This is a genomic window from Blautia sp. DFI.3.45 (assembly GCF_020593505.1).
In the GTDB taxonomy this organism is placed as follows: Bacteria; Bacillota; Clostridia; order Lachnospirales; family Lachnospiraceae; genus Blautia_A; species Blautia_A wexlerae.
Genome location: NZ_JAJDMI010000032.1, coordinates 1 through 41,029 on the forward strand (window position 1 = coordinate 1; position 41,029 = coordinate 41,029).

The 41,029-nt window shown below is 41.2% G+C and carries 42 protein-coding genes and 1 pseudogene; 8 read left to right on the top strand and 35 right to left on the bottom strand.

The features are described 5' to 3' along the window. Window positions 1–242: 242 nt before the first annotated feature. From LJE09_RS11615 to LJE09_RS11635, 5 genes and pseudogenes are all read right to left on the bottom strand, one after another. A complete protein-coding gene (locus tag LJE09_RS11615) occupies window positions 243–1,628 on the bottom strand; it encodes an MATE family efflux transporter (protein WP_008707449.1) in 1,386 nt (461 codons plus the stop codon). Between the two features lie 69 nt (window positions 1,629–1,697). Then, a pseudogene (locus LJE09_RS11620) lies at window positions 1,698–1,886 on the bottom strand (PDDEXK nuclease domain-containing protein); the annotation flags it as partial. Between the two features lie 106 nt (window positions 1,887–1,992). Next, complete coding sequence (locus LJE09_RS11625; RefSeq protein WP_008707445.1) at window positions 1,993–2,640, bottom strand: GNAT family N-acetyltransferase; 648 nt, start codon at window positions 2,638–2,640, stop codon at window positions 1,993–1,995. A 271-nt stretch (window positions 2,641–2,911) separates the two neighbouring features. Then, window positions 2,912–3,277, bottom strand: coding sequence for a hypothetical protein (locus LJE09_RS11630; protein ID WP_227296124.1), 366 nt, complete (start codon window positions 3,275–3,277; stop codon window positions 2,912–2,914). Window positions 3,278–3,413: 136 nt separating this feature from the next. Beyond that, the gene (locus tag LJE09_RS11635; RefSeq protein ID WP_008707443.1) at window positions 3,414–4,667 is read right to left on the bottom strand and encodes an ATP-binding protein; all 1,254 of its coding nucleotides are present in this window, start codon (window positions 4,665–4,667) and stop codon (window positions 3,414–3,416) included. Between the two features lie 161 nt (window positions 4,668–4,828). On the opposite strand from LJE09_RS11635, the gene LJE09_RS19200 reads away from it, so the two are divergent. Beyond that, window positions 4,829–5,038, top strand: a complete 210-nt coding sequence (locus LJE09_RS19200) for a MerR family transcriptional regulator (RefSeq protein ID WP_226825017.1) — start codon at window positions 4,829–4,831, stop codon at window positions 5,036–5,038. A 440-nt stretch (window positions 5,039–5,478) separates the two neighbouring features. Here LJE09_RS19200 and LJE09_RS11645 read toward each other — a convergent pair whose 3' ends face one another. The 7 genes from LJE09_RS11645 to LJE09_RS11675 all read right to left on the bottom strand — a co-directional run bounded on the left by LJE09_RS11645 (window position 5,479) and on the right by LJE09_RS11675 (window position 11,952). Then, window positions 5,479–6,801 carry an ATP-binding protein gene (locus LJE09_RS11645; protein WP_227311354.1) on the bottom strand — a complete coding sequence of 441 codons (1,323 nt, stop codon included), beginning with the start codon at window positions 6,799–6,801 and terminating at the stop codon, window positions 5,479–5,481. A gap of 380 nt (window positions 6,802–7,181) precedes the next feature. Then, window positions 7,182–7,469, bottom strand: a complete 288-nt coding sequence (locus LJE09_RS19205; RefSeq protein WP_008707439.1) for a hypothetical protein — start codon at window positions 7,467–7,469, stop codon at window positions 7,182–7,184. Between the two features lie 464 nt (window positions 7,470–7,933). Further along, window positions 7,934–8,707, bottom strand: coding sequence for a YibE/F family protein (locus tag LJE09_RS11655; RefSeq protein WP_120062808.1), 774 nt, complete (start codon window positions 8,705–8,707; stop codon window positions 7,934–7,936). Beyond that, the gene (locus LJE09_RS11660) at window positions 8,704–9,804 is read right to left on the bottom strand and encodes a YibE/F family protein (RefSeq protein ID WP_118329983.1); all 1,101 of its coding nucleotides are present in this window, start codon (window positions 9,802–9,804) and stop codon (window positions 8,704–8,706) included. The genes LJE09_RS11655 and LJE09_RS11660 overlap by 4 nt, the downstream gene beginning before the upstream one ends. Before the next feature lie 101 nt (window positions 9,805–9,905). Beyond that, entirely contained in the window at window positions 9,906–10,886 is a 981-nt protein-coding gene (locus LJE09_RS11665) for a tRNA dihydrouridine synthase (protein ID WP_227311355.1), read from the bottom strand. Between the two features lie 249 nt (window positions 10,887–11,135). Beyond that, the gene (locus LJE09_RS11670; RefSeq protein WP_008707434.1) at window positions 11,136–11,801 is read right to left on the bottom strand and encodes an HD domain-containing protein; all 666 of its coding nucleotides are present in this window, start codon (window positions 11,799–11,801) and stop codon (window positions 11,136–11,138) included. Between the two features lie 10 nt (window positions 11,802–11,811). Continuing rightward, window positions 11,812–11,952, bottom strand: a complete 141-nt coding sequence (locus LJE09_RS11675) for a hypothetical protein (RefSeq protein ID WP_161276387.1) — start codon at window positions 11,950–11,952, stop codon at window positions 11,812–11,814. Between the two features lie 172 nt (window positions 11,953–12,124). Here LJE09_RS11675 and sigK point away from each other — a divergent pair, with 172 nt between their 5' ends. Then, window positions 12,125–12,754: an RNA polymerase sporulation sigma factor SigK gene (gene sigK, locus LJE09_RS11680; protein ID WP_008707431.1), complete on the top strand. Its 630-nt coding sequence runs from the start codon at window positions 12,125–12,127 to the stop codon at window positions 12,752–12,754. Window positions 12,755–12,792: 38 nt separating this feature from the next. On the opposite strand, the gene LJE09_RS11685 is transcribed toward sigK, so the two are convergent. From LJE09_RS11685 to mtaB, 9 genes are all read right to left on the bottom strand, one after another. After that, the gene (locus LJE09_RS11685) at window positions 12,793–14,016 is read right to left on the bottom strand and encodes a peptidase U32 family protein (RefSeq protein ID WP_173701181.1); all 1,224 of its coding nucleotides are present in this window, start codon (window positions 14,014–14,016) and stop codon (window positions 12,793–12,795) included. A gap of 5 nt (window positions 14,017–14,021) precedes the next feature. Continuing rightward, window positions 14,022–14,666, bottom strand: coding sequence for an O-methyltransferase (locus LJE09_RS11690; RefSeq protein ID WP_008707426.1), 645 nt, complete (start codon window positions 14,664–14,666; stop codon window positions 14,022–14,024). After that, entirely contained in the window at window positions 14,663–15,067 is a 405-nt protein-coding gene (locus tag LJE09_RS11695) for an endolytic transglycosylase MltG (RefSeq protein ID WP_008707419.1), read from the bottom strand. Before LJE09_RS11695 ends, LJE09_RS11690 begins: the two co-directional genes overlap by 4 nt. A gap of 89 nt (window positions 15,068–15,156) precedes the next feature. After that, window positions 15,157–15,501, bottom strand: a complete 345-nt coding sequence (locus LJE09_RS11700; RefSeq protein WP_008707418.1) for a YlbF family regulator — start codon at window positions 15,499–15,501, stop codon at window positions 15,157–15,159. Between the two features lies 1 nt (window position 15,502). Continuing rightward, a complete protein-coding gene (locus LJE09_RS11705; protein ID WP_008707417.1) occupies window positions 15,503–17,251 on the bottom strand; it encodes a ribonuclease J in 1,749 nt (582 codons plus the stop codon). Window positions 17,252–17,414: 163 nt separating this feature from the next. Further along, window positions 17,415–17,672, bottom strand: coding sequence for a DUF1292 domain-containing protein (locus tag LJE09_RS11710; protein ID WP_008707416.1), 258 nt, complete (start codon window positions 17,670–17,672; stop codon window positions 17,415–17,417). A 12-nt stretch (window positions 17,673–17,684) separates the two neighbouring features. Next, window positions 17,685–18,107, bottom strand: coding sequence for a Holliday junction resolvase RuvX (gene ruvX / locus LJE09_RS11715; RefSeq protein ID WP_022381220.1), 423 nt, complete (start codon window positions 18,105–18,107; stop codon window positions 17,685–17,687). A 1-nt stretch (window position 18,108) separates the two neighbouring features. Further along, on the bottom strand, window positions 18,109–18,381 hold the full coding sequence (locus LJE09_RS11720) for an IreB family regulatory phosphoprotein (RefSeq protein ID WP_020994102.1): 273 nt from the start codon (window positions 18,379–18,381) through the stop codon (window positions 18,109–18,111). Between the two features lie 314 nt (window positions 18,382–18,695). Then, window positions 18,696–20,027 carry a tRNA (N(6)-L-threonylcarbamoyladenosine(37)-C(2))-methylthiotransferase MtaB gene (gene mtaB, locus LJE09_RS11725; protein WP_055058743.1) on the bottom strand — a complete coding sequence of 444 codons (1,332 nt, stop codon included), beginning with the start codon at window positions 20,025–20,027 and terminating at the stop codon, window positions 18,696–18,698. Between the two features lie 317 nt (window positions 20,028–20,344). Between mtaB and LJE09_RS11730 the strand changes: the two genes are divergently transcribed. After that, complete coding sequence (locus LJE09_RS11730) at window positions 20,345–20,581, top strand: HPr family phosphocarrier protein (RefSeq protein WP_008707401.1); 237 nt, start codon at window positions 20,345–20,347, stop codon at window positions 20,579–20,581. A 115-nt stretch (window positions 20,582–20,696) separates the two neighbouring features. On the opposite strand, the gene thiI is transcribed toward LJE09_RS11730, so the two are convergent. The 11 genes from thiI to LJE09_RS11785 all read right to left on the bottom strand — a co-directional run bounded on the left by thiI (window position 20,697) and on the right by LJE09_RS11785 (window position 36,223). Further along, the gene (thiI, locus tag LJE09_RS11735) at window positions 20,697–21,878 is read right to left on the bottom strand and encodes a tRNA uracil 4-sulfurtransferase ThiI (protein WP_055052522.1); all 1,182 of its coding nucleotides are present in this window, start codon (window positions 21,876–21,878) and stop codon (window positions 20,697–20,699) included. A 185-nt stretch (window positions 21,879–22,063) separates the two neighbouring features. Next, the gene (locus LJE09_RS11740) at window positions 22,064–23,218 is read right to left on the bottom strand and encodes a cysteine desulfurase family protein (protein ID WP_118613740.1); all 1,155 of its coding nucleotides are present in this window, start codon (window positions 23,216–23,218) and stop codon (window positions 22,064–22,066) included. A 21-nt stretch (window positions 23,219–23,239) separates the two neighbouring features. Then, window positions 23,240–23,986 carry a 16S rRNA (uracil(1498)-N(3))-methyltransferase gene (locus tag LJE09_RS11745; protein WP_055058742.1) on the bottom strand — a complete coding sequence of 249 codons (747 nt, stop codon included), beginning with the start codon at window positions 23,984–23,986 and terminating at the stop codon, window positions 23,240–23,242. Window positions 23,987–23,990: 4 nt separating this feature from the next. Beyond that, complete coding sequence (gene prmA / locus LJE09_RS11750) at window positions 23,991–24,944, bottom strand: 50S ribosomal protein L11 methyltransferase (protein ID WP_022381215.1); 954 nt, start codon at window positions 24,942–24,944, stop codon at window positions 23,991–23,993. A 117-nt stretch (window positions 24,945–25,061) separates the two neighbouring features. Next, entirely contained in the window at window positions 25,062–25,775 is a 714-nt protein-coding gene (locus LJE09_RS11755) for a phosphatase PAP2 family protein (protein ID WP_020994104.1), read from the bottom strand. Window positions 25,776–25,906: 131 nt separating this feature from the next. Beyond that, window positions 25,907–27,094 carry a molecular chaperone DnaJ gene (dnaJ, locus tag LJE09_RS11760; protein ID WP_022381214.1) on the bottom strand — a complete coding sequence of 396 codons (1,188 nt, stop codon included), beginning with the start codon at window positions 27,092–27,094 and terminating at the stop codon, window positions 25,907–25,909. Between the two features lie 119 nt (window positions 27,095–27,213). Further along, window positions 27,214–29,091 carry a molecular chaperone DnaK gene (dnaK, locus tag LJE09_RS11765; RefSeq protein ID WP_008707391.1) on the bottom strand — a complete coding sequence of 626 codons (1,878 nt, stop codon included), beginning with the start codon at window positions 29,089–29,091 and terminating at the stop codon, window positions 27,214–27,216. A 60-nt stretch (window positions 29,092–29,151) separates the two neighbouring features. Continuing rightward, window positions 29,152–29,796: a nucleotide exchange factor GrpE gene (gene grpE, locus LJE09_RS11770; protein ID WP_022381213.1), complete on the bottom strand. Its 645-nt coding sequence runs from the start codon at window positions 29,794–29,796 to the stop codon at window positions 29,152–29,154. Between the two features lie 17 nt (window positions 29,797–29,813). Continuing rightward, window positions 29,814–30,854 carry a heat-inducible transcriptional repressor HrcA gene (gene hrcA / locus LJE09_RS11775; RefSeq protein ID WP_008707388.1) on the bottom strand — a complete coding sequence of 347 codons (1,041 nt, stop codon included), beginning with the start codon at window positions 30,852–30,854 and terminating at the stop codon, window positions 29,814–29,816. 459 nt (window positions 30,855–31,313) lie between these two features. Beyond that, a complete protein-coding gene (uvrB, locus tag LJE09_RS11780) occupies window positions 31,314–33,302 on the bottom strand; it encodes an excinuclease ABC subunit UvrB (protein ID WP_008707386.1) in 1,989 nt (662 codons plus the stop codon). Between the two features lie 137 nt (window positions 33,303–33,439). After that, the gene (locus LJE09_RS11785; protein WP_227311356.1) at window positions 33,440–36,223 is read right to left on the bottom strand and encodes a transporter substrate-binding domain-containing protein; all 2,784 of its coding nucleotides are present in this window, start codon (window positions 36,221–36,223) and stop codon (window positions 33,440–33,442) included. A gap of 401 nt (window positions 36,224–36,624) precedes the next feature. Here LJE09_RS11785 and LJE09_RS11790 point away from each other — a divergent pair, with 401 nt between their 5' ends. The 5 genes from LJE09_RS11790 (at window position 36,625) to LJE09_RS11810 (ending at window position 39,190) form a co-directional block, all read left to right on the top strand. Beyond that, window positions 36,625–37,014 (top strand): LysR family transcriptional regulator, encoded by a 390-nt coding sequence (locus LJE09_RS11790; protein WP_227311357.1) that lies wholly within the window; start codon window positions 36,625–36,627, stop codon window positions 37,012–37,014. A 25-nt stretch (window positions 37,015–37,039) separates the two neighbouring features. Beyond that, on the top strand, window positions 37,040–37,144 hold the full coding sequence (locus tag LJE09_RS19210; RefSeq protein ID WP_172678371.1) for a hypothetical protein: 105 nt from the start codon (window positions 37,040–37,042) through the stop codon (window positions 37,142–37,144). A 302-nt stretch (window positions 37,145–37,446) separates the two neighbouring features. Next, on the top strand, window positions 37,447–37,764 hold the full coding sequence (locus LJE09_RS11800; protein WP_025579216.1) for a PadR family transcriptional regulator: 318 nt from the start codon (window positions 37,447–37,449) through the stop codon (window positions 37,762–37,764). Next, on the top strand, window positions 37,761–38,375 hold the full coding sequence (locus LJE09_RS11805) for a DUF1700 domain-containing protein (RefSeq protein ID WP_055052532.1): 615 nt from the start codon (window positions 37,761–37,763) through the stop codon (window positions 38,373–38,375). The genes LJE09_RS11800 and LJE09_RS11805 overlap by 4 nt, the downstream gene beginning before the upstream one ends. Further along, the gene (locus tag LJE09_RS11810; RefSeq protein WP_025579219.1) at window positions 38,372–39,190 is read left to right on the top strand and encodes a DUF4097 family beta strand repeat-containing protein; all 819 of its coding nucleotides are present in this window, start codon (window positions 38,372–38,374) and stop codon (window positions 39,188–39,190) included. Before LJE09_RS11805 ends, LJE09_RS11810 begins: the two co-directional genes overlap by 4 nt. 228 nt (window positions 39,191–39,418) lie before the next feature. On the opposite strand, the gene LJE09_RS11815 is transcribed toward LJE09_RS11810, so the two are convergent. From LJE09_RS11815 to LJE09_RS11825, 3 genes are all read right to left on the bottom strand, one after another. Then, a complete protein-coding gene (locus LJE09_RS11815) occupies window positions 39,419–39,628 on the bottom strand; it encodes a hypothetical protein (protein WP_025579221.1) in 210 nt (69 codons plus the stop codon). After that, the gene (locus tag LJE09_RS11820) at window positions 39,628–39,873 is read right to left on the bottom strand and encodes a hypothetical protein (protein WP_227311359.1); all 246 of its coding nucleotides are present in this window, start codon (window positions 39,871–39,873) and stop codon (window positions 39,628–39,630) included. Before LJE09_RS11820 ends, LJE09_RS11815 begins: the two co-directional genes overlap by 1 nt. A gap of 176 nt (window positions 39,874–40,049) precedes the next feature. Further along, window positions 40,050–41,029, bottom strand: a 980-nt coding sequence (locus tag LJE09_RS11825; protein ID WP_227311360.1) for an IS200/IS605 family accessory protein TnpB-related protein, incomplete at its 5' end; no start/stop codon positions are given.

A 41,029-nucleotide genomic window follows, 5' to 3' on the forward strand; every position in this document is an offset into this window, starting at 1 on the left:
TGAATGTGCATTGTGATCTATTTTTTCCATAAAAACAGTCCTTTTTTGATCTTTTACCTTATCGACTGATTCTATTATACCATGAATCGCGTTGCAGAACAAGTGTTCTTTTCTGTTTTTTTGCAATTCATCTCCCACCTATAGGACGCCACTGAAAAACTGTTTTTGCATACTATATATAGTGCCTTAATATTGACTGATGTACTTTATTTTGTGTTGATTTATACGAAAAAAGGACTTTTTCAGTGGCCTTCTATAGAGGAAGGAGAATTCTTGCTATATATTATGTTAAAACTTACAACAAAAAACAGAGTTTCTGCAAGTCCTGTAATTCCCCATGAGAAGATATACAAAAGATACAGTGATGAAATCGTCTGGAAATGTGCAAATACTGTATAAATCCAGACAATACGAAATACGCAGGAGCCCAGGATAACGATAATGGTAGGCGGAATACTTTTTCCGATACCTCGGGATGCGGCGATACTGCCGTCCATAAAACAGCTGAATGCATAGCTGAATGCCATAATACGAATCCTCTGCATACCAGCATCAATAACTGTTGGTTCCGTAGCGAACAGAGAAAGAAACTGTGGGCCAAACACAAGGAGTAGTCCACCCAGGATTGCACCGAAAATGAAGGCATATGTAAGGCTGACTCTATAAGATTTCAGCATTCGTTTTTTATTACCGGCACCCCAGTTCTGACCGATAAAGCTTGCACATGCAGTATAAAAAGAAAACATGACATTATAGATCAGGGAGTCAGCATTTGCGGCAGCTGCATTTCCGGAAACCATCACTGCATCAAAAGAGTTGACACCAGTCTGCACAAACAGGTTTGCAATAGCAAAGATTCCGTTCTGAAGACCTGTAGGGATACCAAGCATGAGAACTGCTTTGCAGGCCTTGGGGTGCAGGCAGATCTTACGCAGAGATACTTTGCAATCATCGGTTCTTCTGAGGAGATGGATCATCACCAGAGAAGCAGAGATATACAGAGAAATTGCGCTGGCTGTTGCAACGCCTGCGGCTGCCATATGACAGACAATAACAAAAAACAGATTCAGAAGAACGTTGACCACACCTGCGATGGAAAGGTAGATCAATGGTCGTTTCGTATCGCCTATGGCACTTAATACGCCGTTTCCGAAATTGTATATGGCCATTGCAGGCATTCCCAGGGAATAGATCTTCATATATAAAATAGCCTGATCAATAAGTTCCGGCTTCGTGTTCATCATGGACAGCATCCGCCCGGAAAACAGAAGACAGATGGCGCAGACGAGCAGGCCTGTGATTGCGCACAAAAGAAGAGAAGTATGGATTGTTTCTTCTGTGCCTTTTTTATTACCGGCACCCAGTTCGTGAGCTACGCGGACATTGACACCGGCACCCATTCCGATAAGGATTCCGGTAAACAGAGTAACCAGCAAAGTTGTGGAGCCGACGGCACCTAGTGCCATATAATCTGCAAACCGTCCAACAACGGCAACATCGCTTAAGTTAAAAAGAACCTCCAGTACCTGTGATCCCATAAGAGGAAGGCTGAAGAGAAGTATATTTTTCCAGAGAGATCCTGTGGTCATCTCAATGGAATGATATTTCTTTTTTTCATTTTCACACATAAAATCACCTCATAAAAATTACTTCATCCAAATTATACAATACTCTGTTGAAAAATGTTTGTCTGGAAGTTATTCATTTAATTCAACTTCAATTTCTTCAATGGTAGGCATACTACCTCTGAACTCTTCTGGTATAAGTTTTGATAATTCATAACCGGAAATACCGAGTGGCTGGCTAGTAGATTCTAATGCATACTGGGTTTCTACTTTATCCATATCTTTACAAATCAAAAGTCCCAATGTAGGATTATCAGCTTCTTATATTCATTATCAGCCTTAATCAACTCACTCATATATAATCCTTTCTAATGTGTCAGTTCGACAATTTCCGATTAGTAAATACTTTTCATTTCATATGTAACTGCTACTCCACCAGTACATATTCGTAAAATACGAATTCTGTTTCTCCGGTACTTTCATAGTACTCCTGTGCTGTTCCGCAATTAACAAAGCCGTATTTTTCATACAATTTCTGTGCTGGCACATTAGTTCCGATCGCGTCCAGCCGCACTGCCTTTTTCTTTTTGTCTGCAGCCAGCTTGATGATTTCATCAAGTGCTACTGTTGCCGCTCCATCTCCCTGATATTCAGGTAAAATCATCAACAGATGAACCACCGCTGCATCCTGATCATCAGCCTTAACTTTCCAGTGAATCTTTCTATATTCTTTTGACTGCGCATTCGTCACCGCTACTGCACCAATCACATCCGTATCCTTCAAAATCAAGTACATTTCACCTTTTACAATATAAGAATTCCAATCGTCATCATTTGGATATATATTCTTTTTCCACTGCAGAATCTGACCATATTTCGGAGAGCTGTCCAAAAGTCTCCAGTACAGTGCCCTGATCTGGTCAAGATCTTTTATAGATACTTTTTTTAATCTAAGATTTTTCATTATTGCTTTCTCCTCACCTTCTTGCCTTTCGGACAAGAAGCATTTCTCGCTATCGATATAGTCAAGATATTTCTTATCCTGTTTCCATTCCAACGCTCTCGTTCTTTCCATATGTTTTTCTCAATTATATCAGAAAAACAAAGAGTTCTCAATCTGACCAAAATCGTTTTATCTACAAAAGGTAACATCCTGTTTCCTGACCGATATCTTGAAGGACAAGTCCTGATAAACCAGTAAAAATCAAATTTTCAAAACCTCTGTAAGATCAGTAAAGCCGATGCAGGATTCCCAAAGTCTCACATCGGCTTTTTACTTCAGTTTCTTTTCCCTGTGATTTTTTCTGCCTCTAAAACATATCATTACTCCATAACAAGGAAATCTATTATACATTATTTTTTAAGTTCATAAAGAAAATTGCTATTTTATCCAACTTTCCTTCATTATATTCTGCAAAATCCAAATAATATTTTGGAATACTTACAGCCTGAATTTCTTTTTTATATAACCATTGTCTTGTTTTAGCTTCCGGAACAAAAATAACTGCTTGATTTTCACTGGAAAAAATCTCATTATAAGTACATGCTGAACGGTCTAAAACACACTTCCAATCCATATTCTCATCCTGAAAATATCGATTTAGTTGATTCAAAAATTTCTTTGCTTTTTGCATATAAATGACATTTATAATTGGATTATAATGTTCTCCCTCTATTACAGGAATTTCCCATACTAAACAACACGTTTTCATTTACAGACCCTCTTTACAAAATGCATAACTCCTCAATTTCCTAATCAATAAAACTTGAAGTTTGTTTTCCATAAGCTTTACTCCAACTCTCAATTTTTCAGCATTTTAAAGATTCTTTTCTTATCTATAACCAATGTCAGAACTCTAAACTATCTGCATTCAAAAGGAAATACTTCATTCCCATGATGACAAATCCCTCGTCATTTCTCCAAGGTTTCTTGCTGCCATTTACAATGACCATCTTTTTGAAAGAGTCTGGAATATTACGCAAAGAGTTGAACTCCTGAGTCTGCTTTTCTTCCGAAGTCATGTCATATGCAACCTGAATATAGTACCTCTGATTACCTTGGTTAACCACAAAGTCAACTTCCAACTGCTTACGGATACGCTTACCCTCTTTATCTTTATCAAAGATCTGCACAACGCCCACGTCAACATTGTAGCCACGGATCAGCAGCTCGTTATAAACAATGTTCTCCATGATATGAGTAGGCTCCTGCTGTCTAAAATTCAAGCGAGCATTTCTCAGTCCCAGATCAGTGAAATAGTATTTCAGATTTGCACCGATATATTTTCGTCCCTTAATGTCGTAACGGCTTGCCTTGGAAATCAAAAACGCATCTGCCAAATAGTCAATATGGTTTGAGATAGTTTTATTGGTATAAGTCATCTGACGCTGACTGGCAAAGGTATTCGCAATCTTTGAAGGGTTGGTCGGTGCGCCGATTGCAGATGCAAGCACATCAACCAGAATACCAATTTCATCCACATTTTGAATTTTATTTCTTTCTATAACATCCTTCAGATAAACATTAGCAAAAATGTTCTTCAGATAGTCTGCTTTCTGTCGTTCACTCTGGAAACCAACAACCTGCGGCAATCCTCCGTAGATCATGTAGTCATCCCAGGCATCATCATAATCACCGTCATAGACAGAATAAAACTCAGCAAAGGAGAGAGGATAGATTCTGATTTCATCACCTCTGCCACGGAACTCGGTCACAATGTCACTGGACAGGAACCTGGAATTACTTCCGGTGACATACACATCAATGTTGCTCATGCGTAGCAAACTGTTCAGAACTTCCTCAAATCGGGGCATGAACTGTACTTCATCCAGAAGAAGATAATACTTCCCATCATCTTTCACAGCATCCTTGATATACTTAAAACACATCTTGGGATCTCTTAATTCCTCATTCTCTATACCGTCCAATGCAATTTCAATAATATGATCAGAGCCAATGCCATTCTCCAGTAAATATCTCTTAAAGATGGTAAACAGCAAAAAGGATTTTCCGCATCTACGAATGCCGGTGATTACCTTTATCATTCCATTATCTTTTCGCTCAATCAACTGCTGCAGGTAAGCGTCTCTTTTAATCTCCATCATCACTCTCCCCGTTTCTGTGCATCTGCACTTTTTTTAGTAATGATATTCTATCATAAAACAAGATACGTTTCAATATTCATTCCTATTTTATGTGTATATGCATATTTTTATGTAATGTACTAATACAAATATAAGTCGCCTTAGCTGCCTTAGCGTTTGTGATCCTTCCATTGCAGGCCATTGTAGGCTTTTTCCCTAATCCGGAACGTAAGGGAAACATCCATTATTTCAGCGATAATGAATTGGAAGTGCTTCGTATTATTGAATGCCTGAAGAAATCAGGGCTTGGGATCAAAGATATAAAGCAATTTTTTATCTGGGTATCTGAAGGCAACTCCAGCTATGAAAAAAAGAAAAGAATTATTTGAAGCCCGAAAATCAGCCGTTGAAACTGAAATCCAAGAACTTCAAAAAAACTCTCTCCCTTTTAAAATCCAAATGCTGGTATTATGAAACAGCAATGAAAGATGATAAGATGCTATAAATGCCATGTTACCTGACAAGCTTCCAGAAAATATACAAAAACTATATGGCAAGAAGCATTCCTCGCTATCGATATAGTCAAGTCAAAGAAAACAATATTCTGATTTACTCATTTAATAACTGTTATATTTTGATGGAAATTTACAGATGTGGGTAAATGCAGAAGATTCACTTGAACTTTAATTCTTCCAGTACCGTAGGCAAAGTTGTGCTGAATATAATCTCCTGCAAGCAATTCTTTAGCAGTATCGATATCTCCAGTTGCAAAAGTATCTATCAATGCAAGAGCTTTTTCGGTCTGGGTCTGTTCCGTTTTTGTCTACAGTTATTCTGATACTTTATCAAAGAAAGCGATCATATAGAGCGGTAATGTGATTATTCCCTCTTCGCTGGTTCCTACATTCCCATCTATGAATTTATATTCATAGCTTATATCTTTATTATTTTTCATGATCGACTTTAGTGAATTTGCACGTGTATTTCCACTCTTGACCTCAATAGGAACTACTTTTCCATCTTTTTGAATGATTACATCAATTTCTTTTTTCGTTGTCTCATTTTTATAGAAATATAACTGATATCCCTTCTTATAAAGAGCATCTGCTACAGCACATTCAAATATTCCTCCTTTGGAATTTCCTTCTAAGGTATTTTCTATAATATGCTGCTTCAAGGAAAAATCTTTCATCGCCATCAACAGAGACAAGTCCGTTGTATAAGCTCTGAAAAAATCATCTCTTGCATAATCATCCAGATCAAATCTTATATCTGTTACAAGTTTACACAAATACAACATATCTGCACGAAGTAACCACTCGATACTAGAAAAATACTTCTGTGCCCTGCCTCCATGCTCAACTTCTTTATATTGAAATTTATGATTCTCTTTATCCAATAACTGTTTCGCAAGAGAAAGGTAGCACTTCTCCGCTTTTACTTTTTCTTCAGCTGTAGCATAATGGGCTATATCATACTGATATCCCTGTAACAGACTTCTCTGAATCCGGTCAACCTCCCTGAAGTCTTTTGTATCTATATACTTCTGAACTGCTTCCGGCATACCCCCTATAGCGACATACTGCCTAAAATATTTCATCATCTGAGAATGAATTGCCTCTGGAATAGCAGCTTTTGAACCAAGATATCCACAGAGATTCATTATCATATCCTCAGAGATTCCCATTCCCCAAAGAAACTCCTCAAAATCTATTCCATACATTTTCAGATAATCAACATACCCAACAGGGTAAGAAGAAGCACGTTTATAATCAATTCCTAAAAGTGATCCTGATGCAATAACATCAAATCTATTATCTAATGCCCAAAACTTAAGAGAAGTTATTGCTTCCTGACACTCCTGGATCTCATCCAGAAAAATCATAGTCTTTCCTGGAATAATCTTCTTTTCAGGAAAACGAAACCGCATAGCCATAACCATATTATCTACTGTTAGATCACCGGAAAAAATATCCATCGCAGAAGGTATCTGTTTAAAATTAATTTCAACAATTTCTTCATAGTTCTCTTCTGCAAATCTTTCAACTATATATGTTTTTCCTGTTTGTCTGGCTCCCTGAATTACAAGACATTTTTTGTTTTTTGAATCTACCCATTTTTTTATGTAATGCGTCACTTTTCTTTTTAACATAAAACACCTCCTGTTACCAAACAATATTTTTATCAAGAACAACTTTGTAACATTTTTAATTACTATTTTTCTTTTATTGTCAACATTTTAGAAAGCAAAAATATCTGTATGTCAACATTTTAGAAAGTAAAAATGTCCATTTGTCAACATTTTAGAATATTATATCATTGATCAGGATATATTAAAAGACTTTTTTCTATCAAAAGCCCTCATAATTGCAGCCTCCAATGTTCTCAAGGTACCGGCATTGTAACGCTCTTAATTATAAATATATGTATTTAATAATGAAAAATTCTGAAATCACTGATGAATATGATTCAAATCTTGCTGCAATCTGCCACAACGGCACTTTTGTCGGAACGCAAAAAGATAGCGTTGTTTCATTCAAGAGTATCCCATAAGCTTATATGAGTCCGGTAATTCTTTCCTGCGATCCTGTATTCTTCCAGATGTTCTACAAAACCATCCATATCACCAAGTGATCTTTCAATAATATCCTCACCCAGACCGGCCGATATAATGTAGTAAACTTCTTTTTTACCAAAATGCTGCCAGATAAGCATGAGACAATCACCGCCTACTTTTACTGCAAAATCATACATAGGATAAAAGCTGGCCATAACGTTCAGTTTTTTTGTCAGAAGAAGCATTCTCTGTTTCTGCTGCATATGCAAGATTCAGTGCTCCAAAGCTGAGAGCTGTTGCCGCTGCAAGTGCTGTTATGGTAAATAATTTTTTTCATAATAAAGTCCTTTCTGCACACCCCGATGTGCCTGAAAATCTTTTTAGTGGGCGATCTGATCCATTTAATATAAGTGCAAACTGTTTGCGTTTATCAAAATAGCACTCAACAACTGTCTACCGCTATCTGGATAAGCTTTGCGCGGAACACGTTGTAATTAAATACCCAGATCTGAATTCTGACAAAGCAATGTTTCAGTTCGCAGGAGAAGAAAAAAAAATGTACAGACCACCTGCATCTGAAATATATCAGATGCGGCAAGGTTGTACATCTTGACTGTAATTTTATGGATGAATTAAAAGAGCATCTGTTCCGGAATCATGGATTCCGTCTGCAGTGCAGCGGAGATATGCTTCATGGAATCTGCAAAGACTGTGAAAACAAATCCGATCAGCTGTGATCTGTTTCAGTTGCAGCATGATGAATCTGGCGAATCACACATCTGATTGATACCGGTACTGTAAAAAGGCAGGCAATCGCCCCAGACAGCATGATTGCAACATCCTGAAAAAGAAATTTGGAATTGAGAATAATTTCCAGGTTATATTGCTGTGTCTGAACATAGGCAAATAACAGAATAGAGCCTCCAAGATAAGCAAAAAGCAGCGTATTTACAGTTGTTCCTATAATTTCTTTTCCAACCTGATAGCCGGAAGAAATAAGTTCTTTCGCTGTCAGGCTGTTTTTATGTGTCCAGACTTCATATACAGAAGAAGTTACAGATAAAGCAGTATCAATAACCGCTCCAAGAGTACTGAAAACAGTTACAAAAACTGCCACATGAAGCATATTAATATGGATATCCATACTGTAATAATACATAAAATCATCTTCTGAAAGCTGAAGCTCATTCAGTCCATAGCTTCCTGATCTCCATATAATAAGATAAATCGGAATAAATAAAAGCAGCATTACAAGCAAGGTAGCCAGAAAAGCCGCCCGTGTCTTTGGATTGTTTCCATTCTGGTAGAACAGGGAATTATAGCAGACTCCTGCCCCTGCAGCCAATATCAGAAGCAGAGCCGGGAAACCAATGGACATCAGAAGAATCGAAATAAACAGAATTACAATATTACCGGCCAGTGTCATAAGAGAAACTGCTCCGCGCTCCCCACCAATCAGAATCATTAAAATAATCAATACCAGTGCAAGAAAAATTATCATTTTTTGTCGCTCCTTTTCAGAGATGGTAGTTTCATGATAATAGAAGAAATAAAAACAGATACAGGGATTGCCAGTACAATTCCTATACTTTCAATCAGAAAACGACAGATATCATATGGAATATGATATCGTATGATCGTTATAAACCTGATCTCATTGTTCATTTTCAGGATAAACATAGGAATCATGCCGCTTGCCAGGACAAAAAGCAGCACATTTATCATGGTTCCCATAATGTCATATCCGATTTCCCGTCCTGAATGTATTAATTTTCTCAGAGAAACATCTGGATTTTTCCGGACAATTTCCCCTGTTGCAGCACTAATAGTTACAGCTACATCCATGATAGCTCCAAGTCCTGTCAGCATAATATCTGTCCAGAATATATCAGCGGAATTACTCATACTCCCCAGATATTCCAGATTAGAATAATCCAGATCTCCAAAAAACTGAATAGAAAATTCAAATAATGCCATGATCAGAAACAGTACGCATATGGTTGAAATAACAGAAGCCCATGTTTTTCTGTGGATTCCATTCAGACAGATCAGAGTTGTTATCGAAAAAAGAAAAGCAATTACATTGCAGATATTTAAGATATTTTCCCCTTTCATAAAAGCCTGAAATCCAAACGCGAATATAATTGTGTTCAATATCAGCGATATGATCGTATAGAATCCCTGTTTTCCTGTAATACAGATCAGAAGAAAAAACAGACCACCTGCCAGCAATGCCAGATAACCATCACGCTTTATGGAACGTATGGATTTCCCTGGATTTTCCCTTGAACCGCTTAAAAGGACCGTGTCTCCTTTGTGATATTTCTGATTCTGAACCTGAGACGATGTATATTCATTAGAAATAGAAATCTCTTCCCCTTTATGGGTACCGTTTAATATACGCGCTGTAATTTTCTGAGTATAATAATACTCTTCGGCATCCCTGGTTCCTTTTCTGCTCATTGTTTCCTTTTCTGTTACTGAAGATATCTTCGCCAGAGGCGTATGATAAAACCTGGCGTTAAAGCAGGTAAATATAACACAGATAATATAGATGCCTGCTAAGAAATATTTCATCTGAAATACATGAGATTTCATAGGATTCTTTTTTCTCCTTCTTAATAAAAAATATTGCAGCCTTAAAGATACTAATCAGTTACTTTTTATCGAAATACTGTGAGTTCTATATCTTTCAGCTGTTATAATAATCCAGTATTTTTTTCCATATCCGCATTTTCCACTTCTCCAATTAACTGTTCACAGCCAAATAATTCTCTGACTGCATTTTCATATACCACACATTTCTCAGCCTTCTTAATCTTTTTGGCATATTTTTTATTGTTTGTAAACATAGGTGCCAGATAAGACCATAGTTCTTTCATACGGAACAGGATATTTCTGTCTCCGGACAGGTCTTCACAATATTCATTGTACATCATATCATGAAATCTGCGGATTTCTTCCTTTGACGCAGGTGCACCGCCACGGATCTCTCTGGCAAGTGCAGGATTCTTCAGTGTTCCTCTGCCTGCCATAATGCAGTCCAGAGTCGGAAACATTTCCTGTAATCTGGTACAGTCCTCTGCTGTGACGATATCTCCGTTATAGCAAACCGGGCTCTTGGCCCGCTCCACCGCCTCCCCAAATGTTTCCAGACGTGGCGTATTTTTGTAATAGTCTTTCTGCACTCTTGCGTGAACAATTAACTCTTCCAGTGGATATTTATTATAAATCGTCAGCAGATCTTCAAATTCTTCCGGATCATCCATACCCAGACGGGTCTTGATGGAAATCTTCATATCACATTTACTGAAAATCTCATCCAGAAATTTATCCAGCTCATCCGGTCTGTCCAGAAATCCTGCACCTCTGCCCTTCGTTACAACAGTCTTTGACGGACAGCCAAGATTCAGATTTACTTCTTTATATCCATATTCTTGCAGAGTTTCCGCTGTCTGGATAAAATCCTCTGCATTCTTTGTGAGAATCTGGGGAACTGCATACATTCCCTCATTATTCTCAGGCATAATGTCTTTCTTTTCTCTGGTGCTGAGATGTCCTTTCTGGTTTGGAAGGATAAAAGGAATAAAATATTTATCAAAACCTCCAAAGCACTGGTACAGTGCCCTTCTGTATGTATATCCTGTGATTCCCTCAAGGGGGGCTAAATATATTTTCATGTATCTCTCCTGTTGTATTTGTATTCAGGCGGATAAAATCATCCGCTTCGCTGCGTAGCTCTGCACCGAATAACTGCTCCGCAGTTTGTTCGGTTAAATTCTTCATTCATTATACTGTAATCATTCTGATTTCTCAATGCAGATTTGAAACATCCGCTGCAAAATCAACTATAGCAATCCAAAAAAGAGATACCTTTTTTTCAAGCATCTCTTCCAATAAATTTCTCTATTCTTTTTATTATAGCAATTCTACAAAACCTTTCGGCCATTTACTGTCAGTTTAAAAGTTGTTCCAAGTATTTCCGCAGCTTTCCTGCAAAGCATCATACGCTCAAGGAAAATCTCAAAATAATCATACATGGAACAGATTTTTTCATCAATCTGTAGGTTCAGTGCAATGACAGATTTGTCTTCAGCGATTTTCAGCTTGGCGTCTGTAACTGCATAATTTACCCTGTCATGGATATCGTAAGCGGATTGTTCTTTCTGGCGCACACGGCTTCTTCTTACATCTGTTTTATCTGCAATAATAAGTGCCGCTGAAACCACATCCTCAGGGCTTCCTGTTGATTCGTCATGATTACCGATGGCTGCTATTACAGTTATCCTGTCTTCCAGAGACATATCTGTTTCTTTCAGTAAATCATTTGCAAGCAGTGCACCATATTCTGCATGATGGGTTCTGTTAATGGCATTTCCAATATCATGCATATAGCCGGCAATCTTTGCAAGTTCAATTTCATGTTCTGAATATCCCAGCCGTTTCAGTATCTTTCCAGCCTGATGTGCAACCTGTACGCAGTGTGCCTTTGAATGATCTGTAAAACCCAGCTGTCCCAGATTTGCATTTCCTTTCTGCAGATATGCATTAATTTCTTTGTTATTTGCTATTTCCTTGTATTTCAAATATTTCACTCCCTTTGGCTCAAAGCCTTTTTATTGCATACGGTGCCTGAATCAGTACATTTGTATCTATTACATAGGTTTTTATCATATATCTGACTGCTCCTTTTCTCTGATCTTTCAATTCGGTCTGCGCAGCCTGTCCATCAGCATCGAAAATCATATCCTTGTTCATCACCAGCTTTATTAAGCATAGCAGAGGAAAAGACACTCTGCCATCACACAATTGTACAGAACAGGTAAAATAATTGTAAAAAGGCTCAAAATTTTCTGGAAAAGCACCAACACCCTGTCCCGGACATAAACTATATAGAAATCCCCTTCGAGGTAGCGATTTGAAGGCCTTTCAAAAACCTTTGTCCATATCCCAGGAAAAATATTATCTTCAAAAATATCAGGAGGGTGATTCTCAGGCAAAGAATATCCTGATCGAGCATAATCTCCGGCTGGTAGCACATGTGGTCAAAAAATATCAGGGAACCGGTGAGGATACAGATGATCTGATCTCTATTGGAACCATTGGACTGATCAAGGCTGTCACAACCTTTAATCCCCAGAAGGCTTCCCGGTTATCCACCTATGCTGCCAGATGTATAGAAAATGAACTGCTGATGTATTTTCGTGCTAAGAAAAAGCATTCAAAAGAAGTGTCCCTATATGAACCCATAGGAACAGATAAAGAAGGAAATGAGATTAATCTGTTAGATGTGATCGAGAGTGCACCTGTAGATATTGTAGAAGACTGCTATATCCGCGAAAATACCGACTATCTTCTACGCTCTCTGAAAAAAGTCCTGTCAGATAAGGAATATCAGGTGATCTGCTGCAGATATGGGCTCTTTGGCATGGAGGAAGAAACTCAGCGGGAAATTGCCCGAAAACTGTGTATCAGCCGCTCTTATGTCTCCAGGATCGAAAAAACTGCTCTGCAAAAGCTTCGAGGCCTTTTCCCGCAAACGCAGTAAACGCAGCCAACAAATTTAACGTTGGCTGCGTTTATTAATCACTCTGCTCTTCTTAACAGATCGTAAACCTGGATTTCGGTTCCCAGATTGATAAACAGCTTCTGCTGTGCATGAGGCGCACTCTCCATGGAATTGCCTTCCTCATCATAAATTCCCTTCACAGTGACAGCTACATTCTGTCCGTCCGGTTTCATAATTTCAATTGTCTCACCTACAGAGAATTTATTTCTCTGAGTGATCTGCGCATAACCCCGTTCATCCACTGCCTCAGCAAATCCCAGATACGTATATTCCTTCTGATAAGTATTATTATCATAAATCTGTGTATTCTCATCCGGTTTTCCATAGAAGAATCCGGTTGTAAACTGTCTGTAGGTACAGTTGGAAATCTGTTCCTGGTACCATGGCATATTTGCCTGATATTTCTCAGGGCTCTCCATATAGTCGTCTATTGCCTTGCGGTAAGTTCTGGCAACTGTTGCAACATAAAGAGCGGTTTTCATACGGCCTTCTATCTTCAGACTGTCGATTCCGCTGTTAATGATATCGTCCATATGCTCGATCATGCAGAGATCCTTGGAATTAAAGATATAGGTTCCTCTTTCATTTTCAAATACCGGCATATATTCTCCCGGACGTTTCTCCTCAACAATTGAATATTTCCAGCGGCAGGGATGGGTACAGGCTCCCTGGTTGGCATCACGTCCTGCCAGATAATTACTGAGCAGACATCTTCCGGAATAAGAAATGCACATAGCACCATGGATGAATGTTTCAATCTCCATATCCTCCGGAATATGCTCTCTGATCTCTTTAATCTCTGCAAGCGAAAGCTCTCTGGCTGTTACCACACGCTTTGCTCCCAGATTGTACCAGAAACGATATGTCTCATAGTTAGTATTGTTTGCCTGTGTACTGATATGGCGTTCGATTTCCGGGCATATTTCCTTTGCATACATATAGATTCCCGGGTCTGCAATGATCAGTGCATCCGGCTTCAGTTCTTTCAGTTCTGTCAGATATTCCCTCACACCCGGCAGATCATAATTATGGGCCAGAATATTTACAGTCACATAAACTTTCACTCCATGTTCATGGGCAAAAGCGATTCCTTCCTTCATATCTTCATGGGAAAAGTTCTTTGCTTTGGCACGAAGTCCAAAGGCTTCTCCACCGATATATACTGCATCTGCTCCGAAAATAACAGCAATCTTCAACACCTCAAGACTGCTAGCCGGAACCAGCAATTCTATTTTTCTCATATTGTTCACTCCTGTTTCACACTGACTGTAACTCCGTCTCCCAGGGGAATGATCGAAGTTATCAGGGATGGATTATGTTTCAGTTCATACAGATACTCACGCATTCTCTTATATATGGTTCTGTTTCTGCGCTCTACCAGATAATGGGACTCTATGATATCTCCCTCCTGAAGCACATTGTCAGAGATGAGAACACCGCCATTTTTCATAAGACGCATCACATCCGGAAGCCAGTTGATATACTGTCCCTTTGCAGCATCCATAAAAATCATGTCAAATGAATCTTCCAGTTCTTTTAATATCTGTCCTGCGTCTCCCTCAAGCAGAGTAATCTGCGCTTCCCGTCCGGCTCTCCTGAAATTCTCTTTTGCGATTGGGATTCTCTTCTCATAATTCTCGATCGTTACGATTTCAAGATCCTCCGGACCATATTCACACATAAGAAGTGTGGAGAAGCCAATGGCTGTCCCCACCTCCAGAATACGCTTCGGCCGGTTTACAGCCAGAAACATTTTTATAAAGCTCTGCATTTCTCTCCGGATGATCGGCACCCGTTCCCTGATGGCATACTGCTCCAATTCTTCAAGAAACGGTGTATTTCCCATATCCAGTGAATTAATATAGGTACGCATCCGCTCGTCAACTATCACGAATCACTTACCCCTTCCTGTTCATCATCACCTGCCAGAATTCCCATGATACGATTAGGTGTATATGCTGTACTTAACAGATACGTTCCGGCCTGAAGCTTTCCATGATAAGTGGACAGTCTCTCCTGAACATAAAATACCGTTGCACTCTTGACCAGACCTTTTTTCTGAAGAGTTTTGGCAATCTTGTACAAGGAAGTATCTTCCTTGATCACCACTGTAACTTCCTGTCCTTCTCCGGGACTCATGGCCTGCTGATTAAAGACATCATGTCCAAACTGATAAGAAGCCTTTCCTACCCAGAAAAGTAAAACTATCACACATATATAAAGTACGATCTTAAAAAACGTTCCTGCAACAACAACACCTGCTGCACCTGCACGTTCCCTGGTATCACTCATAAGCTATTTCCTTTCTGTATGTCAGGCGGATAAAGTCATCCGCTCAGTTATCTGCTCACAGCAGGATAACTGTTTTACAGTTTATCTGATCACATTCCCGGGACATCTATATCAATACCTTCTCCCAGTTTTATACAGATTCTCTGCATCATTTTGCACAAAGCAAGCTCCGCATCCAGATACGCATTCACTTCCGGGTGTCTGCGAAGCTCTGCGGATTCTTTTCCCATCTGCTCTACAACTTCAGACAGATTATCGGAATCACATTCATTCTGGACTTTATAATTATCTGCCCTGAATGTATCCACACGTGCCTTCAGTTCGGGCTTCTTTTTCAGGATATCACTCTGCTTCTGAAATTCCAGATATTCAGGGCTCTCCTTTATAGCCTCCAGAAGCCCTTTAATACTTTCCTCTATTGTATTTGGTTCCATTTTATGCCTCCATGATAATAGGCAGGATCATAGGACTTCTCTTGGTACGTTTCCATAAAAATTCACTGAGCGCATCCTTCACAACTGTCTTAATCTTGCCCCAGTCCGTAATATTACGTTCCAGACAGGAATCCAGTGCATTCTCTACCACTTCTCTTGCACCATCCATCAAATCCTCAGATTCCCTCACATATACGAAGCCTCTGGAAACAATATCCGGTCCTGCAAGAATCACATTGCTGTGGCGTTCCAACGTAACCACAACGATCATAATTCCATCTTCTGCAAGATGCTGACGGTCACGAAGAACGATATTTCCTACATCTCCTACACCAAGTCCGTCTACCAGGATTGCTCCTGTGTGTACAGTGCCTGTTACTTGTGCACTCTGGCTGTCAAGCTCCAGAATATTTCCGGATGCAAGGACAAAGATATTCTCTTTGGGGATTCCAAGTTCCTCAACTACATTTTTCTGTGCGGTCAGATGTCTGTATTCACCATGAACAGGGATTGCATATTTCGGTTTTACCAGAGAATAGATCAGCTTGATTTCTTCCTGGCAGGCATGTCCGGAAACATGGACATCCTGGAAAATAACCTTCGCACCCTTCATGGAAAGCTCATTGATAACCTTGGATACCGCTTTCTCATTTCCCGGAATCGGATTGGAACTGAAAATAATAGTATCATTCGGTTTGATCACTATTTTCTTATGGATGTTTGCAGCCATACGGGAAAGAGCTGCCATGGATTCACCCTGGCTTCCTGTTGTGATTAGCACTACCTGTTCATCCGGGTAATTCTTAACCTGATCGATCTCAATCAGAGTCTGATCCGGAATGCGAAGGTATCCAAGCTCTGCTGCAGTTGTGATAACATTTACCATACTGCGGCCCTCTACTGCAACCTTGCGTCCGAAACGATAAGCTGTGTTAATGATCTGCTGTACGCGGTCTACATTGGATGCAAAAGTGGCAATAATGATTCTGTTTGTCTTATATTCATTGAAAAGATTATCAAACACATGTCCCACAGAACGTTCAGACATGGTAAATCCGGTTCTCTCTGCATTAGTACTGTCACACATCAGTGCCAGTACTCCCTTTCTTCCAATCTCTGCAAAACGCTGCAGATCAATGGCATCTCCGAATACAGGAGTATAATCTACTTTAAAGTCGCCGGTATGCACTACGATGCCTGCCGGAGAATAGATTGCAAGTGCAGATGCATCCTGGATACTATGGTTTGTCTTGATAAATTCAATTGAAAAATCACCAAGATTAATGACCTGTCCATGCCTTACTTCCTTTAACTTGGTAGTATTGGTCATATTATGCTCTTTCAGCTTATTTGCAATAAGGGCAATGGTCAGCTTCGTGGAATAAACAGGGACATTTACATCTTTGAGTACATACGGCAGCGCACCGATATGGTCCTCATGTCCATGAGTGATCACAAAGCCTTTTACTTTGGAAATATTCTCTTTTAAATAGGTGACATCCGGAATGACAAGGTCAATTCCGAGCATATCATCTTCCGGGAAAGCAAGACCGCAGTCTACCACAACAATGCTGTCTTCATATTCAAATGCTGTGATATTCATTCCAATCTGTTCCAGACCACCCAGAGGAATGATCTTTAATTTAGATGTTGGTTTCTTCGGTCTGCGGGAAGAATTCTTTATCGCAGCCTTAAATGGTACCTGTATTCCGTTCTTCTCTTTATCTGCCGGAGCCTTGCGGTCCTGCATTGGTTTTCTTCCATAAGAGTTTCTGTGCTGTGGTTTATATTTATAATTCTTCGGTCTGTTGTATGGCCTCTTCTGACCATGTCCGAACTGTCCGTCATGATTTTCACGCGCTTCATTATTAAACTGGTTGTTATTTTCGTTACTCAAGTACTACACCTCCATGCTACATTTCAAGGTCTACGTCATCTAACATTTGTTCAAATACTTTAAAAACAGCCTGCATCTCATCCTCGTCCTCGACCATTTCATAGCAGGCTTCCTGACTGTCATCCTCTGACACGTCTTTAAAAATATAGGCTGTCGCCTCATCATCCTGAGAATCAGATACCAGAAGATATGCAACTCCTCCGATCCTGGTCTGCTCCTCTACATAAAACTCCGCTTCTGTTCCGTCCTCAAGCTGAAATTTAATTTTCTCCATCTTATTAATCTCCTAACAGGACAGGGAATCCAGATATCCCTGCAAAATAAAAACAGCAGCCAGCTGATCCAGATACTGCTTGCGGTTCTCTCTGCGCACACTGGCTTCCATTAAAGTACGATTGGCTTCTACTGTTGTCAGACGCTCGTCCCACATGATCACTTCAAGACCTGTACGTCTCTCCAGCATTTCTTTAAATTCCAGTGATTTTTGGGCACGTTCTCCAATCGTATTGTTCATGTTCTTCGGATATCCAAGCACGATCTTCTCCACGTGATATTCCGAAACAAGTTCTTCAATACGGGCAAGTGTCTGGCGCAGGTGGTTCTCCTGTTTACGCCAGATCGTCTCTACACCCTGAGCGGTGATCCCCAGCGGATCACTAATGGCTGCACCGACTGTTTTTGATCCATAATCTAATCCCAGAATCCTCATATCAGCGTTCCCAGGATTTGTTCTTAATATACTCGTTTAAAAGTTCCTCTACCAGTTCGTCGCGCTCTACCTTCATGATCATGCTTCTTGCGCCCTTGTGACTGGTAATATAAGTAGGATCTCCGGACATAATATATCCAACAATCTGATTGACCGGATTGTATCCTTTCTCATCCATTGCTGTGTAAACGAGATCCAGAACTTCTTTTACCTGAAGCTCCTGGTCTGGTTTTGTTCTGAAATATTGGGTATTACCCAGATTGTTCTCTGCCATTTTATTCACGTCCTTACCTGATTTATTGTCGCAAAGCCTTCTTAGTAATTCTGCTTTGCTACGTATTGCAAATTTCGTATACAATACACATATTTTCTTCTATATTTTAATATAATTTCACGTATTGTGCAACCGCAAATTTATTGATGATTATTCGTTACTGTTCACACACGTTACTGTTCACTCCGTTCTCAGTAACATAGCCAAAATTCATTCCAGATTGCCTGCGGCAATGGAATTTTGGCTTGTATGTCTCGGGATTTTGGCATATTCATGCCAAAACACCTCGCGGGATAGTGGTGTGTGAACTGTAACTATTCTACTCCCAGAACCTCACCTGTTAATGTATGTTCTTCCAGGAATTCTTCAGCTTTTACAGTAATGATGTCATTCACACTGTAGTTGTCCTGTTTTTTCACTGCTGTTTTAATATATTCCATACTGTGGCCGATATACCACTGCTCTCCGTTAATCTCTACTTCTTCCTCAAGAAGTACTTTCAGTTTACCGCCGAGCATGGATTTCTCATATTCTTTCGCATGCTGTTCATTTAAAGCAAGCATCTTGTCACTTCTGACCGCTTTCTGTGCTTCAGTGAGCTGTCCGGACATGGCTGCAGCCTTTGTTCCATGGCGGCGGGAATATTTGAAAATATGAGTTTCATAAAAATGAATACTCTCTACGAAATCATAGGAATCCTGAAAATCTTCTTCTGTTTCCATCGGAAAACCAACGATCACATCTGTGGTAAGTGCAGGATTTCCCAGATATTTTCTCAGAAGCCCGCATTTCTCTGCATATTCTGCGCTTCTGTATCTGCGATTCATTCGCTCCAGTGTGGTATCACATCCGCTCTGCAGGGACAGATGGAAATGCGGACACATTTTCGGCAATGCGGCAATGCTCTGCACAAATTCTTCTGTGATGATTCCCGGTTCCAGGGAGCCCAGACGGATTCGTTCGATTCCTTCTACCTCATGTACTGCCCGGATCAGGGAAAGCAGTGTTTCTTTCTCTTCTGCCGGGAAATCTACACCATAAGAGCTTAAATGAATTCCTGTCAGAACGACTTCCTTGTATCCTTTTGCTGCAAGTGCATGAACCTCATCCATTACATGCGCGATCTTACGGCTTCTGACACGACCTCTTGCATAAGGAATGATACAGTAAGTACAGAATTGATTACAGCCGTCCTGAACTTTGATATATGCGCGTACATGCTCTGCTGTATGATCAATTGCCAGTTCTTCATATTCTTTTGTCTGGTTGATCTTGAGCACATGTTTCTGTTTGGTGTGCTGTTGCTCATATTCCTCGAGTACCTGGACAATATTTCCCTTCTGATTGTTTCCAAGGATCAGGTCTACAGCCTCATCTTTATCCAGTTTCCCTTCATCTGTCTGTACATAACATCCGGCTGCGATCACGATAGCATCCGGGTTCATTTTCTTTGCTTTGTGCAGCATCTGTCTGGATTTACGGTCTGCAATGTTGGTTACTGTACAGGTATTAATTAAATATACATCAGCCCCCGGTTCAAAAGGTACGATCTCGTAGCCCGCTTCTTCCAGAAGCTGCTGCATGGCTTCTACTTCATAGGCGTTTACTTTACATCCTAAGTTGTGAAGTGCAACTTTTTTTCCCATTCTTTCCTCCTAATTGATTTTTCTGTTTTTATAATTCTATACCTGCATACTCATTTTCTGTAGTCTGGACTTTGTATACATGCTGACATTTCGAAAACTTATATGCTTACAGAATAGATTTTGTTTTCGCTCTAGTTATTGTTCATTTTCTACAAAACAGTCTGATATTTTAGCACTGTTCTACATTTTCACTAAATCTTTCTGGAAATTTTATCCGTTTTCACCTTGACTTTTATGGTCTCTGCCGTTAAGATGAAAATTGTAAGCTGACAGACAATCAGGTCAGCAAATAACTATTATTAAGGGAGGTTCTCATAATGAAAACAGTTAAAATTTCACTGAACTCTATCGATAAAGTGAAAGCGTTCGTTAATGAAATCAGCAAATTCGACTGCGATTTCGATTTAGTATCCGGAAGATATGTAATCGACGCAAAATCTATCATGGGTATTTTCAGCCTTGATTTATCCAAACCAATCGATTTAAACATCCACGCTGATGGCGCTGCTCTTGATACCGTTATGGCAATCGTAGGCAAATACGTTACAGAATAATTTTTTCGCAGTCATTGAGGAACTGTTTACCAGTTCCTCTTTTTTTGTATACCAGAGTTTCAAGTTCAAACATAAGGAAGCAGCGTCAGCAGATTCCGAATGTTTGTAATCGATATTAATCAATCTCAATAATCTCAACAGTCTCCAGCGCTGTCTTCATGAGTTCGTCAATTTTTTCTTCCAGTTTTGTTTCAGAACGGTGGATCACGTTCAGGTTTGGTTTGGTAACCGGATGTTTTGCCACGAAAATAGTACAACAGTCTTCGAATGGCTGAATGGATGTTTCATAGGTTCCGATTTCCCAGGATCTTTCTACGATTTCCTGTTTGTCGAATCCGATAACCGGACGGTATACAGGGAGTGTGCAGACTTCGTTTGTTGCTGCAAGGCTCTGCAGGGTCTGGCTGGCAACCTGACCGATGCTTTCTCCAGTGATCAGACCGAGACATCTGCTTTCTTTTGCAAAATGCTCTGCAATACGCATCATGTAACGACGCATAATGATAGTCAGCTCATCGTGCGGACACTGATCGTAAATATAGAGCTGGATATCTGTGAAGTTCACTACATGAAGGCGGATTGGTCCACTGTATTTTGCTACCTGTTTTGCCAGATCTACAACTTTCTGTTTTGCTCTCTCGCTGGTGTATGGCGGAGCGTGGAAATATACAGCGTCAATTTTAACGCCACGTTTTGCGATCATGTATCCTGCTACCGGGCTGTCGATGCCGCCTGAAAGAAGAAGCATGGCTTTTCCGTTTGTGCCGATTGGCATTCCGCCTGCGCCTTTGATGGTCTGGGAATATACATAGATCTTGTCTCGGATTTCTACGGAAAGAGTCAGGTCCGGTTCATGTACATCTACGCTTGCATCCGGAAACTCATCCAGGATACGACCGCCGAGTTCTGCACTAACTTCCATGGATGTGATCGGATAAGATTTCTTTGCTCTTCTTGTATATACTTTGAAACTTCCGTCGTAGTTCGGATGGCAGTTCTTCATGTAGGAAACTACGTCCTTTGCCATCTGCTCGAATCCCTGATCTTCGTAGATCACTACAGGGCAGATTCCAACAATACCGAATACATGCTGCAAGGCTTCTACAGTTTCATCATAGTCATACTGCTCCGGGCAGAATACATAGATTCTTCCCTGTTCTTTCTTTACTTCAAACTCACCTTCTACTTTGGAAAGGGCGATGTTCATCTGCTTTACAAGGGCATCTTCGAAGATGTATCTGTTCTTGCCCTTGATGGCGATTTCTGCGTATTTTATTAAAAATGCGTGGAATATCATTTGTTTCTCCTTCTCTTATTTTGCTTATAATAAATTGTTTTATATAATATTAGAATTAATATTTTTCTGGATTTAATATCTGTAATTTTCAAATAGAATTCATATAAATGCTATTAACAACCTTTTCAAATATTCCTGAGCTTATCTCAGGTTCCATTCCAAATATCACTTATAACTATTATTTGTTATCTGCGTGCATAGCGTTTCAGCATCGGCAGTACTTCATTCAGAACTTCTAGGCAGTAGTCAACTTCTTCGAATGTATTCTCCTCTGAGAAGCTGATACGTACAGTGTTCTCGATCTGTGCATTGCTCATTCCCATTGCTGAAAGTGTTGCGCTTGGTTTTCTCTTATGGCTGGAGCATGCGCTTCCTGCTGATACGTAAATGTTTCTGTCCTCTAAGGTATGAAGCAATACCTCGCTTCTGATTCCCAGAAAGCTGACGCTTAAGATATGCGGTGCGCCTTCTCTGACAGGCATTCCGTTGATTACTACATCGTCAATCTTAGAAAGTCCTTCTGCCATGCGTTCTTTGAGCTGGTAAAGATGCTCTACTTTCTCGTCAAAGTTCTGGTACATCATCTTCGCTGCAACACCAAGTCCTGCGATTCCCGGTACATTGTCTGTTCCGGAACGCATGCCATTCTGCTGGCCGCCGCCGAGAATCAGAGGCTGCACTTTTGCCTTGCTGTTGATGTACAGGAATCCAACTCCTTTTGGTCCATGGATCTTATGTGAGCTGACAGACAGAAGATGGATATTCCATTTCTTCGGATAAATACGATATTTACCGAATGCCTGGATCGCATCTACATGATACAGCGCCTTCGGACACTTCTCCTGGATCATTGCACCGATTTTCTCTACAGGCATAACCGCACCGGTCTCATTATTTACCATCATTGTAGATACGAGAATGGTATCCGGCCTTAATGCTTTCTCCAATGCGTCAAGTTTTACTACTCCATGCCCGTCTACAGGAAGAATGGTCACTTCAAATCCCTGTTCCTGCAAAAAAGCTACTGGCTGGCTGACTGCAGCATGCTCTATTGCAGTTGTGATAATGTGATTACCGCTTCGTTTGTTGGCAAGCGCACCACCGATCAGAGCCAGGTTGTTTGACTCTGTTCCGCCGGAAGTGAACAGGATTTCTTTTTCTGTTACTTTCAGTATCTGTGCCAACGTTCTGGCAGATTCTTTGACATACCCTTCTGCGTCTACACCTTTCTGATGCATGGCAGATGGATTTCCAAAATCTTCCATCATTGTTTTTACCACGATGTCCTTTACTTCTTCAAAGCAACGGGTCGTGGCTGAATTATCAAAATATGCTTCCATTTTTGTTCTCTCTTGTTTCTATTATTCATTTTCCAACTGGAACATCAGAACTGAAAGAATCGCAAGTCCTGCTGTCTCAGTTCTGAGGATTCGTCTTCCAAGTGTAATCGCATGGGCACCTGCTTCCAGTGCCTTTGCTACCTCTTCTTCCTCGAATCCACCCTCCGGTCCGATAAAGATACCGACAGACTGTCCAGGCTTAATCTCGCTGAGGATTTCTCTGGTTTCTTTCATTCCTTTGGCAAGTTCGTACGGGATCAGTTTTACATCTAACTGTTTCGCAAATTCCAGTGCCTGTTTGTAGGTCATTACTTCATGAATCTCCGGGATCAGCATTCGCTTGGACTGCTTTGCTGCACTCTCCGCGATCTGCTGCCAGCGAACCACCTTCTTTGCCGCCTTCTTAGCATCCAGCTTCACCACACATCGCTTTGTCTCTACCGGAATTACGGAAAAAGCTCCCAGCTCCACTGCTTTCTGGATGATCAGTTCCATCTTGTCTGCTTTCGGCAGTCCCTGAAAAAGATAAAGCTTATTGGGCAGCTCATATTCCGGCTCCTGTGCATAAAGGATGTGCAGCAGAACCTCATCCTCTCCCAGTTCTTCAATCTGACAGTGGTATTCTTTATCTCCTCCGTCACTGATCCACACATCCTCCCCACATTTCATGCGGAGAACGTTTTTAATATGATTTACATCCGTCCCATTGATGTGGATACGGTGTGCCTCTTCCTCAATCTGATAAGGCTCCACGAAAAAACGCTGCATAGGATCAGTCCTTTCTTGCTGTTACGGAAACCCACTCGCCTTGATGTGTCACTTCTACGACCGTCAGGCCTGCTGCTTTTACTGCCTCCACTACAACTTCTTCTTTCACATCAAGAATACCGGAAGTAATGTAGTAAGCGCCTTTTTTCATCTGGTTTACAATTACCGGTGTCAGAGGGATCAGAACATCTGCAAGGATATTTGCTGTTACGATATCATATTTTTCATATCCTGCCTGATCCTGAATCGCTTTATCGTCAATGATGTTTCCGATCACCATATCAAAAGTTTCATCCACGATCTGGTTTGCTTCTTTATTCTCTGCAACTGCAGGAACTGCACATGGATCAAGGTCTGTTCCCAGTACATGTTTCGCACCAAGTTTCAGGGCAACGATACCAAGGATACCGCTTCCGGTTCCTACGTCAAGCATCTCTGTATCCGGTGTTACATATTTCTTTAACTGGCGAATCACAAGCTGAGTAGTCTCATGCATACCTGTACCGAAGGCTGTACCCGGATCAATGTGGAGGATCATCTTGTCTTTATCCTCTGCTTTTACTTCTTCCCATGACGGTACGATAAGGATATCATCTACATAGAACTGGTGGAAATACTGTTTCCAGTTATTAATCCAGTCCTTGTCCTCTGTCTGAGATTCTTCAATGGTAGCTTCCCCGATGTCCATAAAATTCTTCAGGTCATCTAATGCTTCACGAACATCTTTCAGGATTGCTTCTTTGTCTGCATCTTCTTCCAGATAAAAATTCAGATAGGCAATGCCGTCATCTGCTGGTCCTTCCGGCATAATATCTACAAACATCTGAGCCTTGTCTTCCTCAGTCAGAGGCTGTTTGTCCTGAATTTCCACGCCTTCAATGCCGACTTCTGCAAGTGTGCTGATAACGATATCTTCTGCTTCTGTTTTCGTTTTTACTGTAAAACGGTTCCACTTCATGTAATTGTCTCCATTTCTTTATGTTATATAATTAACTATTATCATCCCAAAATATGTCTGGCCCATTCTCTGTTACTCTGCAGCTATTCCCATAATGTAGCATCTCACCACATCCAGTCAATTCTTATTTACCCACCGACTGCATGCTTCACTTATTTTTTCAAAAAAATGTCTGAATATCTCGTGGCGGTTTCCTTTGCTGTAAAATCTCCACGCCAATTCTACCAGTGCAACTCCGGCAATGGCATCCACCAGATAATGCTGTTTAAGCACCTGGGTAGAAATAATGATCAGTATTGCAAAAATCAGTGAAAAATGCTGATACCATTTTGGAATATTCTCTGATTTACTGACTCCGCGCCAGCTCAGCCAGCTTACATAACAATGGATTGACGGAAATAAGTTAGACGGACTGTTTCCACCATCCATAAGATAAACAAACTTAAGCATCTGCTGAGACCATGTAGTTCCTGCAATTTCAGGTCTGACATTGGTAGTTGGCAAAACCAGAAAAATAATAAAACATGTAATATGAACAGTCAGATCAGTTGCCACAAACCGATAAAATCCATCTTTTCCTCTCTGTGCAGCCAGAATATAATTCACTGCCCAAAAAGGAAATGCCAGAATATAAATCCAGATAAACTGTGGTATTAACGGCACTGCCCTGTCCAGTGACATGGTAAAATCAAAATGATATCTGTCTGCTGTCAGTACTCCGCTTCCCCAGTAAATAAGACAGTTTAATACAAAAATGCTTATCAGCGGCAAAATTACCCATACAGGGAGATACTTCTCCCGAAAAGCTGCGATCTTCTCTGTTTTTGTCAAATATCTCTCCATTTCTCAGGAAACTTTTATTCCTGTCTGTTCATCTGATTTTTACCGTTACTCTTCAATATACACGACTATACAAAAAAAGAAAAGAGGGTAAACCTCTTTTCTTTAATTTTCTTTTATAATTAATCCTCAAAAGTCTCTTTTAATTTATCCATGAAACTCTTTTTCTTCTTTTCCGGTTTTTCAAAATCATCAGAATCTTTTGATTTCGGACGGTTACCACACGCCTCATCGAATTTGCGCAGTGCTTCTTTTGCTTCTTCGTTGAGGTTTGTAGGAACCTGCACAACGAAAGTCACATAATGATCGCCACGTACATTCTTGTTTCTCAGAGACGGTACACCTTTTCCCTTCAGACGGATCCTTGTGTCTGTCTGAGTTCCGGGTTTCACTTCATATTCAACCTCTCCATCCACTGTGTTGATACGTACAGTACCGCCCAGTGCTGCCTGCGCGTATGTAAGAGGCGCAGTAGAGAAGATATTCATATCCTGTCTCTGGAAGATCGGATGACGTGCAACATTTACTTCTACAAGCAGATCGCCTCTCGGACCTCCGTTTGTACCCGGTTCACCCTTCTCACGGATGCGGATGCTCTGACCATTGTCAATACCTGCAGGTACAGATACCTGAATCTTCTTTCTTGAAGACGTATATCCGGTTCCGCGGCAGGAAGTACATTTATCCTTGATGATCTTACCTGATCCATGACAATCCGGACAAGTCTGTACATTACGCACCATTCCAAACATGGACTGCTGTGTATAAACAACCTGACCTTCTCCATGACATTTCGGACAAGTTACCGGTGAAGTACCCGGCTTCGCACCTGTTCCATGACAGGTGGTACACTCGTCTTTCAGTACGATCTCCAGTTCCTTCTCACAGCCAAAGACAGCTTCTTCAAAAGTAATATTTACGCGTGCGCGGAGATTAGCTCCCTTCATCGGACCATTATTGGCACGTCTGCTTCTGCTGCCGCCGCCAAATAAATCGCCGAAAATATCGCCGAAGATATCACCCATATCAGCACCGTTAAAATCAAAACCTCCGAAGCCGCCGCCGGCACCTCCGCCACCGTTTTCAAAAGCCGCATGGCCAAACTGGTCATACTGTTTTCTCTTCTCCGGATCGCTTAAGATGGTGTAAGCCTCTGTTGCCTCTTTAAATTTCGCCTCAGCCTCTTTATCTCCTGGATTTACATCCGGGTGATACTTCTTGGCCAGCTTACGATATGCTTTTTTAAGTGTTGCGTCATCGGCGCTTTTGTCCACGCCTAAGACTTCATAATAATCTCTCTTATCAGCCATGATTTTAATCCTATACCCGTTTTATTTATAACACAACTATTCAGTGAGAGAGACTCTCCCACTGAACAGTTATTATTGATATTTCCGTTGCAAATCTCTGCTTTTACAGAAATGTCACATTATACTTCTTTGTAATCAGCATCTACAACATCATCGTTGTTTCCTGCATCTGTGCTGCCTGCTGCACCGCCGCCCATATTCATGTCCGGTCCTGCCTGGCCGCCTGCCTGCTGTGTCTGCTCATACATTTTAGCGAAAAGCTTCTGAGCACTTTCCATCATCTTCTCCTGAGCAGCTTTGATATCTGCTACCTGAGAATCTGTCATCTCTTCTGCATTTGCAGTCTGAGACAGTAAATCTTTCAGTGCGTTCAGGTCTGCTTCTACAGCAGCTTTATCATTAGCATCGATCTTGTCTCCGGCTTCTTTCAGTGCATTCTCAACCTGGAATACCATGGAATCAGCATTGTTTCTTGTATCGATTGCTTCTTTACGTTTCTTATCCTGTGCTTCAAACTCAGCAGCTTCTTTTACTGCCTTGTCGATATCGGAATCAGACATGTTAGAACCAGCTGTGATTGTGATGTGCTGTTCTTTACCTGTTCCAAGATCCTTAGCAGATACATTTACGATACCGTTTGCATCGATATCAAATGTAACTTCAATCTGCGGAACACCACGACGTGCTGGCGGGATTCCGTCCAGACGGAACTGGCCAAGGGATTTGTTGTCTTTTGCAAACTGACGCTCACCCTGTACAACGTTGATATCTACTGCTGTCTGGTTGTCTGCTGCTGTTGAGAAAATCTGGCTCTTTCTTGTAGGAATTGTAGTATTTCTCTCAATCAATCTTGTTGCGATACCACCCATTGTCTCGATGGACAGTGACAGTGGAGTAACATCCAGAAGAAGGATATCACCTGCGCCTGCATCACCTGCAAGTTTACCACCCTGGATAGAAGCACCAAGTGCTACACACTCATCCGGGTTCAGGTTCTTGCTTGGCTCTTTGCCTGTTAACTGTCTTACTTTATCCTGAACAGCCGGGATACGGGAAGATCCACCAACCAGAAGTACCTGGCCAAGTTCAGATGCTGTGATACCTGCATCTGAAAGTGCACGACGTACCGGTTCTGCTGTCATTTCTACTAAGTCATGTGTTAATTCATCGAATTTAGCTCTTGTAAGGTTCATATCGAAGTGTTTCGGGCCTTCTGCTGTAGCTGTGATGAATGGCAGATTGATGTTTGTAGTTGTTGCGGAAGAAAGCTCTTTCTTTGCTTTCTCTGCAGCTTCTTTTAATCTCTGAAGTGCCATCTTATCATTGCTTAAGTCTACGCCTTCTGCTTTCTTAAACTCTGCAAGCATGTAATCTGTAACTTTCTGGTCGAAGTCATCACCACCAAGACGGTTGTTACCTGCTGTGGAAAGTACTTCGATAACGCCGTCACCGATTTCGATCACAGATACATCGAATGTACCGCCACCTAAATCGTATACCATAATCTTCTGTTCTTTTTCATTGTCAAGACCATATGCAAGAGCTGCTGCTGTTGGCTCGTTGATGATACGTTTTACATCAAGACCTGCGATTTTACCGGCATCTTTTGTTGCCTGACGCTGAGCATCATTGAAATATGCAGGAACTGTGATAACTGCTTCTGTAACTTTCTCACCAAGGTATCCTTCTGCATCTTTTTTCAGTTTCTGAAGAATCATAGCGGAAATTTCCTGTGGAGAATATTTCTTGTCGTCGATTGTTACACGATAGTCAGTACCCATCTCTCTTTTAATGGAAGAGATTGTTCTCTCTGCGTTTGTTACTGCCTGACGTTTTGCAGGTTCACCTACAAGACGTTCTCCTGTTTTTGTGAAAGCGACAACTGATGGTGTTGTTCTTGCGCCTTCTGTATTAGCAATAACTGTTGGCTGTCCGCCTTCCATTACGGCTACACAGCTGTTTGTTGTACCTAAGTCAATACCAATGATTTTTCCCATAATCTTGTTCCTCCTGTTTATTTTCAACTAGATTTGATATATTCTATATTTTCATGTAAATTAGTTGGCTACTTTTACCATACTGTGGCGGACTACGAAATCCTTGTAGGTGTAACCCTTCTGGAATTCTTCTACCACAATATTCTCACCAGCTTCTTCATCCTCCACATGCATTACTGCGTTGTGGAAGTTCGGATCAAATTCCTTACCCACTGCTTCAATCGGTTTCACGCCCAGCTCATCTAATGTGGTGATCAGCTGTTTGTAGATCATCTTCATGCCATCTGCAAAAGAATCTCCTTCAGGTGCCTGTGCAAGACCTCTCTCGAAGTTATCCACAACCGGAAGCATTTTCTCAACTATGTCCTTGGCTCCGATGATATACATACTGGATTTCTCTTTCTCCGTTCTCTTACGGAAGTTATCGAATTCAGCCATGTTTCGTTTCAGCCTGTCTGTAAGTTCTTCAATCTGCTGTTCAAATTTATCTTTTTCTTTTTTCTTCTTGCCGAAGAAAGAAGTTTTTGATTTGCTGTCTTTCTTGTCATCCTGGGAAGCTTCCTCGTCTCCGTCCTCTACCGGGATTTCCTCTGTTTCTGCTTCGCCGTTCTCTACAACTTCAGGTTCATTCTCAACAGTTTCTTCTGTTACCGGAGTATCTGTTGTCTCTTCTTCCTGAGCTGTGTTCTTTGTTTCTTCTGACACTCTCTATTACCGCCTTTCTAACTCTCTTTCTTAATCAGTTCGTCCAGCTGGACTTTCAAAGCCTTCAGGCTGTCAACTACGTTTGCATAATCCATACGCTTGGGACCGATGATACCGATGGTACCATGCATTCCTTTTCCAAGTTCGTAAGTGGCTGTGACTACACTGCAGTCTTTCATGGTCTGCACCGGCATCTCATCACCAATGTACACCTGAATTCCTGTGTTCTCTGTATCAGACATTCTCTCTTTCACCAGGTCTACCAGATCCTGCTTCTCTTCAAATGCTGAAATCAGCTCGCTCGCTTTGCTTGTGTCTGCAAGCTCCGGATACTTGAAAATGTTGGTTGCTCCTGAAGTATATATCTGCATATCGTCTTCGTCTACCTGGATGGTGTCTGCCACTGCATCAAGGACTGTGCCAACCACAGAGCCATGTACACCTGCCTGTTCTTTCAGGCGGGCAATCATTCCCAGGTTGATATCCTGAATGGGCACCCCATTTAAGTTGGTGTTAAGAAGAAGATTTAATTTCAGGATTGTCTGATCGTCCATCTCCTCATCCAGATTGATGATCTGGTTTCGGATGACATTGTTATCACTCACTACTACTGCCACAAGCTGAAGGGGTGTCACACGGGAAAGCTGGATGAATTTAATCTTGCTTCCGCTGTACTGTGGAACAGAGATCATTGTTGCATAGTTGGTATTGGAGGCCAGTACCTTTGCTACCTGCTTCAACATTTTATCCAGTTTGTCAGTTTTCTCTATCATGAGATCCTTGATTTCCTGAACCTCTGATTCCTTTTCTTTCATCAGCTCGTCTACGTAGAGGCGATAACCTTTATCAGAAGGAATTCTTCCGGCTGAGGTGTGGGGCTGTACGATATATCCCATATCTGTCAGGTCTGACATCTCATTCCGGATGGTGGCAGAGCTTACATTTAAATCTGCAAACTTGGAAATGGTCCGGGAACCCACCGGTTCGCCTGTTTCCATGTAGGTTTTGATGATGGCTTTTAGTATTTTCTTTTTACGATCATCTAATTCCTGATCCATGAAGTTCCACTCCTTTACTGCCTTTGTTTTTGGTTTGTTAGCACTCATGTTTTAGGAGTGCTAACACCTTATGCTCATAAGATAGCACTCTTGATTTGGTTTGTCAATATTATTTTGTGAATTTTTTGTTATTTTATGAACAATAGGGGTTATTAGGATTATGTTATAGAAAGGGGACGCGGGGAGAAATTATTGATATTGTGTGCGGTTTCGGACGCTAAGAGATACTAAGTCTGCAGAAATCTGCTAAAGGCATGAGCCGGCTTGTCAAACTCGCTCCGTCGCAGACTCCGCTCAGACAGGTGATGCAGCCGGCTCATAACGCAGATTTCTGCAGACTAAGTATCTCTAAGCATCCTGCAAATGCACACAATATCAATAATTTCTCCCCGCTGGCTGTTCAGGACGATTATACAGGCGGGGCTCTCGCCTGGGAGGCGAATCGCCTCTTCTATAGCACTATTTGTCTAAAATATCCAGATTCTTTTTCAGGTCGATCATTTTATCACGTAGTTCAGCGGCCTGTTCAAAGTTGAGGTCTGCGGCTGCGGCGCGCATTTGTTTTTCTACCTGGGCGATGAGTTTGGTGAGTTCTTTACGGGTCATGGACTCTGGGTCTTTCTGGAGTCGGACTTCGGTTTCGGCTACTGCTTTGGATACGGCGATGAGATCGCGGACTGCTTTTTTGATAGTAGTCGGAGTAATTCCGTGTTCTTTGTTGTAGGCTTCCTGAATGGTTCGGCGGCGGTTGGTTTCGGTGATGGCTTTGTGCATGGAATCGGTCATGTTGTCTGCGTACATGATCACGTGACCTTCGCTATTTCGGGCAGCTCGTCCGATGGTCTGGATGAGGGAGGTTTCGGAACGGAGGAAACCTTCTTTGTCTGCATCCAGGATTGCTACCAGGGTGATTTCCGGGATGTCCAGGCCTTCTCGAAGAAGGTTGATTCCTACCAGAACATCAAAAACATCCAGACGCATATCACGAATAATGCGGGCACGCTCTAAGGTATCGATATCGGAATGGAGGTAACGGACTCTGATTCCTACTTCTTTCATATATTCTGTCAGGTCTTCTGCCATTCGTTTGGTGAGAGTGGTAATCAGGATTTTGTGTTTCTTTGACACTTCTTTGTTTACTTCTCCGATCAGATCATCGATCTGGCCTTCAATGGGGCGGACTTCTACTTTCGGATCCAGGAGTCCGGTTGGACGGATGATCTGTTCTGCACGGAGGAGTTCATGATCATACTCATATTGTCCTGGAGTGGCAGATACAAACATGACCTGATCCAGTTTGGATTCGAATTCTTCGAAGCTTAAAGGACGGTTGTCCTTTGCCGAAGGAAGACGGAAACCATAGTCCACCAATGTCTGCTTCCTGCTCTGGTCACCGGCGTACATTCCTCCTACCTGAGGTACTGTGATATGAGATTCATCTATAATAAGTAAGAAGTCATCTCCAAAATAGTCCAGCAGTGTGTATGGCGGCTGTCCGGGCTTTAATCCTGACAGATGTCTGGAATAATTTTCGATTCCTGAACAGAATCCGGTTTCTTTCATCATTTCAATGTCGAAATTGGTGCGTTCTGAGATTCGCTGGGCTTCCAGAAGCTTGTCTTCGCTTTTGAAATACTCTACACGTTCTTTTAATTCTTCTTCTATTGCTACAGCTGCTCTCTGGATCTGTTCTGCTGGCACTACATAGTGGGATGCAGGGAAGATGCTGATATGAGAACGCTGGCATTTGATTTCTCCTGTCAGTACATCAATTTCTGAAATACGGTCAATCTCATCTCCGAAAAATTCTACTCTCACGGCTGTATCGGAGCTGTTGGCAGGAAAAATTTCCAAAGTATCTCCACGGACACGGAAGGTGCTTCGGTGGAAGTCCATCTCATTTCTGGTGTACTGAATGTCGATCAGTTCCCGGATTACCTCATCCCGGTCTTTGGTCATTCCCGGACGCAGAGAGATCATCATGTCAAAGAATTCCTGAGGGGAACCCAATCCGTAGATACAAGAAACGGAGGAAATGACCACTACGTCTTTCCGCTCTGACATTGCGGCTGTGGCCGAGAGACGGAGTTTGTCAATCTCGTCATTGATGGAGGAGTCTTTGGCAATATAGGTGTCTGAAGACGGGACATAAGCCTCCGGCTGATAGTAGTCATAATAGGAGACAAAATATTCCACTGCGTTCTCAGGGAAGAATTCTTTCATCTCACCGTAAAGCTGCGCCGCGAGAGTTTTATTGTGGGCGAGGATGAGGGTTGGTTTATTAAGCTGGGCGATGACGTTCGCCATAGTGAAGGTCTTACCGGAGCCTGTGACACCCAGTAAAGTTTCGAACTGGTTGCCTTCTTTAAAGCCTCTGACCAGACGTTCAATTGCCTGAGGCTGATCTCCAGTTGGCTTGTACTCGGAATGCAATTCAAAATGATCCATAATATTCTCCTGTTTTAATCAAATTTCACTTATCAAAAATTGAAATATGTTTAATATGGTTATATTTTCAGTATATCATCCCATATAAAAAAAGTACAGAGCAAGCGAATACCTGTTCTGTACTTTAACGTGTCGCGTTACTGTTCACTCTGGCTGCCTAAAACCGAACAAATAGTCTTCTCAACTTTTTCTGCATCAACAGGTTTTGCAATATGTCCGTTCATTCCTTTTGCCAGTGCCTTTTTTCTGTCTTCCTCAAAGGCATTGGCTGTCATGGCTATGATTGGAATAGTGGCTTTGTCTTTATCTGACAGTCCGCGGATCATCTCAGTTGCCCTGTAGCCGTCCATGTTCGGCATCTGAATATCCATAAGGATCAGGTCATAGGTGCCTGCCGGTTTCTGTTCTATCCTTGACACACACTGAACTCCATCCTCAACACGATCAACCATAAGTCCCATATCCTCCAGGATAAACTGTGCGATTTCCGCATTCAGATCATTATCCTCGGCAAGCAAAATATGTTTTCCGCTGATTCTGTCTGTTTCATCCACATCTGAAGATTTTTCCGTATCCTGTTCATAGTAGCTCTTATCAGCAATCCTGTATTCCAGGGTAACTGTAAATTTACTTCCTTCTCCCTGCTTACTTTCTACTTCAATAGTTCCGTACATCATATCAATATACTTCTTTATGATCGGCATTCCCAGACCTGTTCCCGCAATCTTTCCGTCTGTTGTATTTCGTTCCCTGGCAAAAGCCTCAAAGAGAGATGGAAGGAATTCTTCGCTCATTCCGATACCTGTATCAATTACCTGAGTCCGTATCCGCACATAGTCTTTCCTGTCACAGTCAAGCTCTGTGATCCTTATGGTAACTCTTCCCCCTGAAGCTGTATATTTTACCGCATTACTGATCAGATTGAGGAAAATTTCCTTGTTCTTCGTCTCATCGCAGATTACGTGCTCATGCTTGACATCATATTCCATCTTAAGGTGAATACATTTTTTCTCCGCTTCCGCCTGGAAAATTTTGTAAATTCCCTGATAAATATCTCTGATCTTCACATAATCTTCATCCAGTTCCACCTTACCGCTTTCAATCCGGGCCATGTCCAGCACATTATTGATAATAGACAGAAGCAGATTTCCGGACTGTTCCATCTTCTCCTGATAATCCAGAAGTTTCGGATCAGTCAGTTCCCTTTTTATCAGCTCACTGTATCCCAGCAGGGCATTCATGGGTGTCCGGATATCGTGAGACATATTGAAAAGGAACTCTGATTTGGCGGCATTAGCCTTTTCTGCCTGAATCTTGGCTTTTCTCGCTTGTATCAGCAGATAAACTATAATCCATACAATAATCAAGACCACACTTACAAACCAAATGGAAACTACCCGCAGATTATCCTTTATGTATTCTGCCAGAGTAACCTTGCCCGGTGCGTTTTCATATACGTAAAACTGACTGGAAAGTCTGGAAGCAGGCAGAGTCTGAATGGTTTTGTTCAGGATATTCATTAATGTTGTGTTTTCCCTGGTGACCGCAAAGCAGGAAGCGCCGGATTTCGTAAGAAAAATACTGCGCATTTTGCTGTCCTCCAGTGTCTTTAATGACTGTCCTGCCTTCACAACAAAGCAGTCTGCCTCTCCACTTTGAACTGCTTTATCGGCCTCAGCAGATGAGTCGTATTCCTTTATTTTCCAGAATGGATAATTAAAAGAAATATACCACTTCCCCAGCAGGTTATTCCTGCTCACTGCTACTGTATTCTCTTTATTTTCATCAAACTTCTTAACACCGGTGAGTACTGCAACATTAATTTCAAAAACAGTATTTGACAATACAATATCATTCTGCTCAGCTTCATATGGATTCTGGTTCATATGAAAAATCATATCAATCCTGTTATCCTTTAATGCCTGCAGCTCTTTCTCCTGGGATTCAAAACCTGTCAGTTGAAATTCTATGGCTTGTTCACCCAGATAACCGGATACCAGACTAATATAATCGTTAATAATTCCTACCGGTTTCTCTGACTCCGTATCCACAAGGCTGATACCCACATCATTTTTCAGATATCCAATCCTGACCGCCCCATGCTGTTCCAGCCAGTTCTGTTCCTCATCCGTAAGAGTTTCAAGGGAATTTGCAGAGAGATACCTTTTATAAAGATCGTCTGTATAAAAAGGATTCTCCCTCTCTATCTTCTGCATTACCTGATCCAGCTCTTCTTTCAAATCCGGGCGTTTTTTGCTGACTGCAAAATAATTATAGGAGCTACCAATCAGAATAGCAGGAGAAATATCGTCTCTTTCCCACTGTGGAGATTCATTTAAAACAAATCCGTCAATTTCATGATTTTTCAATTTCTGACGAACATCATCTGCACCGGTAATATCAACCTGCTGCGTGTTCACTCCATGACTTTTCTCCCACTCATGGAACATTTCGGCAGGAAGTGCATTCGGCAGCATACCGATTCTTTTTCCATTTAATGTAGTCAGATCTGAAATGGAGATATCTGTATTAGAAGTATCCACATACAGGTAATATTTATCCTCTCCCATAGGCAATTCTGAAAAAAGCATGGAAGTGGAACGTTCCTCTGTATAGGAAATGCCTCCCAGCAGATCGATCTGTCCATTTTTCAGCATACTCATCAGTTCTGCCCAGCTTCCCTCCACATATTCATATTTCCATCCGGTATGCGCAGCTACTGCCTGCTGGTATTCGTAGCTGTAGCCTCTCCTCTGACCGTCTGGTCCTGTGGTATTATAGGTTCCCTCATACCAGCCTACTCTGACTGTTTTGGATTTTGCTTCCTCTGCTGATACAGGAAGGGGAAGCACAGTAATATATAAAATAAGGCATAATAAAATGCAGATATGTCTCTGTACATTTAACCTAAACTTTTTCATATAACTTTCTCCAAATGATTTTGTGTCTATCCGGTGAAGATATCTCAACAGATTATTGCCTTTTTCATTTACTTCACCCGGGTTATGGAAACATGTATCATGCTTCTGCAGATATCATACCTTATTTTCCGTCATTGCAACAGCCCTATATTTATTTTTTATACTCATTTTTCAGTTTTCAGATAATCTTTCCCTGCCAAAATTCAATGCCTATAGCAATTCCATAAAATAATGCAATCAAGACAGTTCAGCAGCGTGCGAAGGACAAGAAAGATACCTGCAGGATAATTTTTTTATTTCAAGGCAGAGAAAAGAGATTCAGCAGTGGCATAATCATTTGTACGCCAAGTATTAAAGTTACTATTTATTTGAATTTCGTATACAGAAAAAAGCAGCCCACTGTGTCCGTTGCTATCCGCGATCTGGAAATTGAATTCGGCATCAGCCTTTTTTATAGAAAAGGAAACAGACTGATCCTTACTGAAGAAGGCGAAGAGCTTTATAATAAAGCCACTTACATTCTTCAATACTGCAACGAGCTTCAGGCAGATTACTCCAGTATGGCGAGAGTGAAGCCTCCTATTCGTATTGGGATCCCGCCTATGCTGAGCACCGTCTTTTTCCCTGAGCTTCTCACCGCATTTCACCGGCAATATTCGGAAATTGCTGTTGTTCTGAAGGAATATGGCTCTGTCCGTGCCTGCAATCTGGTACAGGATGACACTCTGGATCTGGCTCTGGTAAATATGGAACAGTATAATATTGATAAGTTTAACAAGGCTCTGCTATGAAAGCAGTAATACAAAAGTAGTAACTGTGACATCTGATGGTGTAATCAAAGCTATGAGAAAGGGAAACTGTAAGATATGGGTATATGCACAGAATGGTATATATAAAGTGATTACAGTTACAGTAAAATAATTTTTATGTGCGCATCAGTTTTACGGCTGATGCGTATATTTTTATGACCACATGAGGTCATGCATATTGGAGTCAGACTCCACGAAATACCGATATGTTCAAACACACTCCAAAAGATAGTCAAATGAATAGTTTGATATCAGAAATCCATTGCAGATTGTCCAGAGATACCATAACGATTGAGCTCCGAAAAATATATATAAAAATTTTATATATGTATTGACATTGTGGTAGCATCGAAGTATAGTATATGTAAAATTTATATATATAAATATTTTACATATATATCAGGAGGTGATTCAATGTATTTTCCGGTATCAGCATTATTGATTGAATATATGATACTGTCAGTGGTAGAAAGCAGGGATTCTTATGGCTATGAGATCAGTCAGACAGTGAAGAAGGCTGCTGACATTAAAGAATCTACGCTCTATCCCATATTGAAGAAGTTACAAAGTGCAGGATATCTGACTACCTATTCGCAGGAGTATCAGGGAAGAAAGAGAAAATACTATTCCCTTACAGAAGAAGGCAAGGCACAGATTGCATATCTGAGCAATGAATGGCAAATCTACAAAGACACTGTAGATGGGATTATTGAAGGGAGGATAAGAGGTTGAGCAGAGAGGAATATTTAAACCAGCTGCATAAATATCTGCGGAAGCTTCCGAGACAGGACTATGAAGATGCAATGGAATATTTTACCGAGTATTTTCAGGAGACAGATGAGGAAGGAGCAGAAGAACTGATGAAAGAACTTGGTACGCCGAAGGAGGCTGCCAGAGAACTGATGGCGAATCTTCTGAATAAGAAAATAGAAGATCATCAGAATTATGAAACAGATGGACAGACCAGAGCAGAACAGAAAGGTTCCGGAAAACATGTGGTATGGATAGCGCTATTGGTATTATTTGCAGCACCGGTAGGAGCTCCGCTTCTGGCAGCATTTGCTGCAGTCGTTCTTGCATTAGTTGTGTGTGTATTTGCAATTTTGTTATGTGTAGTTTTATGTCTGATGCTTATTGGCGGGAAAATCCTTGTCCGCGGTATACTGGCAGTCCCGTTTTCTATGAGCGGTTTTGCAATGCTTACAGGAAGTGGGCTGTTGGCTGTGGGCGCTGGCATCCTTGGTGTACTGTTGTGCGTATATCTATGTAAATGGAGCAGCATGCTAATTGCGAAGCTGGTACGCCGGATCACTGGCAGAAAGAGAGAGAGGTTAGAACGATGAAAAGATGGGCAAAGGCATGGCTTGCAGTAGGAGTCGGATGCTGTGTATGTGGTACAGCTTTGACGGGCATCGGTGTTGCGAGCGGTGGAAGTAAATATGTGAAATCAGCGGATTTAAACAAAATGGATGGAGCTGCAAAAAAAAGCGATAATGAGATGGTTCTTAAGAAAACAAAGCTTGATGATTTCGACTCAGCAGACATCTCCATGACAGATATGAATTTGCAAGTAGTCAATTCAAATGATCAGTACTGTTATATTTCTTATCGGGCATCCGATCAGAAAAAGGATCCGATCAGTTATCAGGTAAAGGATGGTAAATTAAGGATTCAGGAAAATAACAATGATGGGAAGACTTATTATCATGTTGATATCGGATTTTTGTCGGGTCTTTTGGGTGAAGGAACACTTACTACAGATGAAAATGTGGTAACAATTTACGTGCCGGAAGGTCAGAAATGGAAGCTTGCAGATATTAAATCGGATATGAGCAATATATTGCTGAATGGATGCGAAATCGAAAATGGAGCCGTTCAGACGGATTCAGGAGATGTATTTTTTAAAAATTGTGATTTCAATAATCTGAAAGTGAAAACGGATATGGGTGATCTTTGTTTTATTGGTAAAGAAGACGTGATGCGCACATGGAACATACAGGTGAATACTGATATGGGAGATATCAATGTAGATGATGCGCTGACCGGTAAGATGGTGGAAGACCAAGATGACTGTGATATTTCTTACACACAAAAAGGAACGGGCGGAAATCTGGTGATCCAGACTGACAGTGGAAATATAAGGCTGAAGTGCAGATAACGTTACTGTTTACTTCATTCTCAACAACAGAGCCTTTCCCTGAAATTTTCCGATTGACATTCAAAAAGGAATGCTGAATGATTTTTCAAACACGCTCTAATACGCTCATTCTTTTTGACTGAAAATTTCTATCTAATCATAAAATATAAATAAACATATCAGGGTCAGAAGTTTCCAAAATCTCATCGTATAAACACGAATGATCTAAGAATCTTCTGACCCTGATATTTATTTGCGTTCTACAATATGATAGTAAGAACGCGCCGTCATAAGATAAATCAACCCATACACAACAGCAAAGATCAATACTGTTCCCGCCGTACATCCAATAAACAGCTTCGTATTCGTCATTCCGAAAAGTAAAAGTAACCGGCGGATCATTGGAAATGCCATGGTAATATGAAGCATTGCCATTAACAGCGGGAGGAAAAATACCATCAGAATCTGTCTGCGGACAGAACTTCTGACCTCCCGAGACTTAATCCAACCTTCTGCATGATCTCAAATCGTTTCTGATCTTCATATCTTTCGGAAATCTGTTTATAATAAATAATCATAGCTGTTCCCATAAGGAAAAGAGAACCGAGAAAGATTCCGATAAACAAAAGAGAACCATTATCCGCATAATAGGACTCATATTCCTGCTGGCGGATTCCGGAAGTTATCCATGAGTTTTCTGACAAGCCTCCGTTTTTCGTGAACCTCACATGACTAAAGTCACATGCTTCCAGACGCTTTAGGCGTCAGACTGAATATCGGCGGATACGCCTGTAACTTAGGTGCGCAGTTATGCGCATTTCCCATGCCAGATATGGCTGGTTCCCACATTACAGGTAGTCCGCTGTATATCTGCCTGTATCTATGCTGCTTTTAAAAATTCCATTTCTGAATGGAGTTTCCTCAGATCTGCATAGACACATGAGGTTCTACGCTTTACAGAAGGGACTTTTGCCTCCAGTAAAGACCTTTCCGTTGCCGGAAGGGGTTTTAAAAGTTCCCTTATAAAATATCTCGCCCCTATATTACAGGATGCTGACAGGTCACAATTATATCGTTTTCCTGTCTGAAAAGTACAGAGGCTGTGGTTTTTCCAGTCGCGTATTACCACCCCGGAACCATCATAAGCCAATCTGCTGGTATTCCATGCACAGATCCGGGATACCCGCATCCCTTTCCTGTGTGCCTGATGTTCACAGCACTTCTGGATATCTCTTTTTCTCCACAGGTGCAGTTTCTGCTTTTTCTTTCCCGATATCTTCCCCTGCATCTCCAGATACTCGAACACGATCACATCTGCATGGTTTTCTTCCGCATATCTTACAATCGCACCTGCAATCTTTTTGCCCAGTTCTGTATTCAGACGTTTCGTATATGCCCATCTTCCCTGTGTCTGCGCAGAACCATGTTCCCTCTGGGATCTGCGGATCCGTCTCAGTGTGCGGTACATCCGGTCTTTTTCACTGGGATGATCTATGAATTTTCTTCCCAGGACAGTTCCGTCTGCCCGCATGATGGTACAGACTGCATCGGTATTGATCCCTAAGTCCACGCTGCAGATAACCTGTTCTTTCACAGGTGTTTTGGTAAGTGTTACTTCTTCTGTATAGGAAAAACGCAAAAAGTACTTCTGGTGTCTCTTTTCCAGAGTCGGGGCAGATGCCTTTTTCCCTGACCAGTATTTTCTCAGATATGCCATATCTGTATGAGCCAGACGTACACAGAACCATTTCCAGTCATGGCCGTCATAGAGTTTCAGGTATGCTTCGTCTTTCCCTTCCGCTCCCTCACGATACATGACATCACGGTAGAAGACCGGCATGGCGTGATTTTCATATACAA

What these genes read in the sequence shown, in the direction of transcription:
- LJE09_RS11615 (WP_008707449.1), bottom strand. Translation starts at nt 1,628, where the DNA reads ATGTGTGAAAATGAAAAAAAGAAATATCATTCCATTGAGATGACCACA.
- LJE09_RS11625 (WP_008707445.1), bottom strand. Translation starts at nt 2,640, where the DNA reads ATGGAAAGAACGAGAGCGTTGGAATGGAAACAGGATAAGAAATATCTT.
- LJE09_RS11630 (WP_227296124.1), bottom strand. Translation starts at nt 3,277, where the DNA reads ATGAAAACGTGTTGTTTAGTATGGGAAATTCCTGTAATAGAGGGAGAA.
- LJE09_RS11635 (WP_008707443.1), bottom strand. Translation starts at nt 4,667, where the DNA reads ATGGAGATTAAAAGAGACGCTTACCTGCAGCAGTTGATTGAGCGAAAA.
- LJE09_RS11645 (WP_227311354.1), bottom strand. Translation starts at nt 6,801, where the DNA reads ATGTTAAAAAGAAAAGTGACGCATTACATAAAAAAATGGGTAGATTCA.
- LJE09_RS19205 (WP_008707439.1), bottom strand. Translation starts at nt 7,469, where the DNA reads ATGCAGCAGAAACAGAGAATGCTTCTTCTGACAAAAAAACTGAACGTT.
- LJE09_RS11655 (WP_120062808.1), bottom strand. Translation starts at nt 8,707, where the DNA reads ATGATAATTTTTCTTGCACTGGTATTGATTATTTTAATGATTCTGATT.
- LJE09_RS11660 (WP_118329983.1), bottom strand. Translation starts at nt 9,804, where the DNA reads ATGAAATCTCATGTATTTCAGATGAAATATTTCTTAGCAGGCATCTAT.
- LJE09_RS11665 (WP_227311355.1), bottom strand. Translation starts at nt 10,886, where the DNA reads ATGAAAATATATTTAGCCCCCCTTGAGGGAATCACAGGATATACATAC.
- LJE09_RS11675 (WP_161276387.1), bottom strand. Translation starts at nt 11,952, where the DNA reads ATGATTTTCGATGCTGATGGACAGGCTGCGCAGACCGAATTGAAAGAT.
- LJE09_RS11685 (WP_173701181.1), bottom strand. Translation starts at nt 14,016, where the DNA reads ATGAGAAAAATAGAATTGCTGGTTCCGGCTAGCAGTCTTGAGGTGTTG.
- LJE09_RS11695 (WP_008707419.1), bottom strand. Translation starts at nt 15,067, where the DNA reads ATGAGTGATACCAGGGAACGTGCAGGTGCAGCAGGTGTTGTTGTTGCA.
- LJE09_RS11700 (WP_008707418.1), bottom strand. Translation starts at nt 15,501, where the DNA reads ATGGAACCAAATACAATAGAGGAAAGTATTAAAGGGCTTCTGGAGGCT.
- LJE09_RS11705 (WP_008707417.1), bottom strand. Translation starts at nt 17,251, where the DNA reads ATGCAGGACCGCAAGGCTCCGGCAGATAAAGAGAAGAACGGAATACAG.
- LJE09_RS11710 (WP_008707416.1), bottom strand. Translation starts at nt 17,672, where the DNA reads ATGGAGAAAATTAAATTTCAGCTTGAGGACGGAACAGAAGCGGAGTTT.
- ruvX (WP_022381220.1), bottom strand. Translation starts at nt 18,107, where the DNA reads ATGAGGATTCTGGGATTAGATTATGGATCAAAAACAGTCGGTGCAGCC.
- LJE09_RS11720 (WP_020994102.1), bottom strand. Translation starts at nt 18,381, where the DNA reads ATGGCAGAGAACAATCTGGGTAATACCCAATATTTCAGAACAAAACCA.
- mtaB (WP_055058743.1), bottom strand. Translation starts at nt 20,027, where the DNA reads ATGGGAAAAAAAGTTGCACTTCACAACTTAGGATGTAAAGTAAACGCC.
- LJE09_RS11730 (WP_008707401.1), top strand. Translation starts at nt 20,345, where the DNA reads ATGAAAACAGTTAAAATTTCACTGAACTCTATCGATAAAGTGAAAGCG.
- thiI (WP_055052522.1), bottom strand. Translation starts at nt 21,878, where the DNA reads ATGATATTCCACGCATTTTTAATAAAATACGCAGAAATCGCCATCAAG.
- LJE09_RS11740 (WP_118613740.1), bottom strand. Translation starts at nt 23,218, where the DNA reads ATGGAAGCATATTTTGATAATTCAGCCACGACCCGTTGCTTTGAAGAA.
- LJE09_RS11745 (WP_055058742.1), bottom strand. Translation starts at nt 23,986, where the DNA reads ATGCAGCGTTTTTTCGTGGAGCCTTATCAGATTGAGGAAGAGGCACAC.
- prmA (WP_022381215.1), bottom strand. Translation starts at nt 24,944, where the DNA reads ATGAAGTGGAACCGTTTTACAGTAAAAACGAAAACAGAAGCAGAAGAT.
- dnaJ (WP_022381214.1), bottom strand. Translation starts at nt 27,094, where the DNA reads ATGGCTGATAAGAGAGATTATTATGAAGTCTTAGGCGTGGACAAAAGC.
- dnaK (WP_008707391.1), bottom strand. Translation starts at nt 29,091, where the DNA reads ATGGGAAAAATCATTGGTATTGACTTAGGTACAACAAACAGCTGTGTA.
- hrcA (WP_008707388.1), bottom strand. Translation starts at nt 30,854, where the DNA reads ATGGATCAGGAATTAGATGATCGTAAAAAGAAAATACTAAAAGCCATC.
- uvrB (WP_008707386.1), bottom strand. Translation starts at nt 33,302, where the DNA reads ATGGATCATTTTGAATTGCATTCCGAGTACAAGCCAACTGGAGATCAG.
- LJE09_RS11785 (WP_227311356.1), bottom strand. Translation starts at nt 36,223, where the DNA reads ATGAAAAAGTTTAGGTTAAATGTACAGAGACATATCTGCATTTTATTA.
- LJE09_RS11800 (WP_025579216.1), top strand. Translation starts at nt 37,447, where the DNA reads ATGTATTTTCCGGTATCAGCATTATTGATTGAATATATGATACTGTCA.
- LJE09_RS11810 (WP_025579219.1), top strand. Translation starts at nt 38,372, where the DNA reads ATGAAAAGATGGGCAAAGGCATGGCTTGCAGTAGGAGTCGGATGCTGT.
- LJE09_RS11815 (WP_025579221.1), bottom strand. Translation starts at nt 39,628, where the DNA reads ATGGTATTTTTCCTCCCGCTGTTAATGGCAATGCTTCATATTACCATG.